We start from the raw sequence: 56,315 nt of genomic DNA, 5'->3' as shown, positions 1-56,315 counted from the left end.
TGCTGATCGGGCTGGGCTGGGTGCTGCCGTGGCTCGGGCAGGACCCGGGCGTGCTCGCCGACGCCCGTCCCCTGCTGGTGGCGCTCGCACCGGGCCTGCTGCCCTGCCTGTGGTTCCAGGTGCTGCGCCAATACACGGTCGGCATGCAGCGCCCGCAGGCGCTGTTGCTGGTGACGCTCGGCTCGGTGGCGCTGAACCTGCTGCTGGCCCTGGGCTTCATCCACGGCAAGGGCGGGCTGCCCGAGCTCGGGCTGACCGGTATCGGCGTCGCGACCTCGCTCGTCTTCCTGATCACCTTCGGCGTGTTCTGGGCGATGGTGTGGCGTGACGAGGAACTCGGCCGCACCCTGCCCGTGACGCCGTTGCCGGCGCGGCTGAGCACCGTGCGCGCCGAGCTGAAGCTGGGCACGCCGATCGCGTTGACCTACGGCTCCGAGGCGGGCATGTTCTCGGTGCTCGCCCTCGTCATGGGCAGCATCGGCCCCGCGGCGCTGGCCGCCCACAACGTCGTCTACCAGATCATCTACATCGTCTTCCAAGTCGCGATCGGCCTGTCGCACGGTGCGTCGATCCTGGTCAGCCACGCGGTCGCGCGCGACGAGCACACGCACGCACGCGCGCTGGCGTGGCTCGCGCTGCGGCACGCCGCGGTGATCGCGGCGGTGACGGGCGCGGTGTACGTGGTCGCCCCCGATCTGGTGCTGCGCCCCTTCCTGGATTCCTCGGACGCCGACACCATCCGGGTCGCGCACACCCTGCTGCTGATCGGCATCGTGCTCCAGTTCTTCGACGCCGCCCAGAACATCGGCACCGGCTTGCTGCGCGGACTCGAGGCGACCAACGCGGGCTTCCGGCTCTCACTGATCGGCTACTGGGGCGTGGGCCTGCCCGTCGCCCTGCTGCTGGCCTACCCCGCGGGTCTCGGCGCGGCGGGCGTCTGGTGGGGCCTCACCGCAGGCCTGGCCACCACCGCCATCCTCATGCTGCGCCGCTACTTCGCGTTGCTGAGCGAGCGGGAACACGACCGGCCCCGCCTGCTTCCGGAAACCCTCACCACACCGAGTTGACCGGCCGCGAGCGCTCCTTACGGCACCTACGGGTGGAGGAAGGGAGGCGCTCGCGATCGCAGAGGCCACCTCGGACCGGATAAGCGGCCGCACGGCAGACGGCAGATCCTTCCGGCTGCCGCAGTCCCGATCCCGAGAGCGCGGGAATGCGTTCCGGCACCGGCGGTCCCGAAGGGCCGGAGTTCGCCGCCGCAAACGCGCCGAGCACCGTCGCAGGAACCGACGCGACGTCCGAACGGGGGTCCGGCGAGTTCGGCTGACCACGGCCACGGGAGCGGGAGCCTCGCGTAACGTTGAATCGTCGTCGGTCGGTCCGGGATGACGTGCGGCCCGGGATCGGGAGGTGCCAGGTGCTGAGTGTGTTCTCCTCGCCGGGACATTATGTGCAGGGCCGGGATGCCACCGCCGCGCTCGGCGCGGAGATGACGCGGCTCGGGATCGGCGGTCCGGTGCTGATCGTGGCCGGATCGAGCGCCTTCCGGCTGCTCGCCGACACCTGGGAACGCTCGCTGACCGACGCGAAGATCGCCTATTCCATCCATCTGTCCGGCGGGGAATGCAGCAGGGCCGAGATCGCGCGGATCGCCCACGCCGTCGAACAGTCCGGCAGCACGGTGGTCCTCGGCGCGGGCGGCGGCAAGGTGCTCGACGCGGCCCGCGCGGTCGCCGACGATCTCGACCTGCCGATGATCAGCTGCCCCAGCACCGCCTCCAGCGACGCGCCGTGCAGCGCGCTGTCGGTGATCTACACCGATGCGGGCGAGTTCGAGGCGTATCAGCTGGTCCGGCGGAATCCGGCGCTGGTGCTGGTGGACACCTCGGTGGTCGCGCAGGCCCCGGCCCGGCTGCTGGCCGCGGGGATGGGTGACGCCTTGGCCACCTGGTTCGAGGCGCGCACATGCAGCGCCGCCCAGGTGCGCAATATGCGCGGCGGGGCCTCCACACGCAGCGCCACCGCCTTGGCCGAACTCTGCTACCGCACCCTGCTCGCCGACGGTGCGCAGGCGCTGACGGCGGTCCGCGCGCGCAGCGTCACACCGGCGCTGGAGCGCGTCGTCGAGGCCAACACGCTGCTGTCCGGGCTCGGCTTCGAATCGTCTGGGCTGGCCGCGGCGCACGCCGTGCACAACGGTCTCACCGCCGCCGCGCGGACGCGCCCGTTCCTGCACGGCGAGAAGGTGGCCTTCGGCACCGTCACCCAGCTGGTGCTGGAGGGCGCGCCCGCGTCCGAGATCGGCACGGTGCTCGATTTCTGCGCCGAGGTGGGCTTGCCGACCACGCTCGCCGCACTCGGTCTGCCCGACGCCGACGACGAGACGCTGTGGGCCATCGCGAAGCGGGCGACCGCCGCCGGCGAGACCATCCACAACGAACCCTTCACGGTGGACGCCGCGATGGTGGTGGACGCCCTGCGCACCGCCGACGCGCTCGGCCGGTGACCAATCCCACACCGATCGGCGTTTCCCCAGCGTTCGACACCGAAAACTCACCTTCCCGCAAGCGTGTCTTCATCAAACGTCGGGAAACCTGTCCGTAACCGACGCTATCGTTGCGACGGAGCCAAGCCAATGGCGGGCAAACCGCCAGGAGGAGTTCGGTCCGGTGTCCATCACCAGAGTCGCGGAGTATCCGCGTCCGGATCACGTGTTGTTCCACTTCAGCGACACACATCTCATCGCGGGCGACGACCCCTTGTACGGCGATGTCGACGCCGACCTGCGGTTACGGCAACTGCTCGAGCAGGCTGCGGCCAGCCGGATCCGACCGACCGCGATCGTGTTCACCGGCGACCTCACCGATCGGGGCGAGCCCGCCGCATACGCCAAGCTGAAGTCGATCGTCGAGCCGTTCGCTAGAAGTTTGCAAGCGCCCATTGTGTGGGTGACCGGCAACCACGACGACCGCGCCGCCCTGCGCGCCCGCCTGCTCGGCGAGTACCCCACGACTTCCCCGCTGGATCGAGTTCACCTGATCGACGGGCTGCGCGTCATCGCCCTGGACACCTCGGTCCCCGGGCACCACCACGGCGAGATCTCCGACGGCCAGCTGGAGTGGCTGCGCTCGGTGCTGGCCGAGCCCGCTCCCTTCGGCACCATCCTGGCCATGCACCACCCGCCGGTGCCGTGCGTGGTCGACCTCGCCGTCACCGTGGAACTACGCGATCAGCGCAGACTGGCCGACGTGCTGGACGGCAGCGACGTGCGCGCCATCCTCGCGGGACACCTGCACTTCTCCACCAGCGCGACCTTCGCGGGCATCCCGGTCTCGGTGGCGTCGGCCACCTGCTACAGCCAGGATCTCGGTGTGGCGCAGGGCGGCCTACGCGGCCGGGACGGCGCGCAGGCCTTCAACTACGTGCATATCTACCCGGACACCGTGGTGCACTCGGTGGTGCCCATCGAACGCGGCCGCACGGTCGGCGTTCCCGCGACGCCGGAGGAGGCGCAGCGGCGGCTGGCGGAGGAGGGCATCGTGATCCCGCCCGCCGGGCGCATCCCGCACGTCATGCGGCGCCCTGCGTCGACTCCGGAAGCGGATGACGAGGCGGTGTGCTGAACCGCTCCCATGGCGCGGGCTCCGGGTAGTACGCGGCGAGGAACTCCGAGACGATCCGCACCCGCTCCGACTCGGCGACCTCAGGGAAACTGCCGTCGTTGAGGCAGAAGAAGTCGATGTCGCGCCTGCGCGCCAGCCCGTCGAGCAAGGTCAGTCCGCGGTAGCTGGTGGTGTCGACGTAGCGCACCTTCGCCGCCTCCTGCGGCACCGCGCGCCCGGTCAGCATGGCGTAGTAGTGGTACAGCGAATTGGTGACCGAGATGTCGGTGGCTGCCCGGAACCGGCTCGCACTGGTGCGCGCGAAGTCCCCGGCGAATTCCTCTTCCATCTCCAGCAGCACGCTGCGCCGCAACGGCACCGGCGTGTGCTCCAGGTGCCGGGTGATGACATGACCGAAGCGATCGGCCAGCAGCGCCCGGTTCACCCGCGCGGCGTTCTCGAAACCGCTGCGCCGCTCGTCGCTGTGCCCCGGACCGATTCTGAGGTCCGCTTCGATGAACCGGCTCACGCCGCCCGGCGTGAAGAACATCGACGGACGCACCGGCCGCGCGAAGAACATGTCGTCGTTGGAGTACAGGAAGTGCTCGCTGAGCCCGTCGATGTGCTGCAACTGGCATTCCACCGCGTGCGAGTTGAACACCGGCAAACCGCTGACGTCGCGGAAGTGGTCCACCGCCCGCACCACGGTCACCTTCGGGTGCGCGGTCAGCCAGCGCGGCGGCGTGGAGTCGGTCGCGATGAAGATCCTGCGGATCCACGGCGCGTTCTTGTGCACCGACCGCAGGGCGTACTTCAACTCGTCGATCTGCCGGATCCTGGCGTCCGCGTCGTCGCCCTCGCCGACCACGACCTGGGCGAGCATCCCGGCGCGGCGGGCACGGAATTCCGGATCGGAGCCGTCCACCCAGGAGAACACCAGGTCGATGTCGAAACCGACGTCGTCGGTCTGCGGCGCGAACATGTCCACCAGGGTGGGCCAGGTCCGGTCGAACAGCCGCACCTGCGTGCGCTGGACGTCGGCGAGGTCGAAGACCGTCCGGGTCAGTGCGTTCGGGCGCGGACAGGTCACCGTGTCACCGTGGTACTCCCACAGTTCCAGCTCGACGTGATGCGCCGGATCATGGTCGCGCCCGAGCCGGAAGACGTTGTGCCGCACCTCGACGCAGGTGAATCCGGCCGAGATCGCCGCGGCGGTCACCCGGCGCACCATCAGGCGGTGCGCCGCGTCCGCCGCGAGCACGAGCCGGTGCTCGCCGTCACGTACGAGCAGAAACGGCACCTCGGCGGCCGCCAGCTCCGCGCGCAGGTACCCGAGATCGGCGATCGTCGCGGCCGACACGGCGAGGTTGCTCGCCATGAGCCGCGTCACCATTTCCACTGCCCCCGAATCCACTGCTCCCCTGTCCACCATGACTGTCTCCACATCCGTCGATCCACCGGTTTCGATACGTCCGGGGCACCGCGCCGAGCCGCGAGTCCGCCGATGCGAGACATCGGCGAGAGAAGACCGCGCCCGGCGCGGTGACATTCAGAAGTGGGGAAGGGAGCCGAAGCGGGCGCGCGAATTGATCACCTGGAATGCAGACGACTGGTAGACCATTTCGTTTTCACCTCACTCACGGCCGGACGCGCGAAGCGTCGTGGATGGAAGCGCTGCACTCGTGCGAGAACTCGAAGGGCACGGGTGGCAACCGCGCAGCCGGACGGTCATCGGCCGGCGAAAAAGTGGTCAGCCCAGAAAACACCGGGCACCCTTACGAATGATGCAACGCGCTGGGGATTCCGTCAATCGTTGCAGCTCGACCGCCCGTGTTCGGCCCCTGACGCCGGTGACGCCCATCCACCGGAGCCGCAGCGCATCTTCGGCTATAGTTAGGGTAGCCTCACCATATTCACGCTGGAGAAAGGGTTGCGCCGGTGCGTGTCGTCATCCTGTTCGGAACCGAGATGGGTACCGCGGAGTCCGCGGCGGACAGCATCGCCGAGAAGCTCATCGCCCGCGGCGCCGTCCAACTCGGCGAACACGCGCGGCACGACGCCTCGACCGAGATCCGCGTCCGGGACATGGCTCGGCGATGGGCCACCGCGCTCGACATTCCCGCGCTGCTCTCGGCCTGACCGGCGCCGCGCACCGGCCGCGGGTCTCCGAAGTGAGGTCCGGACAAAGCACCCAGCGCCAGCGCGCAAGGGGCACAGCACCTTAGACTGCTATCAAGCGCGGCACAGCCCGCCGCGCTCGACGATCCATGAGGTGACGAAGATGGCAGCCGGAGCGAGCCCCGCCCAACGTCAGCACAACTCGACAGATCATCCCGAGCTGGACGTGCTCCCGGAATGGCCACTGGAAACGATCGGCGTGCTGGTGACGACCGATCCCGCACCGCATGCGATTCCGGTGTCCTGGCCGGTGCGGGCCGGTGACCGGCGAATCCTGCTCAGCCTGAAGTACGATCGCGGCTCGCTGGCCCGGCTGCGCGACCATCCCGAGGTGGCGCTGCTGATCCTCGGCGGGGGCAACGTGGCGATGTGCGCCCGGGGCACCGCGCACGTGGTCGCCGAGCAGATGCCCGGCGCCGACGACTACGTCGCCGTCCGCATCGACGTCGAGGTGATCGACGACCACCGCCAGTCGGCCTTCGCGGTCGTGCAAGGCATCCAGCGCACGGTGCTCGACGACGAGAGCGAACTGCGCGCGCTGAAGGACCGGGTCAGCACACTGCGATCCTGGGCCGACCACTAGAACTGAAGCAGCCCGACGTTTCCGGGAGCAGAGAGAAGGCGGCACCGGCCGTGCCGCGCGGAAGGGGATCATGAGCGTCACTCTGGCCAAAGGCGGCAACGTCTCGCTGTCGAAGCAGGCGGCGAATCTCACCAAAGTGTCGGTGGGGCTCGGCTGGGACGTACGCACCACCACCGGCGCCGACTACGACCTCGACGCCAGCGCGCTGGCCTGCGGACCGAACCTGAAAGTGCTGTCCGATCAGCATTTCATCTTCTACAACAACCTGCGTTCGCCCGATGGGTCCATCGAGCACACCGGCGACAACCTCACCGGCGCGGGTGAAGGCGACGACGAGGTGATCAACGTCGACCTCACCGCAGCCCCGCCGGAGATCACCAACATCTTCTTCCCGGTGTCCATCCACGACGCCGACGCCCGCGGCCAGTCGTTCGGCCAGATCCGCAACGCCTTCATCCGCGTCGTCGACGCGGGCACGGGCGTCGAACTGGCTCGCTACGACCTCACCGAGGACGCGTCCACCGAGACGGCCATGATCTTCGGCGAGCTGTACCGCCACAACAACGAGTGGAAGTTCCGCGCCATCGGCCAGGGCTACGCCTCCGGCCTGGCGGGCATCGCCCGCGACTACGGCGTCAACGTCTGATCGAATTCCCAACGCTGCGCCGGTCTTCCGGTCGATGCACACCATCGAATTCCGGAAGACCCGAGCGGCGTCGGTTGAGTACCGGCCGAGCTGAGCCCACCCGCTACCGCCTCGCCCAGCTCACTTCCTGCATCTACGCAGCCCTCACCGGCACCAGCCAAGGGGAACTCCGGGATACCTGGGAAAAACTCGCCGAACTCGCAACTCGCCATCGGCTACGAAGACCTCGCTACAGACGTCTCCACCGGCCGAAGCCGCCTACCCGGCTGCCATCAGACCCCTCAGCTCAGGTGCTGCCGATCTCGGCGCACAGCGAGCAGGCTGCGCGGGATCTGGCACCCGCTGTGTCCTCACTGTGGTGGCGGTACCAGTCGTCACCGATTTCCACCCGATCCCTGCCCCGGATCGCCGATAAGAGCATGCTCGGCTATGGTCCGGTAAGTGTTGTCGCCGCTTCCCGGAGTCATCGCTTGGCCGGTGATCGGCTATGCCATGGTCCTGATCGCCGGAAGGCTGTTGCTGTTCAGGGACACGATCGCCGATCAGTTCCTGAATCGGATATTCGTGTGGTGCCTGCTCAGCTTGCTGCTGTTCCGGTGCACGTGGACGCCCGGCATCACCAGTCTGGCACAGCTGTTGGCCCTCGGCTGCCTGGTCATAATGTCCATGTACATTCTCGGCCTCGCTCAATTCTGGGACGCCGACAGCGATGTGGCGGCGATCTGGCGCCGCCAGGGCATCTACAGCCATGTCGCGGTCGTCGCGGCGGTCGCGATACTTGTTGCAGGGACCCACGCTCGCGCCGCCGAGGGGTCGGTCGATTTCGGCCTGGGGCTCCAGGGGATGGTCCTCGGGATCGCCTTCGGCGTCCCAATGGCGGTGTGCGCGTCGACGCTGATGTGTGCTGGTCTTCGAGAACTCCGGCGAAGCGAACTGGCGACGGAAAGGATCTTCTGCTTCGCCCAGATAGCCTGCTGCGCCTTCATCCTCACCAATCAGGCCGTCTCTACGACGCAGGCACTGACCGGATGGCCCGATCTCGGGCCGCAACTGCCGCGCGTGGAGTTCATCACCGTCGTATGCTTCGTCATCAGCATAACGTTCGCCGCGGTACCGCTGGGTACCTGGTTGATCAAAAGCGGGGGACTGGACCGGAGCGGGCGTTCCTGCCGTCGGCTGCAACCACTGTGGCGCGATCTCACCGCCGCGGTGCCGGAGATCGTGCTGTCATCGGACACCGACGCGCCTGCGCGGACCATGCCGGACACCCGCCTACTCCGGATGACCGTCGAGATCCGCGACGCACTGTTGCATCTGAGGCCATATTTTCCAGAGGGACTCGACGGTTCGAGCACGAAAAGGGACCTATCGCATTCGGCTGTAGCAGATTACGCACATCGCCTCGCCCACGCCGTGGAGGCCAGGAAAGCTGGTGGGCCACCGACTAGTTCGGAGGTCATTCCGCAGCTGCCCTCGGCCGCACAAAATTTCGACACCGACCTGCGGTATCTGCTCGATCTGGCGCAGGTCTGGCCGCGGGCTCGCGCCGCGATCGCCGGGGATGAGCCGATCAAGTCGGCCGGTGCCTGCGCCAATCCTCGGCTGTGAGCGGACGGCGTTTGCCGGTAGCCGCTTCCGCGGCATCCCGGCCGCGCGGATGGCGGCGGCGAAGCCGAGGGCCGCTTTGCGGGGACGTTCCTCGGCGCTTTCGGGACCGCCGAGGTGGACGACGCGGAGGGATTCGGGGATGAGGTCGGCGGAGAGGCTCGCCTCGGTGGCGCGGGAGATGATCTTCTGGGCCAGCGCCAGGGCGGGTTGGGCCATGGCGATACCGTCCAGGCAGGAGCGGCGGGACTTGGTGAACTTCAGTGCCTACAACTACCTCCATCCGCGGGTGGTCCACGGCGCGAAGAAGGCCCTGGATCAGTTCGGGGCCTCGGCGTCGGCCAGCCGGATCGTCGCCGGTGAGATCCCGCTCTACGAAGAGTTGGAACGCCGCCTCGCCGACATCTACAGTGTCGGCGACGCCATGGTGACTACCAGCGGTTACCTGACCAATGCCGGTGTGATCGGCTTTCGCTCGGCGAGGGTGATGTCGCGGTCTGCGACTCGCTCATTCACGGCAGCGTCATCTCCGGCGTTCAGTGGTCCGGCGCGCGACGCATCAATTTCACGGTCTGCCTGGTGACGCCATGGACATCTGGATGGTGACGTTGTCCAAAGCGTTGGGTAGCACCGGCGGATTGGTAGCCGCCGACGCGGATCTCATCGGCGCGATGAAGTCGTCCGCGCCGGGCGTCGCCGTGCTCACCGGCGCACCCACGCCCGCGGCGATCGGCGCCGCACTCGCGGTACTCGACGTGCTCGAGCAGGAGCCCGAATTCGCGCCGATCGCCGACTGTGATCGGAAGACGCCGGCCGCGATTTTTCTCGGCCGGCGCCTTCCGCCGCGCGGATGGTCGCGCAAAGGCGGGTGGCCTCGCGAAGGCATTCCGCGCGGCAGGTCGGTTCGGCCGGACAGGACCGGCTGATCACCGACATCGTGTGCCCATGGGTATCCATGCGCACATCGGTCAACCGCAGCAGACCGGGTCGTCGCAGGGTTCTCCTACTTCACTGCCGTAGGCCATGAAGTCCTTGATGCGCGGCAAGATCTGTTCGGCTGTGTCGGGCTCGAGCGGCGGTAGAGATCGAGCGCTCGGTCCACCCCAGGTGGCCGGAGGGTCGTCGAGGTCGAAACGCGGTGCGCCGTCGATGAACAGTGTCCACAGCGGATGGTCGGGAAAACCGTTCATCCGCAAGACCCACCACTGGCCGTCGACGTGGGCGGCGACGGGAAATCTGCCGTTCCCGGTCGATTGCCATCGTGGTCGTGCGTCCAGCTCGGGGTACGGCATTGTCTCAGTGTCCCTGCTGATTTGCGTTCCGCACAGGGGCGTTCCCGCGCGGCGATCTTCTCCGCAACCGACGCGGACGGATCGATCGGCGCGTCCACCGGGTGCAAACCGCGAATCAGCCTGTGGGGCAATTGAGCCGACCGGCGAGAAGGCGCAGGTCATCGGGGTGGGTCACAGCGTGCGGATTGCATCATCGACTCCGAACCCGAAGCTCGGCGGCCTACTCGTCTTCCTCCGGCCAGAAAGCGCGCCAGTCCGCGGCGGTGAGCGGGAGGCGTTCACCGCGCTCCTTTTCCGCCGCGTCCTCGGTCGCACGGATAGCGGCGGCGAACGTCAGCGTCGCTTTGCGGAGACGTTCTTCGGCGCTTTCCGGACCACCGAGACGCACCACCCGCAGCGCTTCGGGGACGAGGTCGGGCGGGAGACCGGCCTTGGTGCTGCGGGAGATGACCTTCTCGGCGAGCGCCAGGGCGGGCTGGGCCATGGCGATGCCGTCCAGGCAGGAGCGGCGGGACTTCTCGGCGGATTTGCGCTCCTCCCAGGCGCGTTCCTGCGCGGCGATCTTCTCCGCTATCGACGCGGACGGATCGATCGGGGCGTCGACGAGGTGCGGGCTGCGGTTGACCAGCTTGGCGACCAGGGCGGCGGCGACGTCGTCGACCGTGAATTCCCCTGCTGCCTCGGCGATCCGGGAATGGAACAGCACTTGCAACAGCAGGTCCCCGAGTTCTTCCTTGATCGTCTCGGCATCGCTGTGCTGGATGGCGTCGAGCAGCTCGTAGGTCTCCTCGAGCAGATAGGGACGCAGGGAATCGTGGGTCTGGGTGACCTCCCACCCACCGAAATGCCAGAGGCGGTCCATCACCTCGACCGCACCGGCCAGCCCCGCCGCGACCACCGCCGTGTCCGTGGGCGGCAGCGAATCGCCGTTCGGCGCGCTACCGGACGGCACGCCCGCGGCGGCACGATGCCGGGCGGCCCGGAGGACGGACTCGTCGCGACCCGTCGAACTCATCGCGGCGCCATCTCGGCGGCGACGGTGAGATCGACCGCCCCTTGCGCCTTCCCGTCCAACGCCAGCAGCAGATCGGCGACGAATTGCAGCAGCACCACATCTCGGACGCGCTCGGCCCCGACACTGTCCTCGACACGCGGCAACGGAAGCTGCACCATTCCGGACGCGGCGCGGTATCCCGCGCTCGGGTAGAGCCGCTTGAGCCGCATCTGCTTGGAATCGGGCAGATGCAGGGGCGAGATCTTCAACGTCGTCCCGGTGACCGCGATCTCGGTGACCTCGTACTCGCGGGCGAGCAGCCGCAACTTGGCCACCGACACCAGGCGCCCGACCTCCACCGGCAGCGGGCCGTAACGGTCGACGAGTTCGTCCACGACCAGCGCGAGCGCCGCATCCTCTTGCGCCGCTGCCAGTTTGCGATACGCCTCCAGGCGCAGCCGGTCGCTGGCGATGTAGTCGGGCGGGATGTGCGCGTCCACGGGCAGGTCGATGCGCACCTCCTTGACCTCCTCGGTGGTGATCGGCTTGCCGTCGGCGGCGGCGCGGTACGCCTCGACGGCCTCGCCGACCAGCCGCACGTAGAGATCGAAGCCGACGCCCGCGACGTGACCGGACTGCTCGGCGCCGAGCACGTTGCCCGCGCCACGGATCTCCAGGTCCTTCATCGCGACCGCCATGCCCGCGCCGAGGTCGGAGTTCTGCGAGATGGTGGCCAGCCGGTCGTAGGCCGTCTCGGTGAGCGGCTTCTCCGGCGGGTACAGGAAGTAGGCGTAGCCGCGTTCCCGGCTGCGCCCCACCCGGCCGCGCAACTGGTGCAACTGCGAAAGGCCGAGCGCGTCGGCGCGTTCCACGATCAGCGTGTTGGCGTTGGAGATGTCCAGGCCGGTCTCGATGATCGTGGTGCACACCAGCACGTCGTATTCGCGCTGCCAGAAACCCTGCACGGTGGACTCCAGCGCGTCCTCGTTCATCTGGCCGTGCGCGACCACCACCCGCGCCTCCGGCACGAGATCACGAATCCGCTTGGCGGCCTTGTCGATCGACGACACCCGGTTGTGCACGTAGAAGACCTGCCCGTCGCGCAGCAGTTCGCGGCGGATCGCGGCGGTGACCTGCTTGTCGTTATATCCGCCCACATAGGTGAGCACCGGGTGGCGTTCCTCCGGCGGGGTGAGGATGGTCGACATCTCGCGGATCCCGGCCAGGCTCATCTCCAGGGTGCGCGGGATCGGGGTCGCCGACATGGTGAGCACGTCGACGTGCGTGCGCAGCGCCTTGATGTGCTCCTTGTGCTCGACACCGAACCGCTGCTCCTCGTCGACCACGACGAGGCCGAGGTCCTTCCAGCGCACGCCGGTCTGTAGCAGCCGGTGGGTGCCCACCACGATGTCGACGCTGCCGTCGGCCATTCCCTCCAGCACGGCGCGGGCCTCGGCCGGATCGGTGAAGCGGGACAGGCCCTTCACGGTGATCGGGAAACCCGCGACACGCTCGGCGAACGTCTGTAGATGCTGTTGGGCGAGCAGCGTGGTCGGCACCAGCACGACGACTTGTTTGCCGTCCTGCACCGCCTTGAACGCCGCGCGCACCGCGATCTCGGTCTTGCCGTAGCCGACGTCGCCGCAGACCACGCGGTCCATCGGGACCGGCTTCTCCATATCCGCCTTCACCTCGGCGATGGCGGTCATCTGGTCGACGGTCTCGGTGAACGCGAACGCGTCCTCCATCTCCTTCTGCCACGGCGTGTCGGCCCCGAAGGCGTGGCCCGGCGCGGCCTGACGGGCCGCGTACAGCTGCACGAGCTCGCCGGCGATCTCACGAACAGCCTTGCGCGCCTTGCGTTTCGTGTTGGCCCAGTCCGAGCCGCCGAGCTTGGACAGGCTGGGCATCTCGCCGCCGACGTAGCGGGAGAGCTGGTCGAGCGACTCCATCGGCACGAACAGCCGGTCGCCGGGCTGGCCGCGCTTGCCCGGCGCGTACTCGATCACCAGGTACTCGCGGCGGGCGCCGCCGACGGTGCGTTCGATCATCTCGACGAACTTGCCGATGCCGTGCTGGTCGTGCACCACCATGTCACCGGCGCTCAACGCGAGCGGGTCGACCTGGTTGCGCCGCTTCGCGGGCATCCGCTTGCCCTCGGTCGGCGCGGTGACCCGGTTGCCGGTCAGGTCGGACTCGGCGACCACCACCAAACGGGCGTCTTCGAACACCAGGCCGTCGTGCAGGGAGCCGCACAGCACGCCCACCACGCCCTCGTTCGGCTCGCCGCCCGTCTCCAGCGCCGCGGCGGGCACGTCGGCATCCGCCAGCCGTTCCATGATGCGCTGCGCGGTGCCGTGACCAGCGACGACCACCACTGCCCTGCCGCCGGTGGTCACGTGGGCGCGCAACGAGGCGAACATGGTCGCCACCAGTTCGTCGGACCCGCGCGCGGCGGGGCCGGGCAGCACCCGCAGGACGACCTCGGACGAATCGCCGGAGGCGAGCGGGCTCAGCGTCCACCAGGGCAGGCCCTGCCGATCGGCGCTGGCGCGGACGTCGGACAGCGGCTGGTAGGCCGACGCGGCAAGGTCGAGCCCGTGGCCGCCGAGCGGCGCGGCGCCACCGAACGAGGCAGCCGTCCAGGACGCCTCCAGGAATTCCTCACCGGTGCGCACCAGGTCGGCGGCGCGGGTGCGGATCTTCTCCGGATCGCACAGCAGCACGTGGGTGTCTTCCGGCAGCACCTCGGTGAGCAACCGCAACTGCCCCGGTCGCAGCACCGGCAGCAGCGCTTCCATGCCCTCTACCGGGATGCCCTGGGCCAGTTTCTCCAGCATCTCCACCAGCGCCGCGTCGGCGGAGTTGGCGGCGGCCACCTCGGCGGCCCGCTCGCGCACCTCGGCGGTGAGCAGCAGCTCCCGGCACGGCGGCGCGACCACGAGGTCCACCGCGACGTCCGGCAGCGAGCGCTGATCGGCGACGGCGAACGGCCGCAGTTCGGTGATCTCGTCGCCCCAGAACTCGACACGCACCGGATGGTCGGCGGTGGGCGGGAAGACATCGAGGATGCCGCCGCGCACCGCGAACTCGCCGCGCTTGCCCACCATGTCGACCCGGGTGTAGGCGAATTCCACCAGCCGCAAGAGCAATTCGTCGAAGTCCAGCTCGACGCCCACGCGCAGCACGATCGGCTCGATGTCGCCGAGACCGCCCGCCATCGGCTGCATCAGCGATCGCACCGTCGTCACCACCACGCGCAGTGGCGCGGGGAAATGCGGGTCGTCGGGGTGCGCGATCCGGCGCAGCACCTCCAGCCTGCGCCCCACCGTGTCCGCGCCCGGCGAGAGCCGCTCGTGCGGCAACGTCTCCCAGGACGGGAACTGCGCGACCGCGGGACCGAGCATCTCCGCCAGCTCGACGGTCAGGTCGTCGGCCTCCCGCCCCGTGGCCGTGACCACCACCAGCGGCCGCTCGGCGGCCACCCGCGCCGCGACGAACGGCCGCACCGCCGACGGCGCGACCAACGCCACCGACGTGGTCCCGATCAGCTCCGCGACGGTCCGTAGCGAGGTATCGGCACCGGCCGCAGCGGCCAGTCCCGCCAACGGTGGGCGGTGGGTGGACATCGACAACTCCTGAGCGCAGGCGACACGGTTCGAGCGGCCAACCGAGTCTAGTTAAGCGGGTGTCCCGTAATTGCAGCGCCTGCGGGGACGCGCTCCCGGGCCGTCGCCGATGTGCGCCGAAGCGACCGCCTTCGGACGCTCCACGCCGCGTACGCGACATCCCAGCCGGAACGCCAGCGCGCCCCGCACCCCGAGGTGCCGAGCCGACGCATCCACCATCCCCGGCCCGGCAGACGTCCAACCAGGCCATACCGACAACGAATCACCCACACCCGGTCGACCCGAACCCCACCCGCCCGAGCCGCGCGCACTTCGTCCCGAGTTCGAACACCGACGCGCCCAGCGCACCACAACTCCCGGTTCCGAGCGAAGCGAGACCGAGCATGCGCCCGTTCGCGGCCCGGCTCGCGTTTGCGCGGCCGCCGCGTACGCGACGAAGGAGCAAGCGGCGGTCGCGCAAACGCGAGCCACAAAGGGGCCGCGAACACGCCGCGCCGCAGGCGCGGCCAAAATTACGGCACGTAGCGGCGCAGGCGCCTAGCGGCGAACTCGCGGAAGTAGGACAACTTCTCCGGCGGCACGAGGGCCGGGAGCAGGAAGTACCACGCGCGCTCCATCCGGACCGCCATCTGGTCGATGGATTCGGTGCCGACGGCGATGATGTGCACGCCCGCGGCCATCTCCTGCCAGAGCAGGCCGATGACCTCCGCGTCCAGGTCGGCGATCAGGTCGCCCTGGGCGATGGCCCGCTCGGCGAGCAGCCGGTAGGTGTCGCCCCAGTTCTTGGCGATGTTGTCGCCTTGGGCGCCGCGGTAGTCGCCGATCTGGTGGGTCAGCTTCAGCATGGCGCCCACCATCGGGTCGTTCATCGATAGATCGGCGACGACGTAGGTGATGCCGATGCACGCTTCCAGCGCGGGCACCCGGGGATCGAAGAAGCCCTGACACGAGCTGGTCAGTCGCTCGTTGCCCTGGTCGACCACGGCGCGCGCCAGCTCTTCCTTCGAGCCGAAGTGAAAATACAAGGCGCCCTTGGTCACATTGGACTGCGCGATGATCTCGCTCAGGCTCGCATTCGCATATCCCAAGCGCAGAAAGACATCGGCCGCGCCTGCCAGGACGGAGTCGCGGGTGATCTCCGCGCGCGCTTGCCTAGCCATCAGATCCGCCTGTCATCCCAAAACCAGCCATCCTGAAGTAGACCGACATCCCGAAGTTGACCGACTTACCGCCCGAACAGCACCCAAAGGATGGGTGAACCGTACCACCAGGCGCGCGCCCGGCAGCCAATTCGAGCATTCGGCAAGACCCGTCGCGCAATTTGCTGGTTAACAATCCGGGTCACTCACCTGCGCTCGCGCGCCACTCCGAACTCAGTTGCGGCTCGGCCTCCAGATGGCTCAGCCCGTTCCAGCACAGGTTCACCAAGTGTGCCGCCACAACCTCTTTCGAGGGTTGGCGCTCGTCGAGCCACCAGGTCGCGGCGGTGGCGACCTGGCCGACGAGCGCCTGCGCGTAGAGGGTGGACAGACTGGTGTCGAACCCGCGCCGCGCGAAATCTCCGGCCAGGATGTGCGCCACCTGATTGGTCGCCTCGTTGAGCAAACTGGAGTACCTGCCCTCCGCCGCCGCGGCGGGCTGATCGCGCACCAGAATTCGAAACCCGTCGGTTCGTTCTTCGATGTAGGTCAGCAGTGCCAGCGCGACCTGTTCGAGCCGGATACGCGATCGGTTCTGCGTGAGCGAGGAGGTGATCATGTCGAGCAGCATCGACATCTCGCGGTCGACGACGACCGCGTACAACCCCTCCTTGCCGCCGAAGTGTTCGTACACCACGGGTTTGGAGACCTGGGCGCGTTGCGCGATCTCCTCGATGGAGGTCGCGTCGTAACCGCGTTCGGCGAACAGCGCGCGCCCGATCTCGATGAGCTGCTGACGCCGCTGCGTGCCGGTCATCCGCGGCCGGGACACTCGATGCGACTCACCCGAAGACACCCCTGCTCCTCCGCCTCTCCGCGTTGTTGCCGGTCGTGAGTGCCTCGGCGGTTCCCTCCGACCGACGGTCGCATGCCGGGCGGGTCGCGGGCGAGCCCGGCGAGTTGCCCTCGTGCGTGTCGAGCCGGCCGTCGCACCGGGGCTCCGACGCACGACACCGACATTCGGATACCACTGTCCCAGACCCGCCGGGGATCCACCCGCCCGGCCCACCGGTCCGCCGCAGGCGTGTCTCCGGCCGTCCCTGCTCCGCCCTGGTACGGCCGGAATACGCGGGCAGGCGGGCCGAACAATTCGCGGGGAGGCGGCCGAGTATGCGAGGATTCATCCCGTGCCGTGGCACAGCGGCGGGGTGTTCGCCAACCGCCGGTGTGGCAATCCGCCGTGGTGTAATGGCAGCACATCTGATTTTGGTTCAGAGAGTTCAGGTTCGAGTCCTGGCGGCGGAGCTCGAGAGCACGATGCCCTATCGTTGGCCCGCAGATCGCTGACCAAGCACGACGATGCCCCGCACGAGGACAGGCAGCCGAGGGAGATCCATGCCACAGCAGACCGCCGTCGTCGTTCTCGCAGCCGGTGCCGGGACGCGAATGCGGTCGAAGACCCCCAAGGTCCTGCATTCGCTGGCCGGTCGGAGCATGCTCGCGCACGCGCTGCATGCGGCGAACGAGATCGACCCCGCGTACCTCATCACCGTGGTGGGGCACGACCGCGAGCAGGTCGGCGCGGCGGTGACCGCGGTGGCCGACGAGCTGGGCCGGGAGATCACCCCGGCGATCCAGGAACAGCAGCTCGGCACCGGGCACGCCGTACAGTGCGCGCTGGCCGCCCTGCCGGTCGGATTCACCGGTGACGTACTGGTCACTTCCGCGGACGTGCCGCTGCTGGACGGGCACACCCTGGCCGCACTGCTCGACGAGCACCGCAGCTACGCCGAACGCCCCGCGGTCACCGTGCTGACCTTCGTACCGCCGGACCCGAACGGCTACGGCCGCATCGTGCGCGACGCGGAGGGCCAGCTGGCCGAGATCGTCGAGCACGCCGACGCCACCCCCGAGCAGGCCGCGATCACCGAGGTGAACTCCGGTGTGTACGCGTTCGACGCGGCGGTGCTGCGCACCATGATCAGCCGGCTGTCCACCGCCAACGCCCAGCACGAGCTGTACCTCACCGACGTGCTGCGCCTGGCCCGCGAGGCCGGTCACCCGGTGCACGGCGCACGCCTGGTCGACGCGGCCAAGGTCACCGGCGTCAACGACCGGGTGCAACTGGCCTCGGCGGCGCACACGCTCAACCGCTACATCCTGGAACGCCACATGCGCGCGGGCGTCACGATCATGGATCCCGCCTCGACCTGGGTCGACGCCGGTGTGCGCATCGGAAGGGACGCCGTGCTGCGCCCCGGCGTACAACTTATCGGCAACACCGTCGTCGGCGAGGACGCCGAGATCGGGCCGGACAGCACGCTCACCGATGTCGTCGTGGGCGACGGCGCCCGGGTGATCCGCACCCACGGCGAGGGCGCCACCATCGGCCCGAAGGCGACCATCGGCCCGTTCAGTTACCTGCGGCCCGGCACCGTCGTGGGCGAGGTGGGCAAGCTCGGCGCGTTCGTCGAGACCAAGAACGCCTCGATCGGCGCGCATTCGAAGGTTCCGCACCTGACATACGTCGGCGACGCCACCATCGGGGAGCACAGCAACATCGGTGCGTCCAGCGTCTTCGTCAACTACGACGGGGTGACCAAGCACCACACCGTGGTCGGCTCGCATGTGCGCACCGGCAGCGACACCATGTTCGTCGCGCCGGTGACGGTGGGTGACGGAGCATATACGGCGGCGGGTACTGTACTGCGCAGAAACGTTCCGCCCGGAGCTCTCGCGGTCTCCGGCGGACCGCAGAAGAACATCGAGGGCTGGGTGCAGCGACACCGTCCGGGGACGGACGCGGCCCGCGCGGCGGCGGAAGCCGTCGCGGCCAAGGAGATGTCGAGTCAGGCAATAGAGCAAAAGGATGGCAATCAGCAGTGACCGCGTCATGGATCGATAACCAGAAGAACCTGATGCTCTTCTCGGGACGCGCTCATCCTGAGCTGGCCGAGCAGGTCGCCAAGGAACTCGACGTCCACGTCACGCCGCAGATCGCGCGGGACTTCGCCAACGGCGAGATCTTCGTCCGGTTCGAGGAGTCGGTCCGTGGTTCCGACGCCTTCGTCCTGCAGAGCTTCCCGGCGCCACTGAACCAGTGGCTGATGGAGCAGCTCATCATGATCGACGCGCTCAAGCGCGGCTCGGCCAAGCGGATCACCGCCGTGCTGCCGTTCTACCCGTACGCCCGCCAGGACAAGAAGCACCGCGGCCGCGAGCCCATCTCGGCCCGTCTGGTCGCGGATCTGCTGAAGACCGCGGGCGCGGACCGGATCATCACCGTCGACCTGCACACCGACCAGATCCAGGGCTTTTTCGACGGCCCCGTCGATCACATGCACGCGCAGGTGCAACTGGCGGAGTACATCCGCACCAACTACAGCCTCGAGCACATCACCGTCGTCTCCCCGGACTCCGGCCGCGTGCGCGTCGCCGAGAAGTGGGCCGACTCGCTGGGCGGCTCGCCGCTGGCCTTCATCCACAAGACCCGCGACCCGCTGGTGCCCAACCAGGTGAAGTCCAACCGCGTGGTCGGCGAGGTCGAGGGCCGCACCTGCATCCTGATCGACGACATGATCGACACCGGCGGCACCATCGCGGGCGCGGTCAACGTGCTCAAGGAGGCCGGCGCGGGTGACGTGGTCATCGCCGCGACCCACGGCGTGTTGAGCGCGCCCGCCGCCGACCGCCTCGCCAACTGCGGCGCCAAGGAGGTCGTGGTGACCAACACCCTCCCGCTGGCGGAAGAGAAGAAGTTCCCGCAGCTCACCGTGCTCTCCATCGCGCCGCTGCTGGCCCGCACCATCCGCGAGGTCTTCGAAAACGGTTCGGTCACCGGCCTTTTCAACGGCAACGCCTAAGCCTCACACCGCGCAAACGGCGGCTCGGACTCCGGTCCGGGCCGCCGTTTGCGCGTTCGCGTTAGCCGCGGCGATCGGTGGGGATACCGAGGGCATGAACCGTGACCCGTTGGAGACCGAGATGGGGGATGACGACCAAGAGGACGAGATCCGCGAGTATCAGCGCAATATCGAGGATCCGCCCGACGACCTGCGCATCCGCTACCACGAGGACGAGGACGACGGCAGGCTCGGCATCGGTGACGAGCTGGATCAGGAGTGGACGCCGCACGACGGCCGCACCGAGGACGACCAGGCGGACGACCGGTCCGCCGAGGTGGCCGCGATCGAGATCGTCGACGACGAGGACCTCTGAGCCGAATACCGCCCCGACGCGCCGCGCTGTAGCAATCGGCTATGACGATGCGTGCAGCGTGGTAGGCATAGGTTGCGTGACCGGGACGACACGAGGAGGGTGCGATGAGCACGCCGAAGGATCCGGACCACACCGACGACGAGCGGCGGGAGCCAGAGGCACCGTCGTTGTCGAAACAGACCGGTGAGACCTCCGGTGACGAGCCTGCTCAGCCCCTGACCGGCGCCGCCCCGGCACAGACCGGCGCACCGCCCACCGAGCACGATCCGGCCGCCGCGCGGGCACCGGAAAGCGAGCAGGGCCCGGCGGACCAATGGTGGCAGTCGGGCGGCACACCGCCCGCGGGCCCGCTGGGCGGTCAGTGGGGCGCGGAACCCAGCGGTCAACCGGCCGAACCTCAGCCGTGGGGCGCCGACGGGCCGGGCGACCAGCAGTCCTGGGGCGCCGAACCCGCCGCGCCGGGGTCCCCGCTGTCGGGTTCCGCTCCCCAGCCTCCGACCGACGAGGAGACGCGCCGGTTCACACCGGACGACCACGCTCGATACGGGTCGGGCGGACAACTGCCCTACCCGCCGCACGGACAGCCCGCTGACGCGGGGCAACCGTATCCGCCGACCGGGCAACCTCAGTACCCGGCGGGCGGAGGGTACGACCAACCGGCGGCCGGTCCGCAGTACCGCTACCCGTCCTACCCGCAGGAGGGGTACGAGCCGTATGCCACCCCGCCGAGGCAGCCGGGTAGCCAGGTGTACTCGATCATCGGGTTCGTCTGCGCGGTGACCGCGGTGCTGTTCTGCCCGATCTTGTTCGGTCCGGCCGGGATAATCCTGGGGATCGTCGGGCACAACAAGGGCGAATCGCTCGGCAAATGGGCAGCGATCGCGGCGGCCGTCGGGATGGTCATCGGCTTCATCGTGGGATTCGCCGTGTTCGGCGGAGACTTCACGACGTAGATTTCCGGTATGCGTTCCTTTGGTGACACCGGCGCGGCGAGTGTGCGCGCATGACCGGATTCACGGGCTTCCCGCTGGCCGGGCTGGACTTCTACGAAGACCTGGAGGCCGACAACTCCAAGGCTTTCTGGACCGCGCACAAGAATATCTACGACGAATCGGTACTCACGCCGATGAAGGCGCTCGGAGCCGAGCTGGAGCCGGATTTCGGCGCGGCGAAGATCTTCCGGCCCTATCGGGATGTGCGCTTCGCCAAGGACAAGACGCCGTACAAGACCGCGCAGGGCGCGGTGGTGCGCGCCGCGCCTGGCGTCGGCTGGTATGTCCAGATCAACGCCGCGGGCTTGTTCGTCGGCGGCGGCTTCTACCAGGGCTCGCCCGATCAGCTCGCGCAACTGCGCGCCACCATCGATGACGAGGTGCGCGGCGGCGAACTGGCGGCGATCCTCGCGAAACTCGCCGACGCCGGCTTCACCATCGGCGGTGAGAAGCTGAAGACCAAACCCAAGGGTTACGACGCCGACCATCCGCGCATCGACCTGCTGCGGCACAAATCCATCACGTGCGGCAGGGAATTCGGCGCACCCGGGTGGCTGGACACGCCGCGGACGGCGAAGGAGGTCCGCGCCGCGTGGGAGACGATGCGGCCGCTGGTCGAGTGGCTCGCGGCGGTGGTCGGCGGCGCGCCCTCCCGGTGACCGCCGCCGACCGGAGCCCCGGTCAGCGCCGTCCGGCGAGGACCAGCGCGAAGCGATCGTCCGGATCGGTCCACACGTGCCCGGTGGCGAAGCCCGCGGCGGCGAGCTCGGCGTCGAGCCCCTCGACCCGGAACTTCGCGGAGATCTCGGTGCGCATCTGTTCGCCGCGGCCGAAACGCACGGTGAGACCGAGGTCGGCGACCGTGACGGTCATGTCCTCGCTCGCCTCCAGTCGCATCTCGATCCACTCCCGCGCCGCGTCCCAGACCGCGATGTGCCGGAACTTCTCCGGCGCGAAGTCGGCGCGCAGGCGAGCGTTCAACACGTGCAGCACATTCCGGTTGAACTCGGCGGTGACGCCCGCAGCGTCGTCGTAGGCGGGCACGAGCACCGCCGGGTCGGTGACCAGCCCGGCACCGAGCAGCAGTTGCTCACCCGGCTCGAGCACGGCATGGATCCTGGCGAGGAATTCGGCCCTCTCCTCGGGGACGAGGTTGCCGATGGTCCCGCCGAGGAATGCGATCATCCGGCGACCGCCGCGCGGGAGATTGTCCAGGGTGTCGGTGAAATCGCTGACCACACCGTGCACGCCGAGACCCGGGAACTCGGCCGCGACCTCGTCGGCCGCAGCTCGCAGCGCCGCGGACGAAACGTCCTGCGGTACATACGTCTTCAAGGGTCCGCGCGCGCTGAGGGCGGTGAGCAGCAGGCGGGTCTTGGCCGCCGATCCGGCGCCCAGTTCGACCAGCACCTCGGCTTGGGCGGCGTCGGCGATCTCATCGACCACCCGCTCGAGCAGCGCGCGCTCGGTGCGCGTCGGGTAGTACTCGGGCAGTTCGGTGATCCGCTCGAAGAGATCGCTGCCCTTGGCGTCGTAGAACCATTTGGGCGGCAGCCATTTCGGCGTCGCGGTCAGACCCCGCGTGGCGTCCGAGCGGAGCGCCGTGTTCAGGTCGTCTTCGGTGAGGTGGATATCCAGCGTGGCTGCGGTCATGGCACGGGCCTTTCGGTCAGAGGAGGGCGTCGACGGACAGCGCGCCGGGCCTGGCGCTCACCAGGCTGCGGTCCGGGATCGACCGCCAGCGCGGGTCGTCGTCGAAGGGTTCGGAGGACACGAGCGCGAAATCGTCGGTGACCAGCACCGACAACGAATGGTGGCAGGTGGTCGCCCACAGTTGCGCGCCGTCGGAGAGCAGGAGATTCAGGCGTGCTTCCGGCGCCCGGTCGAGGATCGCGGACACCAGCAGCCGCAGTGCCGCCGGAGCGGCGGACCATTCGCCGTCCGGTGCGCCGGTCGCCAGCAGATCGCACAGCAGTACCCACAGCGTGGCCGCGTCGGTGGCGGATTCCGCCTCCAGCAGACGCGCAGGGGTGAACAGATCCTCGGCGCCGAGTTCGGCGGCGATGAGCGCGAACTCCTCGGCCACGCCGGTCAGCGTGCGCCGCCAGTCCGGCACCACGCCGTTGTGACTGAACGCCCAGCGGTCACGGGTGAACGGCGCGCACGCGGACCGCTCGACCGGCATGCCGACCGTCGCCGACCGCACCGCTGCGAGCACGGCGGCGGACTCCAACTGCGGAAGCACCTCGTCCACGGCCGGGTCGGTCCAGATCGGGGCCGCGTTGCGATAACGGCTGGCGGTGACCGTGTCATCCGCTCCGACGCGCCACCAGGCGACGCCGAACCCGTCGGCGTTGATGGTGCCGCCGTGGCGCATGTCGCGCGGCGCCCACGCCTGCGTGCGCAGCGAATGGGAGCCGAGGGTCACCATGTCGCCTACCCGCACCGGCGGGCCGATGTAACCCAGGTGTCTACACATCGGCACCCGCCGACGCCACCTTCGACCTGGACGGACCACTCACCGCATGACCACGGTCCGGCCGCCGGCCGGAATGACGGGCGTCGCTCACTCGCCTTCTCCCGGACCCAGATCCCGCGCCAGGCGGAACCCGGCGAAGATCTGGCGACGGATGGGATGGTCCCAGTTGCGGAAGGTGCCGCGACAGGCCACCGGATCGGTGCCGAAGGAACCGCCGCGCAGCACACGGTAATCGCCGCCGAAGAACACCTCGGAGTACTCCCGATACGGGAATACGCGGAAACCCGGGTACGGCTCGAAACCCGAAGCGGTCCATTCCCACACGTCACCGATCAGCTGATGCACGCCCGCGGGAGACGCGCCGGACGGATACGCGCCGACCTCGGCGGGTTCCAGATGCCGCTGCCCCAGGTTCGCGGTGGTCGCGTCGGGATCGGCGTCGCCCCACGGGAATCGGCGCGACGCGCCGGTGGCCGGATCGAACCTGGCCGCCTTCTCCCACTCCGCTTCGGTGGGCAGGCGCTTACCCGCCCAGTTCGCGTAGGCCTCTGCCTCGAACCAGCACACGTGCACGACCGGCTGCCGCGGCCGCAGCGGGGTCATCACCCCGAATACCCGTCGCCACCAGCGCCCGGACGGATCGCGCTCCCAGAACTGCGGAGCGACGAGGCCTGCCTCGGTGCGGTGCGCCCAGCCGCGCTCGGACCAGAGCTCGGGCCGCTCGTAGCCGCCGTCGTCGACGAAAGCCAGGTATTGCTCGTTGGTCACCGGCGCGGCGTCGATCGCGAAGCCGGGCACCCGGACCGGATGTGCGGGGCGCTCGTTGTCCAGCGCCCACACGTCGGTCGAGGTGCCCATGGTGAATTCGCCCGCGGGGATCACGACTTCCCCGGTGACCGGCGCCGCGGCGGTGGGTGCGGCCGCCGCGGCGAGCACGGGTGCGCCCGCGCGCAACTGATGGGTGGCCAGCATGGTCTCGTCGTGCTGCTGCTCGTGCTGGGCGATCATGCCGAACGCGAACCCGTCATCGATCAGTGGCCGACCTCGTAGGTCGCTGCGCTCCAGCACATCCCACACCTTGTCGCGCACGGCGCCGACGTAGTCGCGGGCCTGGCCGGGATCGAGCAACGGTAGTTCGGGCCGGTTCGCGCGGGCGTGTTTGAAGGCGTCGTAGAGCTCGTCGATGTCGGCGCGCACCGCATCGCGTCCGCCGACGTCGCGCACGAGCCAGAGTTCTTCCTGATTGCCGATGTGCGCGAGGTCCCAGACGAGTGGGCTCATCAGGCGCGAATGCTGGGCTACCAGTTCGGCTTCGTCGAGGCAGTCGGTGAGGGTGAGGGTTCGTTGCCTGGCGCGCGTGAGCACCTCGGCGATCCGGTCGCGCAGCTGTTCGGTACCGGAGTGGTCGGTGAAGGCGGAATGGGAAGTGGTCACGGGAAACGTCTCCGGGATTGGTGCTGATCGGCGTCTGCGCTGCTGGGCGACTCGGTGCGGTCGACCGGGTCGCTGTCGGGGAAATACGGTGGGCTGCTGGTCACAGGGCTGTCTCCGTGGGCTCCGGGCTGTGCTCGAAGTCGCCCTCGGTCGGGGTGCGTCCGTGGCGACATCGTTTCGCGGCGGATTCCACGGCGCGGGCCGCGTCGTCGGTCGCGGTGTGCTCGGCCGCCAGGCGTAGCAGGGCGACCGCACCGGCCCTGATGTCGGGATCGGCCAATCCGTAGCGGGCGGCATCGACCCAGCGGCCGGCCAGCGGCGCGGCGATCGAGTTCGCCTCCGCGACCACCGCCGGGCTGGACATGAGCGCGTCGATCACGTGCACCGGCACGGTCCACGCATCGCCGGGCTGGGCGTCGATGTAGCGGACCTCCAGGTGGCCCGAGGCGCGCACCGGCGGGAACAGCGTGGTCAGGTGGTAGTCGAGGTCGCCGATGCCGGGGCGGCGGCCGACCTCGTCGTCCAGTGCGCCGGACAGCCAGTCGGCGAAGGTCGCACCGGGCGGTGCGGACCATTCCGCGCAGTCGCCGTTACCGCCCTCGGCGCCGTCCGATCGGCGCACGCACAGCAGCGGCACGTCCAGCGCCCATCTGCCGTACGCGGCGATCGGGTCGGCCCAGTCCAGCACCGGCGGGCGGGTGCGCGTGTTGTCCAGCCGCAACCAGGCCCGCATGCGCTGAGACGCCCATGTTCCCGGCGGCGCGCCACGCAGGCCGGGTGAACAGGCGAAGGCGGCCAGCAGCGCCGGGCCGACGGCGTACAGGGCGCTCCAGCGCGCGGTGACGTCCGCGCGGTCGGCCCCTGCGTCGACGCTGACCTGGGTGGCCGCGGTATTGCACATCATCAGTTTGCCGAACGGCCCGATGCCGCCGAAGGAGCGCTCCATCGCGCGATAACGCGGCAGCTGAAGCAAGCGCTTGGGGCGGCGGTCCGCGTCGGCGGCGGCGGAAACGGTGCGGATGGACCGGGATTCGAGAAGTTCCCGCAACAGGCGGGCATCATCGCGCAGCCGATCACACAGCTGCGCGGCGGCTCCGTAGGGAGCGCTGGAGAGTTCGATCTGACCGCCGGGTTCTAGAGTGACCCGGCTGCCCCCCGGCAAGGCGAGCGCCGGCGAATCGGGGGCGATGGACCGTGGTGCGTACGGTCCGAGTGCGTCCGCCATGGCGGACAGCTGGGGGCGCGGAGCGGCCGAAGGACCCGACGCCGAACACTCACCCTGCACTGTGAGCCATTCGAGTTCGGCGCCGATCAGCGCCGGTGGCCCGAGCTTGAAACACACCCCTCCGATATATGCTTCCGCCGCCGCGCGGGAGGACAGTTCTCCCTGCTCGGTGGCACACCCGGCCGACTCAGGACTCTCGAGCGTGACCGCCATGCCAACCTCCAGTGGGCTCCGGGACGTAGTCCGCTGCTCTTCGGTTATCGCCATTCTGGGCGGTGGTATTCCACTCCCCGGCCGAAATTCGCGTGCGGCGATCCATCCAGCGTAGCGACGCAGGCCGACAAGAAACCGACATGAAGCCGAACAATTCACCCGATAAGGTCGGCTCCATGCTGGATGACGATCGCGTACGAGCCGACACTCCCGGATGCGCGCCGGGGCCCGGACCGGGACCCGTTTTCCTCGACAGCGCCGGCTCGTCGCTGCCTCCTCGGGTCGTCACCGACACCGTCGTCGCGCATCTGCGCAGGGAGGCGGAGATCGGCGGCTATCGCGCCGCGAACGAGCGGCTCGACGATCTGGCCGATGTCAAGACCGCGATCGGCGCGCTGATCAACGCCGCACCCGAGAGCATCGCGCTCAGCGACAGCGCCACGCGCTCGTGGGCGGACTTCTTCTACTCGGTACCGCTCGCCGCGGGCGATCGCATCCTGGTCTCCGAGGCGGACTACGCCAGCAACGCCATCGCCGCTCTGCAGCGGGCCCGCGCCACCGGCGCCACGGTGGAGAAGATTCCCAGCGACGGGACCGGGCAGATCGACTTGGACGCGCTGTCGGCGCTGGTCGACGAACGGGTCAAGCTGGTGTCGGTGCTGCACGCGCCGACCAACGGCGGGCTGGTGAACCCGGCTGCCGAGGCGACCCGGATCGCGCACTCGGTCGGCGCGCTGGTGCTACTGGACGCCTGTCAGTCCGCTGGTCAGCTGCCCTTGGACGTGGCCGAACTCGGCGTAGACGCCTTGTCGGCCACCGGCCGCAAGTGGCTGCGCGGCCCGCGTGGCACCGGTTTCCTCTACCTGCGGCCGGAGTTGGCGCGCTCGATGGAACCCGCCCGGCTCGACCTGCACGGCGCGCAATGGACCGGCCCGCACGACTACCGGCTCGCGCCCGATGCCAGCCGCTTCGAGTTCTGGGAATGCGATGTCGCGGGCAGGCTCGGGCTGGGCGCCGCCGTGCGATACCTGCTCGAACTGGGCCAGGAAGACGTCTACGCCGCGATCGCGGCCCGCGCCGAGCACCTGCGCAAGGCGCTGCCGGAGATTCCCGGGGTGACCGTGCGCGACATCGGTCTGCGGCACAGCGGCATCGTGTCGTTCACCGTCGACGGCATCGACTCCGTCGAGGCGCGCGACCGGTTGCTGGCGCAGGACATCACGGTCACGGTCAGCCACGCCGGTTCGACCCTGCTGGATATGACCGGCCGTGGCCTCGCCTCCGTCGTGCGCGCCTCGCCGCACTGCTTCGTCGGCTTCGACGAACTCGATCGCTTCGTCGCCGCGGTGGCGGAACTGCGCGCTTGAGCCGCGAGCGGCCCGCGACACTCAGGCCAGATGCACCGCGAGTGCCCTGGCCACCAGAGCCTCGACGTCGGCGCCGGGTGCGACCAGACGCAGGCTGCGATTGGCCTGCGTGGTGGCGATGCCGTGCAGATTCGTCCACAGGGCGATCGCGCGGTCGCGCGGATCGGTCGTGCCCGCTGCCGCGCCGACCAGCTCGGCGAACCGCGCGAACAGCGGCAGGGTGACCGACCGCAGGTTCTCGCCGGAGCCTTCGAGCAGATCGTGCCGGAACATCAGGGTGAACATCTCCGGCCGCCGCGCGGCGAACTCGATGTACTCGGCGCTCATCCGCCCGAGACGGTCGCGCGCGGACTCGGCGTCCACCGCCGTGAACCGGTCGGCGAGGTCGGCGAACCCCCGCGCGGCAATGGCGGCCAGCAGTGCGCGGTGGGTCGGGAAGTAGCGCCGCGGCGCACCGTGTGAGACGCCCGCCGCCCGGGTGATCGCACGCAACCCCAGGTGCGCGGCGCCCACCTCCTCGAGCAGATCGACGCCGACGTCGACCAGTCGATCTCGCAGCGTCTCGCTCTCGGCCATGCGGACATTGTCTACGCCGGCCACGGCAGAACCACACTCCCGCACATAGACACTGTCTACGCGATGCGGTAGACAATGTCTACGCGTTCGTCTACGGAGGTCTCCATGTGGTACTCGCTGTTCAAGTACGTGCTGCTCGGTCCGCTGCTGCGGCTGCTGGGCAGGCCCGATGTCGCTGGGCTGGACAACATCCCGCGCACCGGGCCCGTGATCATCGCGGCCAATCACCTCGCCGTGATCGACTCGCTCTACCTCGCGCTGGTCGTCCCCCGGCGCGTGACGTTCCTGGCGAAACAGGAGTACTTCACCGGGACGGGCCTGCGCGGCCGGTTCAATCGGTGGTTCTACTCGGTCTCCGGGCAGGTTCCGGTCGACCGGACGGGCGGCGACGCGGCCGCGGGCGCACTGGCCGCGGCCACCCGCATCCTGGAAGCAGGCGGCGTCTGGGCGATCCATCCCGAGGGCACCCGTTCACCGGACGGGCGGATCTACCGCGGCCGCACCGGCACCCTGCGGGTCGCCATGGCCACCGGCGCGCCGGTCGTTCCGGTGACGCTGTCGGGTACCGATCGGGTGAACCCACGCGGCAGTCGTCTGCCGCGTTTCGGCAAAGTGCGCATCGAGTTCGGGACGCCGCGCCGCTACCCGCCCGCCGAGCAGCGCCACCTGGTGCGCGCCGCCACCGACGAGCTGATGCGCGAGCTGGCCGCGCGCTCGGGCCGGTGCTATGTGGATCGCTACGCGGCCACCTTCTCGTCGCTGTGACCTGGGGCCCCCGGAAAAGGGGTTAACGCCGCCCCGCGATGGCGGGATAGTGGGGGGAGGCCGGTTCCCGGCGACAGCTGGTGGTTAGGAGATGAACGTTGAGCAGGTTCACCGACGAAATGTATGCCACGGCGCGAAACTCCGAGCGCGGACTGGTAACCGGCGAGCCCAGCGCCCCGCTGCGGCGCACCTGGGCAGAGATCCACCGGATCGCCCGGCGCATGGCGGGCGGGCTGGCCGAAGCGGGCATCGGGCACGGCGACGCGGTCGGCGTGCTCGCGGGCATGCCGGTCGACATCGCCCCGGCCTGCCAGGCCGTCTGGATGCGCGGCGCGTCGATCACCATGTTGCACCAGCCGACTCCGCGCACCGATCTGGTGGTCTGGGCGCGCGACACCGAGACCGTGCTGACCATGATCGAAGCGCGCGCGGTCGTGCTGGGCGCGCCGTTCGAGGCGGCCGAGCCGCTGCTGCGCGAACGCGGCATCACCGTGGTGCGCATCGACCAGCTGCCCGACGGTCCCGACACCGACCCGGTACCCACCGCCGAGGGCGATATCGCGTTGCAGCAGTTGACCTCCGGGTCCACCGGCTCGCCCAAGGCGGTCCGGATCACGCACGAGAACTTCTTCGTCAACGCCCACGCCATGTTCGACCGGGTGAAATTCCAGCTCGACGACGATGTGATGGTCAGCTGGCTGCCCCTGTTCCACGACATGGGCATGGTCGGATTCCTCAGCGTCCCGATGCAATTCGGCGCCGAAGTGGTGTGCGTGACACCGCTGGACTTCCTCACCAGGCCGCTGCTGTGGGCCGAGCTGATCAGCAAGTACCGCGGAACCGTCACCGCCGCGCCGAATTTCGCCTACTCGCTGCTGGCCCGGCGGCTGCGACAGGCCGACGACGGCGCGTTCGACCTCAGCAGCGTGCGCTACATGTGGAACGGCGCCGAACCGGTGGACCCGGACACCATGGACGCTCTGGCCGCCGCCGGGAAACGCTTCGGGCTCAACCCGATGGCGCTCACCCCGGTCTACGGCATGGCCGAGACCACGCTCGCCGTGTCCATCCCCGACGCCGGTCACGGACAGGTGCTCGACGTCATCGATGCCGATCTGCTCGAAGCGATCGGCAAGGCGGTGCCCGTGCCGGAGGAGCACGGCCAGCCCGCCAACATCCGCAGACTGCCCACCCTCGGCTATCTGGTCGACCATCTGGAGGGCCGGATCGTCGACAGCGAACGTCAGCCGCTGCCCACCCGGTCGGTGGGTGTGATCGAATTGCGCGGCCCCGCGGTCACTTCCGGGTATGTGACGGTGGACGGATTCCAACCTGCCCAGGACGACGAGGGCTGGCTGGACACCGGCGACATCGGCTACTTCACCGACGAGGGGCTGATCGTGGTGTGCGGCCGGATGAAGGACGTGATCATCATGGGCGGCCGCAACATCTACCCCACCGACATCGAGCGCGCCGCGACCAGGGTGAGCGGCGTCCGTCCGGGTAACGCGGTGGCGGTGCGCCTCGACGCAGGCCAGAAGCGGGAGAGTTTCGCCGTAGTGGTGGAGAGCGGCAGCCACCAGAACCCCGAGGAGGTCAAGCGCATCGAGCGCGAGATCGTGCATTCGGTGTTCGCGGAGGTCGGCGCTCGGCCGCGCACCGTCACCGTGCTCGGCCCCGGCGCGCTGCCGAAGACCTCTTCGGGCAAACTGCGCAGGGCCGCGACCGCGATCCATCTGCCGCGCGGATGATCGGCCGGGCGCACCTCGTATCGAGCGAGGTGCGCCTCAGTGCACTTGGTTCTGCGCGGTCTCGAGACCCACGCGCAGCAGCAGCTCCACCGCGTCGGCGGCCTGCTCGACGATCACCGGGACCTCTTTGCGCTCCGGCGCGGAGAACGGCTTGAGCACGTAGTCGGCCGGATCCTGGCGGCCCGGCGGGCGGCCGATGCCGATGCGGGTGCGCAGGTAGTCCTTGGTGGTCAGAGCGCTGGAAACGGAGCGGAGACCGTTGTGGCCGCCCTCACCGCCGCCGCGCTTGAGCCGGATGGCGCCGAACGGAAGGTCGAGTTCGTCGTGCACGACGATCACCTCGGTCGGCGGTACGGAGAAGAACTTCGCCAGCGCGGCAACCGGCCGCCCGGACAGGTTCATGAACGACCGAGGCTTCGCGATCAGCACCTGGCGCCCGTCCAGCCGCGCCTGCAGCAGGTCGGCGCCGGATTTCTTGTGCACACCGAAACGGCCGCCGACGCGCTCGGCGAGCACGTCGGCGACCAGGAAACCCACATTGTGCCGGGTGCGCTCGTATTCGGGACCGGGGTTGCCCAGTCCGACGACGAGCGCGGGCCCGGCGGACGGTGCGCTGTTACTCAGCGCTCGCGCCCTCGGCCTCGGCCGTTTCCTCGCCCTCGGCGGGCTCGGCGGCCGGGGCGGCGATCACGTTGACGATCAGGATCTCCGCATCGGTGGCCAGCTCGACGCCCTCGGGCAGCTGCAGCTCGCCGGCGGTGATCTGGGTGCCCGCCTCGACGCCCTCGACGGAGACCTCGATGGCCTCCGGCAGCTTCATCGCGTCGGCCAGGATGGCGACGGTGGTTGCTTCCTGGGTGACCAGGGTGCCGGGGGCGGCGTCGCCGGCGACGGTGACGTTCACGTCGGCGGTGACCTTCTCGCCGCGCTTGATGATCAGCAGGTCGGCGTGCTCGATGTAGCGACGGATCGGGTGCACCACGACGGACTTGGTCAGCGCGAGCTGCTTCTGGCCGTCGATGACGAGGTTCAGCACCGCGTTGGTGCCGTGCTCACGCAGGATGGCGGCGAAGGCCTGGGCGTTCACCGACAGGTGCTGCGGGTCGGCCTGGTGGCCGTACAGCACGGCCGGGACGTTGCCCGCACGACGGGTACGGCGGGCGGCGCCCTTGCCGAACTCGGTACGTACGGATGCTTCGAGAAGGTTGACGTCGGACATGACTGGATCTACTCCTACGGCTCTTCCGGGCTGTCAGTTACACGTCAGGGGTTCCGCACACCTGACGGGGGTGGTCTACTCGTCGGGGCGAAGACCGAACGAGGACGGCCGGAAGCCGAGCCGCGTCGATCACGGTGCCGCAAAACTGGTCTGCGGTCACCCTCGCCGAGACAACCCGAACACCATACCCCAGCGCAGAGGCGCTCTTTGAATCGGGTGGTCACCGGCGGTTCGGCTCGCGCTCGAGCGAGTCGCGTACGCTGGCGTGGTTGCCGATCGGTTGTCTGCGAAAGGTTGTCTTGCGTTGAGCGCCTCCCCTGAGGGTGTTGTCGCGCCCGCACCCCGCGGGCTGTCCGCCGAGGTAGCCCGCCGGCGCACGTTCGCGGTGATCTCCCACCCCGACGCGGGCAAGTCCACGCTCACCGAGGCACTCGCCCTGCACGCCAGGATGATCTCCGAGGCGGGCGCGATCCACGGCAAGGCCGGGCGCAAGTCCACCGTCTCGGACTGGATGGAGATGGAGAAGGCGCGCGGCATCTCGGTCAGCTCGACCGCGCTGCAGTTCAACTACCGCGCCGCGGGGTCCGAGGTCGACAGCGTCATCAACCTGGTGGACACCCCCGGCCACTCCGATTTCTCCGAGGACACCTACCGGGTGCTCACCGCCGTCGACGCCGCGGTGATGCTGATCGACGCCGCCAAGGGCCTGGAGCCGCAGACGCTGAAGCTGTTCCAGGTCTGCCGCCACCGCGGCATCCCGGTGATCACCGTGATCAACAAGTGGGACCGGCCGGGCCGGGCTCCGCTGGAACTGCTCGACGAGATCGATGAGCGGATCGGCCTCACCCCCACCCCGCTGTTCCTCCCGGTCGGTATCGCGGGAGACTTCCGCGGCCTGCTGCGCCGCGGCCCGGACGGCGCGGCGCTCGAATACATCCACTTCACCCGCACCGCGGGCGGCGCGACCATCGCGCCGGAGGAGTCGCTGACTCCGGAGGCGGCCGAGGCGCGCGAAGGCGAGCCGTGGATCACCGCCGCGGAGGAGAGCGAGCTGCTCTCGGCCACCGGCCAGGACCACGATCAGGAGTTGTTCCTGGCCGGGCAGACCTCACCGGTCATCTACGCCTCCGCGATGCTGAACTTCGGCGTGCGGCAGCTGCTGGAGACCCTGGTGGCGCTCGCGCCCGCCCCGGGTCCGCGCCGCGATGTCGAGGGCAAGCCGCGCGCGACCGGCGACCCGTTCAGCGCGGTGGTGTTCAAGGTGCAGGCGGGCATGGACGCCGCCCACCGGGACCGGCTCGCGTTCATGCGGATCGTGTCGGGCGAGTTCGAACGCGGCATGGTGGTCACCCACGCGCAGACCGGGCGGCCGTTCGCCACCAAGTACGCGCTGACCGTGTTCGGCCGCGAACGCGCCACCGTCGACACCGCCTACCCCGGTGATGTCGTGGGCCTGGTCAACGCGACGGCGCTGGCTCCAGGGCACACGCTGTTCGTGGACAAGAAGGTGGAGTTCCCGCCGATCCCGTCATTCGCACCGGAGCACTTCGCCGTGCTGCGCGCCCGTAGCGCGGGCAAGTACAAGCAGTTCCGCAAGGCGATGGACCAGCTCGACTCCGAGGGCGTCGTGCAGGTGCTGCGCAACGACATCCGCGGCGACGCCGCTCCGGTCCTGGCGGCCGTCGGCCCGATGCAGTTCGAGGTGGTGACCGCGCGCATGCTCACGGAGTTCAACGTCGAGACCACGATGGAGCACCTCGGCTACACGCTGGCCCGGCGCACCGATGCCGCGTCGGCGGACGAACTCGGGCGGCAGCGCGGGGTGGAGGTGTTCACCCGCTCAGACGGTGCGCTGCTCGCGCTGTTCAGCGATAAATGGCGGCTGCAATACATCGAGAAGGAGCACCCGGCGCTCACCTTGGAGCCCCTGGTGGCCACCGCCGACTGAGTCAGCCGACCTCGGACTCCGGCCGCATCGGCGGGGCCCCGGGGTCGCGTTCGATCGAAGAGATGCCGTCTTCTTTCGCGATCAGGCCCCAGCGGCTCGACGTCAGCCGCAGGCTGGGCAGGTCGCTGAGGGAGAGCACCACTTCGTAGGTGCGTTCGTAGCCGGTGTGCGAGATGCGCCAGTGGCCGTCGTCGCAGCGGACGTAGCGGTCGGTGTAGAAGGCCGCGCCGCGCAGCAGCATGTTGTGGCCCGGAATGAGCACCGTGTCGGCGAGGTACCACGTGCCGGTCGCGGTGTCGCCGTCCACATCGATCTCCGGGTGGTCGCAGCGGTGTTCGGTGATCACGTGCGGCCCGAGCGTGTTGCGCATGAACGCGATGAACGCCTCGCGCGATTCGAACTGCAGATATTCGCTGTAGGTCGCGGTCGCCTCGGGCACCATGGTGTCGGCGAAGTCATCCCAGGATTTGGTGTCGAGGGTGCGCAGGTACCGGTACTTCAGCCGGGAGATCGCCGAGACGTCGTCCAGCTCCCGCTCGTCGCGGCCGCGGCCCGCCCGCGGATCGTCGCGCACCTGCCCGAAGTCGATGGTTCCCGCGTCGAAGCGCAGCCGGTCATCGGCGTCCGCATCCCCTTCACCGGCGCTGGTCGCCCGCCTGTCGCGGTTCGGACCCGCACCGACCGGGTCGAGATCTCGTTCCTCCGGCTCCGGTATGCCGGAATCGATGTCCACCCCGCCGCGCTCTTGGCCGACCGGGGGAAATCCCAGGTCGTCGCGCTGCGGCCCACCGGAGCCCGTGCCCCGGTCGTTACGCACTTGCCCAGCGATGCCCAAACCTGGGTCGCCGCGCCCCTGCCCGCCGGTTCGCTGATCCATACCCTCAACAATCCCATCCCGAGTGCCGGATTGGGAGGGTTGTATCAGATTGCTATCACGGCGAGCGGAACATTCCGGTCAAGATCAACTTCGTGGTCAACTTCCGATCGTGAAGCAGGTACGGCAGAAGTCCTCGCCGAACTCGGTCAGCCGGAGACTCTTGCGCACGATCTTCGGCGCCCGGCCCGCCTTCTTCAGCGCCGCCTCCACCACGGGCTGCACCTCGAGCACCATGTACCGGCTCAGCACCACCGGATCGTCCGAGGTCAGCGTCAACCCGAGGCGATTGAGATTGATCAGGTAGGACCGCGCGCGGTCGGGGTAGCGCACGCCGGCCTGCTCGGGCACCGAGGTGAGATCGCCCTGCACCAGTTCCGAGCCGATCCCCAGCGGCCGGTTGGTGCGCACGTCGACCGCGGGCTGCGGGCCGTTGAGCGCCATGAAGCGCAGGATGCGCGCCTCGTCGGGAGCGAGTTCGTCGAGGATGCGGTCGTAGGCCGGGTGCACGTCCTCGGTGAAGTAGACGTCGGCGGACCTGGCCAGCAGCGCGTCGCCACGGCGGCGCAACTCCTCGGTGCTCGCCGAGCGCAGGTAGGGGCCGACGGCCAGCGGCTGCTGCGAGGTGGGGCCGTTGGAGGTCGGGACGTAGCTGACGATCTCCCGGACCGAGCCCTCGGTGACGCCGAGGGCGCTGCGGGCGATGGAACGCAACGCGTTTCCGGTCCGCTCGGCGATCTCCGCCGAGGACTCCCCGTCCAGCGCGGCCTGGGTGATCTCCCTGGTGACCTCGTAGGTCGTGCCGACCGCCCATTGGCTTCCGCGCACGACGGTGCCCGCGGCCACTCCTGCCGCGCGGAACACGCCGCGGATCAGCCGTGCCTCATTGCTGATCTGCCGCTGTTCGACATCCGAACTGCGCTCGACGGCGCGGGAACCTGGCCGGGCCACGTCCTGTCCGGTCCTGTCGTCTGCCACGTTTTCTCCGATATCGCCGGGGGAACGAATCCGCTCCACAGATTACTTCCCCTTGTGTCGCGGGTCATTCGCACCGCCTGACTCGGACAGTGCGACCGGCACGCGGCGCGCAAATAGGGTTTCTGCGAGGAGGGGGTGCTAGTTTTGGGTGCCGGTGAGGCGGCGATCACCGGTGTATCGGCAGGAGGGTGTCGTGTTAGAGAGCGTATTCGGAATCCACCCCACGATCCTCCTCGAGCTCGTGACCATACCGCTTTTCACCGGCGTGATCGGCTACATCACCAACTGGACCGGCGTGCTCATGCTGTTCAAGCCGGTCGCCTTCCACGGTGTCCGAGTTCCCGGCCTGCGCGCGCTGTATCCATTCCTGCCCAAGCGAATTCAGGTCCTCCCGCTGCTCAGCTACGACGGCCGGTTCGGGTGGCAGGGCATCGTCCCGTCGCGCGCCGACAAGATGGCGAGCATCGCGGTCGACAAGGGCCTGGCCAAACTCGGCAGCGTAGCCGACTTTTACCGGGAGCTCGAGCCGGACAAGCTGGCCGAGCATCTCACCAGCATCGCCGACGCGCAGATCAAGGACATCGTCGAGGACATCCTGCGCCGCGAGCATCCTCAGCTCTGGTACAACCTGCCCGCCCAGGTGCGCGACATGGTGCATGCCAGGGTGCGCCAGCAGCTGCCGGAGATCCTGCGTGAGCTGACCGAGGAATTGGGCGCGAATATCGATCAGCTGCTCGACGTGAAGCAGATGGTGATCCGCTACTTCCAGGCCCGGCCGCATCTGCTCAACACGCTGTTCCAAGTGCTCGGCGCGAAGGAACTGCGATTCATGCAGAACTTCGGTTTCTACTTCGGCGCGCCGATGGGCGTGCTGCTGGTGGCCGTCCTGCATCTGAGCGGCTGGTCCAGCCTGGTCGTGCTGCCGATCGGCGGCGTGATCATCGGCTGGGTGGTCAACTGGATCGGCATCAATATGATCTTCGCGCCCGCATATCCGAAGTGGTGGGTCCCGTGGCGGCAGGGCCTGCTGATCAAACGCAAGTCCGAAATCACCGACGGATACGCGGAATTGGTTTCCAGCCAGGTGATCACCGTGGCGAATATCGGCGACGAGTTGCTCAACGGCCCGCGTTCGGATCGCACCATGCAGATGCTGGAGGACACGCTGCGCCCCGCCGCCGACCGCGCGCTCGGCCCCGCGCGTCCTGCGGTCAAGTTCATGCTCGGCAGCCGCGAATACGACTCGTTGCAATCGACCTTCACCAACGAAGCCATGTCCATCGCGCCGATCGCGTTCGCCGACCCGGAGTTCAATGTCCGCCAGGGCAGGCAGATCAACGAATACATCGCCAGGCAGATGGCGATGTTGTCGCCGCCGGACTTCGTCGACATGCTTCGCGCGGCCATCAAACAGGATGAATGGCTCCTTTTCGTCCATGGCGGCGTGCTGGGGCTCTTCGCCGGATACGCTCATATCCTGATCTTCGGAACGGGAGTGGCGACATCATGGCTGTAGCGAGTCCGGACGACGGCGATCTCGAGGCCGTCGAGCACCTCGACGCGACGGCGGCGAATGCCGGGCCATCGCAGGAGATCGCCCGACGGCCGGCTTCGGACATCGCTCACACCGACGAATTACCGAGACGGGTCACGGTTCCCGTGGCAACCGTGCGCGCCGCGACGGGCGTCGCACGGGTCGCGTGGACCGCCGTCACCGGGGTGACCTCCTGGGGAGTCGGCACCGCGGTCGACGTCACCTCGACCGTCGTGCGGCGCAGCATCGAGGGAGCGCCGCCGCGAGAAGTGCTGGCCGAGGCGGAGTCCGAAGTCCGTGACGCGATGCGCAAAGCGCTCGGCCTGTCCGCCGCCGCGCAACCGCCCGCGCAGGACGCCGTGCCGACGCTGCGCGAGCAGGGCGCCGCGCTGCTGCGGTTGTCGGCGAGCCCGCACGGCGAGGACGACAACCATCCGGCCTTCGCCGGCATGCTCGCCGAACTGACCCCCGACGAGGCGCGCATCCTGCGTTTCCTGCACCTGGACGGGCCGCAGCCCTCGATCGACATCCGCACCGGCCGCCCGCGCGCGCTCGGTTCCGAACGCCTCGGCTCGATGCTCACCCTGATCGGCGAGCACGCGGGCCTGCGCTTCCCCAATCGGATCCAGCAGTACCTGACAAACCTGCGCAGACTGGGCCTCGTCGAGCACGCGCGCGAGCCGGTCGGCAATCCGAACCGGTATCAGCTGCTGGAGGCGCAGTCACCGGTGCGGGAGATGCTGAAGCGGTCCGGCTTCGGCACCAAGGTGATCTACCGCAGCGTGGTGCTCACCGACTTCGGCGCGGACTTCGTGCGCACCTGCCTGCCCGTGGTGGTGCAGGACGGACGCGCCTCGGGGCACTAGGGTTCCCAGCCGCGCAGCGCCAGCTCGGCCACCCGCTGCAATTCGGCCCGGCTCGCGCCGTCCCGCGCCGCCTGGGACATTCCCTGCATCACCGTGCCGACATAGCGAGCCAGCGTGCGCGCGTCCAGGTGATGCGACAGGACGCCCGCGTCGATGTCGGCCTGGATGCGCGCGGCGAACGCGTCGATGTTCCGGTTGCGCATGTCGCGCAGGAAATCGGCGATCTCGGCGCTCGTGGTGTTGACGCCCGCGCTGATCACCAGACAGCCGTGCGGGCACTCCGGCCGGGTGTACTCCACCGCCGCCTCACGCAGGATGCGCCGGACCGCCGCGTCGGCGGTGCCCTCCTCGGCGAGCGCCCGCGTGACGAATCCGCCGTAGCGCGCGCCGAATTTCGCGACGACCTCGGCGAACAATGTCTTCTTGTCCCCGAACGCCGCGTACAGGCTGGGCGCGCCGATTCCCATCGCCGCGGTCAGGTCTCCGATCGACGTGGCCTCGTACCCGCGTTCCCAGAACAGCCGCATGGCCTTCTCCAGCGCGGCGTCCCGGTCGAAGGATCGGGGCCGCCCGCGGGTCGTGGTACTCATGCCGCAATTTTATAGCGGTCACTAGAGAATGTGCTACCTTTCTTTCTGTAGCGACCGCTAGAGAAAGGGGCCTGTGATGGGCGCACTGACGGGCAAGACGGCACTGGTGACCGGAAGCAGCCGGGGTATCGGCCGGGCGATAGCGGAACGACTGGCCCGTGACGGCGCACGGGTGGCGGTTCACTACAACAGCGACGAGCAGGCCGCGAAGGCGACCGTGGCCGCGATCGAGGCGTCCGGCGGCGCGGCATTCGCGATTCGCGCCGAACTGGGCGTGCCCGGTGACGCCGAGGCGCTGTGGGCGGCCTTCGACGCGCACGCCGACGGCTTGGACATCCTGGTGAACAATGCCGGCACCGACGGCATCCGGGAGCCGATCGCCGGGACCGACGAGGCGGCGTTCGACCGGGTCTTCGCGATCAACGCCAAGGCGCCCTTCTTCATCACTCGTCTCGGCCTGGATCGGTTGCGGCCGGGCGGGCGGATCGTCAACATCTCCACCGGCCTGACCCACGGCGCGTACATGCCGCAGCTGATCGCCTACACCATGACCAAGGGCGCGATCGACAGTTTCACCAGCGTGCTCGCCAAGGAGGTCGGGGCGCGCGGCATCACCGTGAACGCGGTGGCCCCGGGCATCATCGACACCGACATGAACGCGAACTGGCTGCGCAACGCCGAAACCCAGGCGGCGGTGGCGGCGATGTCCCCGCTGAAACGAGTGGGGCAGCCCGCCGACGTGGCCGACGTGGTCGGATTCCTCGCCTCCGACGAGGCGCGCTGGGTGACCGGGCAATGGATCGATGCCACCGGCGGCGGACTGCTGTAACGGCCAGGGGATTGCCCCGCCCACGGTTCCTTTTCGCGACGCCCGCTACGGAACGGCATCGCCCGGCCGCTCCCATTAGGCTTGAGCACCGTGCTGTCAGTTGTGCCGAGTCCCGTCACCGTGCGGGCGCCGTCGAAGGTGAACCTCCATCTCGGAGTGGGCGACCTGCGTGCCGACGGCTACCACGACCTGACCACGGTGTTCCAAGCGCTGTCCCTGAGCGACGACCTGGAGATCTCCCCCTCGGGTTCGCTGGCCGTCCGGGTCACCGGAGAGGGCGCCGCGGACGTGCCGACCGACCGGACGAACCTGGTCTGGAAGGCGGCCGTCCGGCTCGCGCACCTCGGCGGCCGCGCTCCCCTGGTGGAAATCGCCATCGCCAAAGGCATTCCGGTAGCCGGGGGTATGGCGGGCGGGAGCGCCGACGCCGCCGCCGCGCTGGTCGGGCTGAACGAGCTGTGGGACCTGGGATTGTCCAGGGAGGAACTGGGCGCGGTGGCGGCCGAACTCGGCAGCGATGTGCCGTTCGCCCTGCACGGCGGCACCGCGCTCGGCACCGGCCGCGGGGAGCGCCTGCTGCCGGTGCTGTCGCGCAATACCTTTCACTGGGTGCTCGCCTTCGCCAAAGGCGGCCTGTCCACGCCCGCGGTCTTCGCCGAACTCGACCGGTTGCGCGAGCACGGCGATCCGCCTCGGGTCGGTGAACCGCAGCAGTTGATGCAAGCGCTGGCCTCCGGCGACGCGCACCAGCTCGCACCCTTGCTCGGCAACGACCTCCAGGCGGCGGCGGTGTCGCTGAAGCCGGAACTGCGCCGCACGCTGCGGGCGGGCGTCACGGCGGGCGCGCTGGCCGGGCTGGTGTCCGGCTCCGGGCCCACGTGCGCGTTCCTGTGCGAGAGCGAGGAATCGGCGATCTCGGTGGCCGCCGAACTCGCGGGCGCGGGCGTGTGCCGCAGCGTGCGGACGGCCGGCGGACCCGTGCCGGGCGCGCGCATTCTCAGCGCCGACCCATCGGGGAAGCACTGAACGCCGCGAATCGCGGATGCCCGAGCCGCCCCGGCTCGCATGGCAGACAGCAGCAGGCTCTCGCCGAGCCGGGTGGCGCCTGCGCGGTCCTGCCGACAAGCGGACGAAGCGCACCGTCCGCCGCGGCTTGGTCATGCAACGGCGATCCGGCCGATAGCCGCCCGGTCGAGCGCTTCTCGGCTCCGTGCAGGCGTCCGGTCCCGGGAGCAGCGGTGCGGAGACGACCGTCGCAGACCCGCGCATCCGTCAGGATCCGCCGCGCCGGGGTCGGCACGGGCCGTCCGCCGGTGATCGCGGCGATCCACTGACGGCCACGGGCATCTGAATCGCGCGACCGGTGCGACGCCTTGCTCAGGGCAGCGCGTCGGCGAGCCGATCGACCTGATCGGCATCGCGCCCGTAGCAGTAGAACATCACCTCGTCCGCGCCCAGATCGCCGAATGCGGCGATGGTGGCGCGGATCTGCGCGGGCGTGGTGAGCATTCCGGCGAGGAAGCCCTCGGCGTAATCGCTGAACGCGTAGTAGGCGCCCATCGACGCGCGGGCGTCCTCGATGACGTGATCCGGGCCGAGAGCCACGTTGACCTGGGCGACGATCCTCGGCTCGCCCGAGCGGCCGTGGTCGGCCCAGGAACGGCGCACGGTGTCGAAGAGGTTGCCCGCCCAGGAGGGCGGCGCGGCGGCGAGGAATCCGCCGCCGAACCGCCCGACCCGTTCGAGCGCGGCGGGCTGGAAACCGCCGAACAGGATCTCGGGCCCTTCCGGGCGCAGCGGCGCGGGGCCGATCGGCCCGCACTCGTCGCTGTAGGCCTCTCCCGCCCATAGGCGGCGCAGGAGCGCGAGTTGCTCGTCGAGGCGGCGGCCGCGGGTGCGCGGGTCGGTGCCCGAGGCGAGGTGGTCGTCGGCGCGGCCGCCGACGCCGAGGCCGAGCACCAGCCGTCCGCCGGTCATCCGGTCGAGCGTGGCGGTCTGTTTGGCGAGCAGCACCGGATCGCGCAGCGGCGCGAGCAGCACTTCGGTCTGCACCTTGACGCGGCTGGTCGCGCCGGCGATCGTGGCCAGCGCGATCAGCGGTTCGGGGTTGTCGTAGACCAGCCGGTCGAGCAGGCCGAGGGTGCGGAACGGGCCCGCGTCGGCGCGCCGGGCCCAGTCGAGCAGGGCGGCGGGATCGGAAATGGGCAGGCCGAGGCCGACGTGCATGGAATTCCTCCAGGGAAGCGATGCGGAATGGGACGGGTGCCGCCCGCCGACACCTCGAGGCGAGGTGGGCGTCCCACTCTGCGGCTGTACTTCTGGGGAACGCCGGATCGGTTGCATGGAACGAACAGTGTTCGTTCGCCGATCAATCTAAACGAACATCGTTCGTCTCGCAAGCTCTCCCGCTGCTCGCCGGGCGAACGGACGCCCCGCCCGGGTCGGTACGCTGGCCCGGGGCGCTCATCGGAGCGCCCCCGCAAGACACGGAAGGATCCATGTCCAACCTGATCAATCTCGAACAGGTCCACAAGAGCTTCGGGATCAAGCCGCTGCTGGACAACGTCTCGCTCGGCGTGCACGCGGGCGAACGGATCGGAGTCGTCGGCCTCAACGGCGGCGGCAAGACCACCCTGCTCGAGGTGCTCACCGGTATCGAGGAACCGGACAGCGGCCGGGTCAGCCGGCTCGGCGGCCTGCGCATAGCGGTGGTGACCCAGCGCGGCGTGCTGCCCCCGGGGGCGACGGTCGGTTCGGTGGTGCTGGCCGGGCTGGCCGACGACGCCATGACCGACGAGGTCGCCGAACACGAGTGGGCTGCCGACCCGCGCATCCGCTCGGTGATGGAAGGCATCGGCATCGCCGATCTCGGCTTGGACACCTCGGTGGACAATCTCTCCGGCGGCGAGCGCCGCCGGGTCGCGCTCGCCGCCGCGCTGGTGCGTGAACTCGACCTGCTGGTGCTCGACGAGCCGACCAACCACCTGGACGTGGAGGGTGTGCAGTGGCTGGCCGCGCATCTGCTCGGCCGCCGCAGCGCCCTCGTCGTGGTGACCCACGACCGCTGGTTCCTCGACACCGTCGCCACCAACACCTGGGAAGTGGTCGGCGGCAAGGTCGAGAGCTACGAGGGCGGCTACGGCGATTGGATCTTCGCCCGTGCCGAGCGCGCCCGCCAGGCGGACGCGTCCGAGGCCCGGCGGCGCAATCTGGCCCGCAAGGAATTGGCTTGGCTGCGACGCGGCCCGCAGGCGCGCACGTCCAAGCCGCGCTATCGGGTCGAGGCCGCCGAGGCCCTGATCGCCGACGTGCCGCCGCCGCGCGACAGCGTCTCGCTGGCGGCCTTCGCGCGCAAACGCCTCGGCCGCGTCGTCGTCGAACTGGAAGACGCCACGCTCACCACCCCGGACGGCCGGGAACTGGTGCGGGACCTGACCTGGCGGCTGGCGCCGGGCGAGCGCGTCGGCCTTGTCGGCGTCAACGGCTCGGGCAAGACGACGTTGCTGCGCGCCTTGGCCGGAGACACCGGCGCGATCTGGGCCGGGGGCAAGCGCGTCCAGGGCCAGACCGTCCAGATCGGCTGGCTGCGCCAGGAACTCGACGACCTGCCGACCGGCCTGCGGGTGCTGGAGGCGGTGCAGCAGGTCGCACAGCGAATCATGCTGGGCGACAAGGAGGTCTCCGCCGGCCAGCTGGCCGAGCGGCTCGGCTTCACCCCAGCCCGCCAGCGCACCCCGGTCGGCGACCTGTCCGGCGGCGAGCGGCGGCGCCTGCAACTGACCCGCATCCTCATGTCCGAGCCGAACGTGCTGCTACTCGACGAGCCGACCAACGACCTGGACATCGACACCCTGCAACAACTGGAGGACCTGCTCGACAACTGGGCGGGCACGCTGGTCGTGATCAGCCACGACCGGTATCTCATCGAGCGGATCTGCGACTCGACCTGGGCGCTGTTCGGCGACGGCAAGCTCACAAACCTGCCCGGGGGCATCGAGGAGTACCTCACCAGGCGCGCGGCCATCACGGCGAGCCGGAACCGCGCCGCCGCGCCGGAGGCCAAGGCCGCCGACGCACCGGCCACCGACTCCGCCACCTACCGCGCGGCCCGCAAGGAACTCACCCGGCTGGAACGCGCCATCGACAAGCTTTCCGAACGCGAGCAGCGCTTGCACTCGGCGCTCGCCGACGCGGCCACCGAGCCGGACAAGCTGGTCACCTTGGGCGCGGAACTCAAGCAGGTGCTCGCGGAGAAGGAGACGGCCGAGGAGCGCTGGCTGGAACTGGCCGACGGCGTGTGAGGCCCGCTACGGCGGGACTCGACCTGCCCCGACGCCTATCCCAGCCAGTGCCGTCCGAACAAATCGTGCGCGGCCTCGAGATTGGCGGAGATGTTGGCAACGACGTCATCGCGCTGCAAACCGACTCCGCACGGGCCGCTTCCTAGCCACAGGGAGGACAGCAGCGAGTAGGAGGCCAAGAAGAGGAAGTACGGGTGGGTGTAAGTACGTATCGTCGCCGCACTGCTGACAAACGGTGAGAAAGACTCGCCGTGAAACCTGTCATTTCGCGCCGTGTACAGCAGTCCGGACAACAAGACCGCTGACCGGACAGGCAGGCTCAAAGTGACATCGACGCCCTGCAGATCCACCTTCTCGCCGCTCAAGGCACGACGAAGCAACATGGCGCCTTTACGGTGATCCGCATGGTCGCCGTTCGATCCGTACCGCGTTTGCAGTACCGACAGCAGCGTCGCGAAATCCTGATCGCCCACCCCGGCCAAACGGCGGTTCGGCTGATGTCGATGGCGCTCCTCGGGATCCACCAACGACCCGAAGTCGATAACCAAGCGCTTGAAGAGGTACTCACACGACTGCGCCGGTATGTCCGCCAGCAGCAGAGACAGAATCCCACTATCCAGTCCCGATCCCGCTGCCAGCTTCTTCAGGCGATCGGTCACGTTTCCGGATGCCGCGCGTTTCGTCGCGGCTTCGAACGCTTTCCACACCGAATCGAACGCGATATCCACCCGCGCAGGAATGCTGTCGTATGCGTCCACCAGGTAAGACACCTGACGGTGATACTCCACACCCCCGACGTTCGGCAGCTCCAACGGCCGAAACAGTGGCCGATTCATCTGCGCGACACGCTCGGCGAAAGCCCGTTCGATCGGTAACGGGCGACGTGGTTGCTGCACACCGGCTTTGGACCACTCAGCGATCGCGGCGATCCGCTCCCGACGGTGAAAGTTTCGGTCGCCCTGAACCATCCCACCCCTTCTCCGGGTGCCTCTCACCAACGAAAACGGCTGTTGCCGAACACTGGGCTCCCCGACGGATGCGGTCGGCTGATGCGTGATGAATGGCACGTCGCGATGCCAGGCCACACTATCAACGCGTAACCTCCAAACCAATCTCGCGATGGGTCGGTGCGGCCAGGGAGCCGCGCGAGTCGCTCGCCATTGATCAGAACAGTTGGTACCGCGTGGGACAAACCGCGAACTCGAGATTCGACTCTTGCACCTGCTTACCCCATGGGGGTATGTTCAGACAGGGGTACCCCCCGACCGTATGAGAATCTGGATGCGAAGGAGTCGGACATGCCCACTACCACCTACACCGTCACGGGGATGACCTGCGGGCACTGCGTCAGCTCCGTCAAGACCGAGATCGGCAAGATCGACGGCGTGACCGGCGTGGATGTGGATCTCGCCAGCGGCGCCGTCCGCGTCGACAGCACCGCGCCGATCGCCGACGCCGACATCGTCGCCGCGGTGGACGAAGCGGGCTACGAAGTCGCCGTCTGATCCGGACCGTTCGCGTGGCTCCTCGCTCCGGCCGATGCCGGTACGGGGAGCCACCGCCTTGTGCGCAGTGCTACGCCTGGGCCGCCAGGCGGACGAAGGCGGCGGTGTCCAGGGTTTCGCCGCGGGCGGTGGGGGCGATGCCCGCGGCGAGCAGGCGGCGCTCGGCTTCGGCGGGCGAGCCCGCCCAGCCGGCGAGCGCGGCGCGGAGGGTCTTGCGGCGCTGCGCGAACGCGGCGTCGACGACCGCGAAGACGCGGCGGCGATGCTCGGCGTCCATCGGCCACGGGGACTGGGCGTAGCGGTCGATCCGGACCAGCCCCGACTCGACTCGCGGAACCGGCCAGAACACCTGGGTGCCCACCGCCCCCGCACGCCGGACCGTCCCGAAGAAGCCCGCTTTCACACTGGGCACGCCGTAGGTGCGACTGCCGGGATCGGCGGCAAGCCGATCGGCCACCTCCGCCTGCACCATGACCAAAGCGACCGCGATGCCGGGCAATTCGGCGAGCAGATGAAGCAGCACGGGCACTGCCACGTTGTACGGGAGATTGGCCACCAGCGCGGTCGGCGCCGCGGGCAGATCCGCGGCGGTGACGCGCAGCGCGTCCGCCTCGACCACCGACAGGCGCGCCGCCAGATCCGGCGCCCGGTCCGCGACCGTCAACGGAAGGTGGCGCGCCAGCACGGGATCGATTTCGACCGCGACCACCGAGTCCACCACGTCCAGCAGCGCGAGGGTCAGCGAACCGAGACCGGGCCCGACCTCGAGCACCACGTCCCCGCGCCCTACCCCGGCGGCCGCGACGATCCGCCGCACCGTGTTCGCGTCGTGCACGAAGTTCTGCCCGAGTTGCTTGGTCGGCCGCACCCCCAGCCGCTCGGCGAGCACCCGCACTTCGGCGGGCCCGAGCAGCGCCGCACTTCCACGAGCGGAGATTTCAGGTTCGGACACCTCGAGAATCTATCAACCGCGCCGCGACGCCCCCGGCGTCCGGTGCAGCGTCAGCTGATACCGAGCCGGCCGGTGCAGGCGGGCCACGCGCCCCAGCCCTGCCGCTGGCGGGTGATCTCGGCGATGGCGATCTGCTCTTCCCTGGTGGCCATGTCGGCGCGGGGGGCGTACCGCAGCCCACCCTGCCGCTCCCAGGTGCCCTGGTCGAACTGCACACCGCCGTAGTAGCCGTTACCGGTGTTGATCGACCAGTTGCCGGTCGACTCACAGCGGGCCAGCGCGTCCCAGATCGCGCCGTCGCGCACCGGCGGCACCTCGGTGCCCGGCTTGGCGCCCTTGCGGACGGTCTTCGGCTGCGCCGCCACGGTCACCGTGGAACCGACCGCCTGACGGTCCACTTCCTGGCCGTTGACCATGGTGACCGCGAACGTGACGTCCTGGACGCCGGGAGCGCCGGGTGCCTCGACCACCGTGCGGCTCATGTTCATGGTCGGGTCTTCGATGACGTTCTCCGGCGGGTCCAGCGGCAGCGTCTCGGTGTGCTGTTCTACCCGCTTGCGCGTCACGGTGACGCGCAAGCCGTTCGTCACCGGAGTGGACGCGGCCGGTTCGACGGAATCCTGCTCGATCAGCGGGACGCCCGCCACCTCGAGGAATTTGCCGACGGTGGGGGCGGCGGCGCGCACGTCCACCGGGTTACCGATGCCGTCGACCAGCGAGACCACGCGCGGGGTCGCGATCATGAGCGTGGCGCCCTGCAACGGGAGCCGCTCGTCGCGTGCGGGCGAGACGTACACCTCTTTCGAGATCTTCAACTGCTCGAGCGCCTCCCCCGCGGTCACGCCGGTGGTCCAGACCCGCTGCGTCATCCCGTCGACGGACAGATCCACCTCGCGGGCGCGGTTGAGCGTGATGGTCGCGCCGTCGCCGATGTGCGCGGCCAGGGCCGGCGCCACCTTGTCCCGATCGGTCACGGCGAAGCCGGCGGCCTTCAGCACACCGCGCACGTCGCGCGACATGGTGGTCTGGAAGAGTTTCTCGCCGTCCACGACGACGGTCACCGTCTTGCGATTCACGATCGCGAGGCCGGCGCCGATGATCAGCGTCAGCAGCAGCGCGCCGACCGCGATGTGCAGCAGCGGCGAACGCGACTGGTTGATCCGCGTGAAGGGGGACATGGTCACAGCACGATAACGAGGGGGGCGGGCGCGGACAACAGCAAGCTCAGGAACAGCGCCTTTTCAATATCACGATCAAATATCGACCCCGCAGGTAAATCACGAAACGGAACATCGAAAGTGACATAGGACACATTTCGCATACACCGATGCATTCCGGGCATCCGTGAGCGCCCACGGGTATGCGGGCGCGGCGCTCAGAGCCGGTAGACGCGCCGCGCGTTGTCCGTGGTGATCTTCGCCAGTTCCAGCGGATCCTGGCCGCGCACTTCGGCCAGCGCCCGCACGGTGTACGGCAGGCAATACGGCTCGTTCGGCGCTCCGCGGAACGGATGCGGGGTCAGATACGGCGCGTCCGTCTCGACCAGGATCTGGTCGTCGGGCACCACCTTGGCCGCTTCCCGCAATTCGTGCGCGTTCTTGAAGCTCACCGTCCCGGAGAAGCTGAGGATGTAGCCCTCCGCCACGCAGGACAGCGCCATGTTCGTGTCCGAGGAGAAGCAGTGGAAGATCACCCGGTCCGGCGGGCCCTCGTCCAGCAGCACGGTCAGCAGGTCGTGATCGGCCTCGCGGTTGTGGATCATGAGCGGCTTGCGGACCCGCTTGGCCAGGTCGATGTGCCAGCGGAAACCGTCGATCTGCGTCTCGATGTCGGCGCAGCCGTCCAGCTTGCCCGGCCAGTAGTAATCGAGGCCGGTCTCGCCGACGGCGACCACCCGCGGGTCGTCGGCCAGGCGCTCCAGCTCGGCCTTGGCGTCGTCGTCGAGTGCGTTCGCCCTGGTCGGATGCAGCGCGACGGCGGCGTACACGCGATCGTCCCAGTGCGCGGCCCGCACCGCCCACTGCGCGGCGGCCAGGTCGTCGGCGACGGTGACCACTCGGCCGACGCCCACCGAGGCGGCGCGGTCGACGATCGCGGCGGTGGACGCCGCGTCGGTCGCTCCGCAGGCGTCCAGGTGGGTGTGCGCGTCCACGATCGGCGCCAGCGGCTCGGGCAGCTCCGGCGCGGGACGTCCTGCGCTCATCGGCGGCCACCGCGCGGCGCGGACGCGGGGACCCGCGCGTCGGCGCAGGGCATATTCACGCGAGCGAAAGAATGCACGCGCATTACAGTAGACACACCATGAGCGAAGCTGACCGCCCCGCCTTCTACATCACCACGGCCATCGCCTACCCGAACGGCGCGCCGCACATCGGGCACGCGTACGAGTACATCTCGGCCGACGCCATCGCCCGCTTCAAGCGCCTCGACGGTTACGACGTGTTCTTCATGACCGGCACCGACGAGCACGGCCAGAAGATGCAGCAGGCAGCGGCCGCCGAGGGCCTCCCGGTGGAAGAGCTCGCGGCGCGCAACTCCGACGTGTTCGAGGCGCTGGACAAGACGCTCGACATCTCCTTCGACCGGTTCATCCGCACCACCGACGACGATCACCAGGTGGCCAGCGCGGCCATCTGGGAACGGATGCTGGCCAACGGCGACATCTACCTGGGCAACTACTCGGGCTGGTACTCGGTGCGCGACGAGGCGTTCTACACCGACGAGGAGACCACGGTGCTGGAGGACGGCACCCGCATCTCGACCGAGTCCAAGACGCCGGTCACCTGGACCGAGGAGTCGAACTACTTCTTCCGGCTGTCGGCCTACCAGGACAAGCTGCTGGCGCTCTACGAGGAGCACCCGGAATTCATCGCGCCCGCCACCCGGCGCAACGAGATCGTCAGCTACGTCAAGGCCGGCCTGAAAGACCTGTCCATCTCGCGCACCACCTTCGACTGGGGTGTGCCGGTGCCCGGCCACCCCGACCACGTCATGTACGTGTGGGTGGACGCGCTGACGAACTACATCACCGGCGTCGGCTTCCCCGACACCTCTTCCGCCGCCTTCGGCAAGTTCTGGCCCGCCGATGTGCACATCATCGGCAAGGACATCACGCGGTTCCACACGGTGTACTGGCCCGCGTTCCTGATGTCGGCCGGTATCGAGCTGCCCAAACGCGTGTTCGTGCACGGGTTCCTGTACAACAAGGGCGAGAAGATGTCCAAGTCGGTCGGCAACGTGGTCGACCCGCTGGAACTGGTCGAGAACTACGGCTTGGACGCGGTGCGCTTCTTCCTGCTGCGGGAGATCTCCTACGGCCAGGACGGCAGCTACAGCCACGAGGCCATCGTGGGCCGGATCAACAGCGACCTGGCCAACGAGTTCGGCAATCTGGTGCAGCGCAGCACCAAGCTGGTCGCACGGGACTGCGGCGGCGCGGTGCCGACCCCCGGCGAGTTCACCGCGGACGACCGCGCGCTGCTGGATCTGGCGGGCGGTCTGCTGGAACGCTGCCGGGCCGAGTTCGACGCGCAGCAGATGCATCTCGCGCTGGAGGCGATCTGGCTGACCCTGGGCGAGACCAACCGGTACTTCTCCGCGCAGGCGCCGTGGGCGCTGGCGAAGTCCGGTACGCCGGAGGATCTCGCCCGCGAGGCCACCGTGTTGTACGTGACGCTGGAAGTGCTGCGCATCGTCGCGATCCTGGTGCAGCCGGTACTGCCGGGGTCGGCGAGCCGCATCCTCGACCAACTGGGGCAACAGAGCCGGACGTTCGCAGATATCGCGACCCCGATCGAGCCCGGACTGACGCTGCCCGCGCCGGAACCGGTGTTCCCCAAGTACGTCGAGCCGAAGGACTGATCGCTGCGGCCCAGCGTCGCGGCGGGCCGGAACGATAAGGCGCACAACACTTTCGCCGTGCTGCGCGGCACCATGCCCACGGGTGGATCCACCTGCCTTCCCACCGTGGAATGCGTTGTCGGATAATGAAACACCGGTTCGCGGCCTGGCGACACCCCGGACCGTGTGCGATCGGTACGACGACGTTCCGTTCGGGATCGGTTCCGGCACAGAGAGGGCACACATGGGCCAGCAGCACGCGACGGCATCCGCTCAGCGGTCCGGTTTCGCCGAGCGGCATCGGGCGGCACGCGAAGCCGTACTCGCGTCGCAACGCGGCAGGCTGGTCGAGGCGATGGTGAAGTCCGTGGACAGCAAGGGCTATCCGGCCACCACGCTCACCGACATCGTGGCCACGGCCAGGGTTTCGCGCACCACCTTCTACGACCATTTCGCCAACAAAGAGGAGTGCTTCGCCGAGGCGGTGCACACCGGGGTCGACATCGTCGCGACCCGGATCGCCGAGGAACTCGCCCAGTTGCCGCCGGACGCCGACGCCTACGCGAAGATCGAATCCATCGTGGTGACCTTCTGCCGGACCGTCGCCACCGAGCCGGATTTCGCCCGGCTGGTGCTGGTGGAATCGTTCAAGGTGAACCAGGAGGCCGTCGGCTACCGCGACCTGGCCGTCGACCGGTTCGCCCAGCTGTATCGGGTGTTCTACGACCAGGCTCGCGCGGCGGACCCAACGCTCCCGGAACTCTCCGACGGGCTGATCGCCCTGATCCCGGACGCGATCGGCGAACGGACACGGCGGGTGATCGTCTCCGACGGACCCGCGCGGGTGCCGGATCTGGCGCCGCTGTTCGTCGAGTTCGTCATGACCGCCCTGGGGCTGGCGGTTCCCTCCTGACTACCGCGACTGCCGTGCGGGCCTTTCACCGTGCGCGGCCGGTAACCCACCCGTCGTCCCTTGGGGTACCGGCCACGGGTCTCACTTCCAGCGGCCGAGCAAGGTCTCGATCTCCTTGGTCAGCACGGCTTGCAGGAAGGGGCCGAAGGTGATCCGTGCGACGCCCTGATCGGCGAGGGCGGCCTTGTCGGCCTGGTCCGGCGCGACGGTGGCGCTGATCGGCAGCGGCAGTTCACCGGTCAGACGGCGCATGTCGGCCTCGGCGTGGCGGCCCACCGGGAACAGCACGTCCGCGCCCGCCTCGGCGGCCAGCTTCAGGCGCTCGATGGCACGGTCGACGCGATCGGAAGCCTCGCCGTCCTGACGCAGGAACAGATCGGTGCGCGCGTTGATCACCAGGTGCACACCCGCCGCGTCGGCGGCCTCGCGCAGGCCGTGCACGAGGTCGGCGTGCTCCTGCGCCGCGCGCAGCCGCTTGCCCTCGCTGTGCACCGTGTCCTCGATGTTGAGCCCGATCGCACCCGCTTCCAGCAGCCCGTCGACCAGCCGGGCCGGCTCCTGCCCGTAGCCCGACTCGATGTCGACCGACACCGGAACGTCCACCGCGGCCGTGATCTGCCGTACCCGGGTCATCGACTCGTCGAACGTCATCTTCTCCCCGTCCTCGCGGCCGATCGAGTCGGCCAGCGGGTGACTGCCGACCGTCAAGGCCGGAAAGCCCGCCGCCACAGCGACTTTCGCGGACCAGGCATCCCACACCGTGGGGAAGACTCCGGGATCCCCCGGCACGTGCAATCCGAGGAACGTCGTGGCCTTGCTCTCCAGAGAAGTCATACCGATGATCATGCCCGCCGCACCACCTCGGGTCGACTACCCGCGGCGGAGCGAAACCTCACAGGGACGCGGTCGGCCTACGAGGTGCGGCGCGCGGTGAGAACCGCGTCGTAGAGTTCGCGACGGGAAACGGCGTGGACGGCGGCGACCTCCGCGCAGGCATCCTTGAGGCGGGCGCCCGCGGCGGTCAGCGATTCGACGGCGTCGACCAGGTCCGCGGGGTCGGCGGCGGAAGGCTGGGCGCCCGCCAGCACCACCGTGATCTCGCCGCGCGCGCCCTCGACGGCCCACTGGGCGAGTTCGGCCAGGGTGCCGCGCACCACTTCCTCGTAGGTCTTGGTCAGCTCCCGGCAGACGGCGGCGCGGCGGTCCGGCCCGAGGATCTCGACCGCGTCGGCCAGGCAGTCGGCGAGCCGGTGCGGCGCCTCGAAGAAGACGCAGGCACGTGATTCGGCGGCCAGCGTGCGCAACCATTCCCGGCGCTGGCCGGATTTACGCGGCGGGAATCCGTCGAAGCAGAACCGTTCCACCGGCAAGGCCGACAGCGCGAGCGCCGTGGTGACCGCCGAGGGGCCGGGCAGGCAGGTCACCGGCAGTTCACGCTCGACGCACGCCGCGACCATGCGGTAGCCGGGATCGCTCACCGACGGCATGCCCGCGTCGGTGACCAGCAGCACCGTGCGGCCATCGGTGATCTCGTCGAGCAGCATCGGGATCCGCGCGGTCTCGACGTGGTCGTAGAAACTCACCACCCGGCCGGAGATCTCGACGCCCAGCGCCTTGGCCAGCGACCTGGTGCGCCGGGTGTCCTCGGCGGCCACCACGTCAGCGGTCGCCAGTCCCTCGCGCAGGCGCTGCGAGGCATCCCCGATGTCGCCCATCGGTGTCGCCGCGAGCACCAGCCTGCCCGTCGTCACTGTCGCTGTTCCGCCTCTCCGAGTAGTCAGGCCGTCCGAGTCTGGTGTCGAGAGATTCGCGAGCTACCCGTGTGCTGACGAAATCGGTTCGTAGCGTATTCCGATCTCGGCGAAACCACCCAACGCGTACGGCCTGAATACTCCGAGAGGCGGCACAGCATACGATCGGGGCGTGACCCAGGTGACCGACCAGCGCGCAACCGCACGGTTCGGAACCGTGCCCTCCTGGTCGAGCCCGGGCCCGCTGCGGCCGCCGCCCGACTTCGGGCCTGACGACCGCCTGCGCGGCTGGCTGGTGACGGCGTTCCTCACCGCGATCGCGGCGGTGACCCGCTTCACGATGCTCAACTACCCGACCGACGCCGGCACCCCGGTGTTCGACGAGAAGCACTACGCCCCGCAGGCCTGGCAGATGCTCACCGGCGGCTGGGTGGAGGACAACCCCGGCTACGGGCTGGTGGTGCATCCTCCGGTCGGCAAGCAGTTCATCGCGATCGGCGAGGCGCTGTTCGGCTACAACGGCTGGGGCTGGCGCTTCACCGCCGCGCTGGCCGGAACCGTGCTGGTGCTGCTGGTGATCCGGATCGTGCGCCGGATGGCGCGCTCCACCCTGATCGGTGCGATCGCGGGCATCCTGCTGATCGCCGACGGGCTCACCTTCGTGTCCTCGCGCATCGGCATGCTCGACATCTTCATGGGGTTGTTCGTCACCGCCGCCTTCGGTTGCCTGATCGTCGACCGCGACGAGGTCCGCGCCCGGTTCGCCCGCGCGGACGCCGACGGCCGGATCGGCGCGACGGACTGGGGACCGCGCCTCGGGGTGCGCTGGTGGCGCTTCGGCGCGGGCGTGCTGCTCGGCCTGGCCTGTGGAACCAAATGGTCCGGCGTCTATTTCATCGCCGCCTTCGGCCTGCTGAGCGTCTACTACGATCTCGCGGCGCGGCGCGACTACGGCGTGCGCCGTCCCTGGCTCGGCGTCGCGCTGCGCGATATCGGGCCCGCGCTCTACGCGCTGGTCCTCGTGCCCCTCGGCGTTTATCTGGCCGGCTATTGGGCCTGGTTCGCGAGCGAGACGGGCGTGTACCGGTACATGCCGGGCAATCCGTCCGCGCCGACCGACCCGATCGGCACCGGCGGATTCTGGTCGAATGTGGTGCCGGGCGCGCTGCGTTCGCTCTGGTACTTCAACGCAAGGTCGCTGGAATTCCACACGGAGCTGACCAATTCGGCGGGCAACCATCATCCGTGGGAATCCAAACCATGGACCTGGCCCATGGGTCTGCGCCCGATGCTGTACTACTACGCCGACAGCGGCGTCAGCGGTTGCGGCCAGGCCCAATGCGTGAAGGCCGTGATGCTGATCGGGACGCCCGCCATCTGGTGGGTCGCGGGCCCGGCGCTGGCCTGGATGCTGTGGCGCGCCGTAACCCGTCGCGACTGGCGCTACGGCGCCGTGCTGGTCGGCTACGGCGCAGCGTTGCTGCCCTGGTTCGCCACGCTCGACCGGCAGATGTACTACTTCTACGCCGTCCCGATGGCCCCGTTCCTGGTGATGGGCGTGGCGCTGGCGCTCGGCGACGTGCTCGGCCCGGCGCACCCGAACACCATTCCGCGCAGCCCCGCCGGGACCTATCTACCCGCCCCACCGAACGAACGGCGCAGCCTCGGACTGCTCGCGGTCTGTCTCTACCTGGGCCTGGTGATCGCCAACTTCATCTGGCTCTGGCCGATTCTCACCGCCCTCCCGATCACCCCGGGCAACTGGCACGACCATCTCTGGCTGCCCAGCTGGCGGTGACGGCTCACCCTTCCAAAGCCGCCCGCACGTAATGCAGGGCCGTGGCGTCGTCCAATCCCAATCTGCGCACTGTCGCGACGTAGGCGGTGGCCGCGCGGCCCGCGACGTCGCGGGTGGGGTCGCCGGACGACGCGATGAACGAGCCTTGCCTGCCACGGGTTTCGACCACGCCGTCGGCCTCCAGCTCACGGTAGGCCCGCGCCACCGTGTTGGGGGCGAGGCCGAGCTGGGCGGCCAGGGCGCGGACGGTCGGGATCTTGGTTCCGGCCGTCAGCTCGCCGGAGCGCACCTGGGCGATGACGGCGAGGCGTAGCTGCTCGTAGGGCGGCACAGCGGATTCGTGGGAGACCGTGACGGTGAACATGCCCGCGCTCACAAGTCGTCTCGGGACAGCGGGCAGGACAGGCAGCGGGGTCCGCCGCGGCCGGAGCCCAACTCGGAGCCGGGGATGCGCAGCACCTCGATGCCCGCGTCCTCCAGCCTGGCGTTGGTCATCTCGTTGCGCTCGTAGGCGACCACCACGCCGGGAGCGAGGGCGAGGGTGTTGTTGCCGTCGTCCCACTGCTCGCGTTCGGCGGTGACGCCGTCCAGCCCCGTGTCGATCACCCGCAGCTTGCCGATGCCCATGGCCTCGGCGGCCGCGGGCAGGAACGGGTCCGGGCCGCTGATGCCGACCCGGCCGCTGCCGGACCGTCCGCCGTAATCGTCCTCCTTGCGAATCGTGAAGGCGCACAGCGACTCCCGCACCGCCGGATACATCACGACGGCGTCCGCGTCGACCATGGTGCACACCGTGTCCAGGTGCATGGTCGCGCGGGTCTGCACGATCGGCACCACGAGCACGGTGTGCGCGAGGTCGTCGTCGAACAAGCTGCGCGCCAACGCTTCCGCACCCGCGGGCGAGGTTCTCTCCCCGACGCCCACCGCGACCACACCCTCCGACAGCAGCAGCACGTCGCCCCCTTCGATCGGAGCGGTGTGCGATTCGTAGGCGCGGCGCACCCCGAGAAACCGGGGATGGAAGGCGTAGATGAGGTCGGTCAGCGAGGTTTCCCTGTGCCGGGCGGGCAGCGCGAGCGAGGTGATCGCGACACGCGGACCGACCCAGAACGAGGAGTCCCTGGTGAACAGCAGATTGGGCAGCGGATCGATGACGAAGTCGCCGCCGTGGTGCATGCGGCGCACCAGCGAGGTGGCATCGGGCCCGAAGGGCAACTCGTCGAAGGTCATTCCCGCCACCAGGATCTCGGCCAGTTCCGTGGCGGGCACACCGCGCAGGAAGGCGGCCAGCTCGTCGGCCAGCGTGTGCCCGAGCCTGCGCGCGTCGACCGCGGCGGCGATGCCCTGGATGCGGGCGGCGCCGCTGACCTCGATGGTCTCGGCGAGCAGGTCCGACAACAGCAGCACCTCGGTGCCTCGGCCGCGCAGGACCTCGGCGAAGGCGTCGTGCTCCTGCTGCGCGCGCTCCACCCAGGGAATGCCGTCGAACAGCAGCTGATCGTTGTTGCGTGGGGTAAGCCTGCGCAGCTCGTTGCCCGGCCGGTGCAGCAGCACCGTACGCAGCGTGCCGACTTCGGACGTCACGGCCAGGCGCGCACCCTCCTGCGCGGATACAGCATCTGCTCCCATGATCAGACCGTAGTGCGCCGAGGCCCGGAGAGCACGGAATTCCCGGCTTCGGATGCCGATCGGCCGCGATCACCGAATCCGGTCCCGACGCCTCCGTACC

The 56,315-nt window shown here is 69.2% G+C and carries 53 protein-coding genes and 1 tRNA gene (1 of these 54 only partly in view); 28 read left to right on the top strand and 26 right to left on the bottom strand.

Translation table 11 applies throughout. The features are described from left to right. From ACGF7Y_RS15065 to ACGF7Y_RS15055, 3 genes are all read left to right on the top strand, one after another. Positions 1-1,067 carry the 3' portion of an MATE family efflux transporter gene (locus ACGF7Y_RS15065; protein ID WP_393233757.1) on the top strand. It extends 337 nt beyond the left edge of the window, so 1,067 of the gene's 1,404 nt are visible here — the last part of the coding sequence; its start codon lies beyond the left edge, outside the window; it ends in the stop codon at positions 1,065-1,067. Positions 1,068-1,417: 350 nt separating this feature from the next. Further along, positions 1,418-2,506 carry a glycerol dehydrogenase gene (locus tag ACGF7Y_RS15060; protein WP_040869671.1) on the top strand — a complete coding sequence of 363 codons (1,089 nt, stop codon included), beginning with the start codon at positions 1,418-1,420 and terminating at the stop codon, positions 2,504-2,506. A gap of 163 nt (positions 2,507-2,669) precedes the next feature. After that, the gene (locus ACGF7Y_RS15055) at positions 2,670-3,623 is read left to right on the top strand and encodes a phosphodiesterase (protein WP_393233752.1); all 954 of its coding nucleotides are present in this window, start codon (positions 2,670-2,672) and stop codon (positions 3,621-3,623) included. Here the strand turns inward: ACGF7Y_RS15055 and ACGF7Y_RS15050 are convergent. Then, complete coding sequence (locus tag ACGF7Y_RS15050) at positions 3,571-5,034, bottom strand: stealth family protein (RefSeq protein WP_393233750.1); 1,464 nt, start codon at positions 5,032-5,034, stop codon at positions 3,571-3,573. The genes ACGF7Y_RS15055 and ACGF7Y_RS15050 overlap by 53 nt on opposite strands. Positions 5,035-5,540: 506 nt before the next feature. Here ACGF7Y_RS15050 and ACGF7Y_RS15045 point away from each other — a divergent pair. The 6 genes from ACGF7Y_RS15045 to ACGF7Y_RS15020 all read left to right on the top strand — a co-directional run bounded on the left by ACGF7Y_RS15045 (position 5,541) and on the right by ACGF7Y_RS15020 (position 9,540). Further along, positions 5,541-5,741 carry a hypothetical protein gene (locus ACGF7Y_RS15045; RefSeq protein ID WP_393233747.1) on the top strand — a complete coding sequence of 67 codons (201 nt, stop codon included), beginning with the start codon at positions 5,541-5,543 and terminating at the stop codon, positions 5,739-5,741. A 142-nt stretch (positions 5,742-5,883) separates the two neighbouring features. After that, positions 5,884-6,363, top strand: coding sequence for a hypothetical protein (locus ACGF7Y_RS15040; protein ID WP_393234006.1), 480 nt, complete (start codon positions 5,884-5,886; stop codon positions 6,361-6,363). Positions 6,364-6,433: 70 nt separating this feature from the next. Continuing rightward, complete coding sequence (locus ACGF7Y_RS15035) at positions 6,434-7,009, top strand: TerD family protein (RefSeq protein WP_040869776.1); 576 nt, start codon at positions 6,434-6,436, stop codon at positions 7,007-7,009. A 441-nt stretch (positions 7,010-7,450) separates the two neighbouring features. After that, positions 7,451-8,617: an MAB_1171c family putative transporter gene (locus ACGF7Y_RS15030; RefSeq protein WP_393233744.1), complete on the top strand. Its 1,167-nt coding sequence runs from the start codon at positions 7,451-7,453 to the stop codon at positions 8,615-8,617. 166 nt (positions 8,618-8,783) lie between these two features. Then, a complete protein-coding gene (locus ACGF7Y_RS15025) occupies positions 8,784-9,197 on the top strand; it encodes a hypothetical protein (RefSeq protein ID WP_393233741.1) in 414 nt (137 codons plus the stop codon). A 4-nt stretch (positions 9,198-9,201) separates the two neighbouring features. Further along, positions 9,202-9,540 carry an aminotransferase class I/II-fold pyridoxal phosphate-dependent enzyme gene (locus ACGF7Y_RS15020; protein ID WP_393233738.1) on the top strand — a complete coding sequence of 113 codons (339 nt, stop codon included), beginning with the start codon at positions 9,202-9,204 and terminating at the stop codon, positions 9,538-9,540. Positions 9,541-9,582: 42 nt separating this feature from the next. On the opposite strand, the gene ACGF7Y_RS15015 is transcribed toward ACGF7Y_RS15020, so the two are convergent. From ACGF7Y_RS15015 to ACGF7Y_RS14995, 5 genes are all read right to left on the bottom strand, one after another. After that, the gene (locus tag ACGF7Y_RS15015; RefSeq protein WP_393233736.1) at positions 9,583-9,906 is read right to left on the bottom strand and encodes a hypothetical protein; all 324 of its coding nucleotides are present in this window, start codon (positions 9,904-9,906) and stop codon (positions 9,583-9,585) included. Between the two features lie 220 nt (positions 9,907-10,126). Further along, complete coding sequence (locus tag ACGF7Y_RS15010; protein WP_393234004.1) at positions 10,127-10,768, bottom strand: MazG family protein; 642 nt, start codon at positions 10,766-10,768, stop codon at positions 10,127-10,129. Positions 10,769-10,917: 149 nt separating this feature from the next. Then, positions 10,918-14,529: a transcription-repair coupling factor gene (mfd, locus tag ACGF7Y_RS15005; RefSeq protein WP_393233733.1), complete on the bottom strand. Its 3,612-nt coding sequence runs from the start codon at positions 14,527-14,529 to the stop codon at positions 10,918-10,920. Positions 14,530-15,041: 512 nt separating this feature from the next. Further along, positions 15,042-15,689 carry a TetR/AcrR family transcriptional regulator gene (locus tag ACGF7Y_RS15000; RefSeq protein ID WP_063052570.1) on the bottom strand — a complete coding sequence of 216 codons (648 nt, stop codon included), beginning with the start codon at positions 15,687-15,689 and terminating at the stop codon, positions 15,042-15,044. A gap of 181 nt (positions 15,690-15,870) precedes the next feature. Beyond that, entirely contained in the window at positions 15,871-16,485 is a 615-nt protein-coding gene (locus tag ACGF7Y_RS14995; RefSeq protein WP_040869782.1) for a TetR/AcrR family transcriptional regulator, read from the bottom strand. A 417-nt stretch (positions 16,486-16,902) separates the two neighbouring features. On the opposite strand from ACGF7Y_RS14995, the gene ACGF7Y_RS14990 reads away from it, so the two are divergent. The 6 genes from ACGF7Y_RS14990 to ACGF7Y_RS14965 all read left to right on the top strand — a co-directional run bounded on the left by ACGF7Y_RS14990 (position 16,903) and on the right by ACGF7Y_RS14965 (position 21,537). Further along, positions 16,903-16,973, top strand: a tRNA-Gln gene (locus ACGF7Y_RS14990). Between the two features lie 90 nt (positions 16,974-17,063). Next, the gene (gene glmU, locus ACGF7Y_RS14985) at positions 17,064-18,554 is read left to right on the top strand and encodes a bifunctional UDP-N-acetylglucosamine diphosphorylase/glucosamine-1-phosphate N-acetyltransferase GlmU (RefSeq protein ID WP_393233730.1); all 1,491 of its coding nucleotides are present in this window, start codon (positions 17,064-17,066) and stop codon (positions 18,552-18,554) included. Further along, on the top strand, positions 18,551-19,531 hold the full coding sequence (locus tag ACGF7Y_RS14980) for a ribose-phosphate diphosphokinase (protein ID WP_393233728.1): 981 nt from the start codon (positions 18,551-18,553) through the stop codon (positions 19,529-19,531). The genes glmU and ACGF7Y_RS14980 overlap by 4 nt, the downstream gene beginning before the upstream one ends. 94 nt (positions 19,532-19,625) lie before the next feature. Beyond that, on the top strand, positions 19,626-19,886 hold the full coding sequence (locus ACGF7Y_RS14975; RefSeq protein WP_393233725.1) for a hypothetical protein: 261 nt from the start codon (positions 19,626-19,628) through the stop codon (positions 19,884-19,886). Positions 19,887-19,990: 104 nt separating this feature from the next. Next, the gene (locus ACGF7Y_RS14970; protein ID WP_393233723.1) at positions 19,991-20,839 is read left to right on the top strand and encodes a hypothetical protein; all 849 of its coding nucleotides are present in this window, start codon (positions 19,991-19,993) and stop codon (positions 20,837-20,839) included. Positions 20,840-20,889: 50 nt separating this feature from the next. Then, positions 20,890-21,537 (top strand): DUF2461 domain-containing protein, encoded by a 648-nt coding sequence (locus tag ACGF7Y_RS14965; RefSeq protein WP_393233720.1) that lies wholly within the window; start codon positions 20,890-20,892, stop codon positions 21,535-21,537. A 22-nt stretch (positions 21,538-21,559) separates the two neighbouring features. Here ACGF7Y_RS14965 and egtD read toward each other — a convergent pair whose 3' ends face one another. The 4 genes from egtD to egtA all read right to left on the bottom strand — a co-directional run bounded on the left by egtD (position 21,560) and on the right by egtA (position 26,229). Beyond that, positions 21,560-22,531 (bottom strand): L-histidine N(alpha)-methyltransferase, encoded by a 972-nt coding sequence (gene egtD, locus ACGF7Y_RS14960; protein WP_393233717.1) that lies wholly within the window; start codon positions 22,529-22,531, stop codon positions 21,560-21,562. Positions 22,532-22,547: 16 nt separating this feature from the next. Next, positions 22,548-23,357 (bottom strand): ergothioneine biosynthesis protein EgtC, encoded by an 810-nt coding sequence (egtC, locus tag ACGF7Y_RS14955; protein WP_393233714.1) that lies wholly within the window; start codon positions 23,355-23,357, stop codon positions 22,548-22,550. Between the two features lie 87 nt (positions 23,358-23,444). Then, entirely contained in the window at positions 23,445-24,791 is a 1,347-nt protein-coding gene (gene egtB, locus ACGF7Y_RS14950) for an ergothioneine biosynthesis protein EgtB (protein ID WP_393233712.1), read from the bottom strand. 100 nt (positions 24,792-24,891) lie between these two features. After that, positions 24,892-26,229, bottom strand: coding sequence for an ergothioneine biosynthesis glutamate--cysteine ligase EgtA (gene egtA / locus ACGF7Y_RS14945; RefSeq protein ID WP_393233710.1), 1,338 nt, complete (start codon positions 26,227-26,229; stop codon positions 24,892-24,894). 176 nt (positions 26,230-26,405) lie between these two features. Between egtA and ACGF7Y_RS14940 the strand changes: the two genes are divergently transcribed. After that, a complete protein-coding gene (locus ACGF7Y_RS14940; RefSeq protein WP_393233707.1) occupies positions 26,406-27,596 on the top strand; it encodes an aminotransferase class V-fold PLP-dependent enzyme in 1,191 nt (396 codons plus the stop codon). Positions 27,597-27,617: 21 nt separating this feature from the next. Here the strand turns inward: ACGF7Y_RS14940 and ACGF7Y_RS14935 are convergent, their stop codons facing one another. Then, positions 27,618-28,172 (bottom strand): TetR/AcrR family transcriptional regulator, encoded by a 555-nt coding sequence (locus ACGF7Y_RS14935; protein WP_393233705.1) that lies wholly within the window; start codon positions 28,170-28,172, stop codon positions 27,618-27,620. Between the two features lie 105 nt (positions 28,173-28,277). Here ACGF7Y_RS14935 and ACGF7Y_RS14930 point away from each other — a divergent pair, with 105 nt between their 5' ends. Together ACGF7Y_RS14930 and ACGF7Y_RS14925 are read left to right on the top strand one after the other, a co-directional pair. Further along, entirely contained in the window at positions 28,278-28,937 is a 660-nt protein-coding gene (locus ACGF7Y_RS14930) for a lysophospholipid acyltransferase family protein (RefSeq protein ID WP_393233702.1), read from the top strand. A gap of 98 nt (positions 28,938-29,035) precedes the next feature. Then, the gene (locus tag ACGF7Y_RS14925) at positions 29,036-30,688 is read left to right on the top strand and encodes a fatty acyl-AMP ligase (RefSeq protein WP_393233700.1); all 1,653 of its coding nucleotides are present in this window, start codon (positions 29,036-29,038) and stop codon (positions 30,686-30,688) included. 36 nt (positions 30,689-30,724) lie between these two features. Here the strand turns inward: ACGF7Y_RS14925 and pth are convergent, their stop codons facing one another. Continuing rightward, on the bottom strand, positions 30,725-31,312 hold the full coding sequence (gene pth / locus ACGF7Y_RS14920) for an aminoacyl-tRNA hydrolase (protein WP_040869799.1): 588 nt from the start codon (positions 31,310-31,312) through the stop codon (positions 30,725-30,727). Further along, complete coding sequence (locus tag ACGF7Y_RS14915) at positions 31,305-31,907, bottom strand: 50S ribosomal protein L25/general stress protein Ctc (protein WP_393233697.1); 603 nt, start codon at positions 31,905-31,907, stop codon at positions 31,305-31,307. The genes pth and ACGF7Y_RS14915 overlap by 8 nt, the downstream gene beginning before the upstream one ends. A 304-nt stretch (positions 31,908-32,211) precedes the next feature. Here ACGF7Y_RS14915 and ACGF7Y_RS14910 point away from each other — a divergent pair, with 304 nt between their 5' ends. After that, positions 32,212-33,855: a peptide chain release factor 3 gene (locus tag ACGF7Y_RS14910; RefSeq protein WP_393233695.1), complete on the top strand. Its 1,644-nt coding sequence runs from the start codon at positions 32,212-32,214 to the stop codon at positions 33,853-33,855. Between the two features lies 1 nt (position 33,856). Here the strand turns inward: ACGF7Y_RS14910 and ACGF7Y_RS14905 are convergent, their stop codons facing one another. Both ACGF7Y_RS14905 and ACGF7Y_RS14900 read right to left on the bottom strand, forming a co-directional pair. After that, positions 33,857-34,384 carry a nuclear transport factor 2 family protein gene (locus ACGF7Y_RS14905; RefSeq protein ID WP_393234001.1) on the bottom strand — a complete coding sequence of 176 codons (528 nt, stop codon included), beginning with the start codon at positions 34,382-34,384 and terminating at the stop codon, positions 33,857-33,859. Between the two features lie 444 nt (positions 34,385-34,828). Continuing rightward, positions 34,829-35,707: an Abi-alpha family protein gene (locus tag ACGF7Y_RS14900; protein WP_393233692.1), complete on the bottom strand. Its 879-nt coding sequence runs from the start codon at positions 35,705-35,707 to the stop codon at positions 34,829-34,831. Positions 35,708-35,948: 241 nt separating this feature from the next. Between ACGF7Y_RS14900 and ACGF7Y_RS14895 the strand changes: the two genes are divergently transcribed. Continuing rightward, positions 35,949-37,223 (top strand): hypothetical protein, encoded by a 1,275-nt coding sequence (locus ACGF7Y_RS14895; RefSeq protein WP_393233689.1) that lies wholly within the window; start codon positions 35,949-35,951, stop codon positions 37,221-37,223. Then, on the top strand, positions 37,214-38,107 hold the full coding sequence (locus tag ACGF7Y_RS14890) for an Abi-alpha family protein (RefSeq protein WP_357952906.1): 894 nt from the start codon (positions 37,214-37,216) through the stop codon (positions 38,105-38,107). Before ACGF7Y_RS14895 ends, ACGF7Y_RS14890 begins: the two co-directional genes overlap by 10 nt. Here the strand turns inward: ACGF7Y_RS14890 and ACGF7Y_RS14885 are convergent. After that, complete coding sequence (locus tag ACGF7Y_RS14885) at positions 38,104-38,697, bottom strand: TetR/AcrR family transcriptional regulator (protein ID WP_393233687.1); 594 nt, start codon at positions 38,695-38,697, stop codon at positions 38,104-38,106. The two genes, ACGF7Y_RS14890 and ACGF7Y_RS14885, sit on opposite strands and share 4 nt — an antisense overlap. Positions 38,698-38,773: 76 nt before the next feature. Here ACGF7Y_RS14885 and ACGF7Y_RS14880 point away from each other — a divergent pair, with 76 nt between their 5' ends. Then, positions 38,774-39,526 (top strand): SDR family oxidoreductase, encoded by a 753-nt coding sequence (locus ACGF7Y_RS14880; RefSeq protein ID WP_357952910.1) that lies wholly within the window; start codon positions 38,774-38,776, stop codon positions 39,524-39,526. A gap of 90 nt (positions 39,527-39,616) precedes the next feature. Then, on the top strand, positions 39,617-40,552 hold the full coding sequence (locus tag ACGF7Y_RS14875; RefSeq protein ID WP_393233684.1) for a 4-(cytidine 5'-diphospho)-2-C-methyl-D-erythritol kinase: 936 nt from the start codon (positions 39,617-39,619) through the stop codon (positions 40,550-40,552). A 351-nt stretch (positions 40,553-40,903) separates the two neighbouring features. Here ACGF7Y_RS14875 and ACGF7Y_RS14870 read toward each other — a convergent pair whose 3' ends face one another. Further along, entirely contained in the window at positions 40,904-41,869 is a 966-nt protein-coding gene (locus tag ACGF7Y_RS14870; protein ID WP_393233681.1) for an LLM class flavin-dependent oxidoreductase, read from the bottom strand. A gap of 155 nt (positions 41,870-42,024) precedes the next feature. Between ACGF7Y_RS14870 and ACGF7Y_RS14865 the strand changes: the two genes are divergently transcribed. After that, positions 42,025-43,827, top strand: a complete 1,803-nt coding sequence (locus ACGF7Y_RS14865; protein WP_393233679.1) for an ABC-F family ATP-binding cassette domain-containing protein — start codon at positions 42,025-42,027, stop codon at positions 43,825-43,827. A 35-nt stretch (positions 43,828-43,862) separates the two neighbouring features. Here ACGF7Y_RS14865 and ACGF7Y_RS14860 read toward each other — a convergent pair whose 3' ends face one another. Beyond that, the gene (locus ACGF7Y_RS14860; RefSeq protein ID WP_393233677.1) at positions 43,863-44,795 is read right to left on the bottom strand and encodes a hypothetical protein; all 933 of its coding nucleotides are present in this window, start codon (positions 44,793-44,795) and stop codon (positions 43,863-43,865) included. A 330-nt stretch (positions 44,796-45,125) separates the two neighbouring features. Between ACGF7Y_RS14860 and ACGF7Y_RS14855 the strand changes: the two genes are divergently transcribed. Beyond that, positions 45,126-45,332 (top strand): heavy-metal-associated domain-containing protein, encoded by a 207-nt coding sequence (locus tag ACGF7Y_RS14855; RefSeq protein WP_062972683.1) that lies wholly within the window; start codon positions 45,126-45,128, stop codon positions 45,330-45,332. A gap of 70 nt (positions 45,333-45,402) precedes the next feature. Here the strand turns inward: ACGF7Y_RS14855 and rsmA are convergent, their stop codons facing one another. From rsmA to ACGF7Y_RS14835, 4 genes are all read right to left on the bottom strand, one after another. Continuing rightward, on the bottom strand, positions 45,403-46,284 hold the full coding sequence (gene rsmA / locus ACGF7Y_RS14850) for a 16S rRNA (adenine(1518)-N(6)/adenine(1519)-N(6))-dimethyltransferase RsmA (RefSeq protein ID WP_393233674.1): 882 nt from the start codon (positions 46,282-46,284) through the stop codon (positions 45,403-45,405). A gap of 50 nt (positions 46,285-46,334) precedes the next feature. After that, complete coding sequence (locus ACGF7Y_RS14845) at positions 46,335-47,462, bottom strand: transglycosylase family protein (protein ID WP_393233671.1); 1,128 nt, start codon at positions 47,460-47,462, stop codon at positions 46,335-46,337. Between the two features lie 2 nt (positions 47,463-47,464). Next, positions 47,465-47,596, bottom strand: a complete 132-nt coding sequence (locus ACGF7Y_RS14840; RefSeq protein WP_357952918.1) for a hypothetical protein — start codon at positions 47,594-47,596, stop codon at positions 47,465-47,467. A 63-nt stretch (positions 47,597-47,659) separates the two neighbouring features. After that, positions 47,660-48,487, bottom strand: a complete 828-nt coding sequence (locus ACGF7Y_RS14835; protein ID WP_357122007.1) for a TatD family hydrolase — start codon at positions 48,485-48,487, stop codon at positions 47,660-47,662. 71 nt (positions 48,488-48,558) lie between these two features. On the opposite strand from ACGF7Y_RS14835, the gene metG reads away from it, so the two are divergent. Next, positions 48,559-50,145, top strand: coding sequence for a methionine--tRNA ligase (gene metG, locus ACGF7Y_RS14830; protein ID WP_393233667.1), 1,587 nt, complete (start codon positions 48,559-48,561; stop codon positions 50,143-50,145). A gap of 223 nt (positions 50,146-50,368) precedes the next feature. Beyond that, a complete protein-coding gene (locus ACGF7Y_RS14825; RefSeq protein ID WP_393233665.1) occupies positions 50,369-51,037 on the top strand; it encodes a TetR/AcrR family transcriptional regulator in 669 nt (222 codons plus the stop codon). Between the two features lie 81 nt (positions 51,038-51,118). Here ACGF7Y_RS14825 and ACGF7Y_RS14820 read toward each other — a convergent pair whose 3' ends face one another. Together ACGF7Y_RS14820 and rsmI are read right to left on the bottom strand one after the other, a co-directional pair. Beyond that, positions 51,119-51,871 (bottom strand): isocitrate lyase/phosphoenolpyruvate mutase family protein, encoded by a 753-nt coding sequence (locus ACGF7Y_RS14820; protein WP_393233662.1) that lies wholly within the window; start codon positions 51,869-51,871, stop codon positions 51,119-51,121. 77 nt (positions 51,872-51,948) lie between these two features. After that, on the bottom strand, positions 51,949-52,788 hold the full coding sequence (gene rsmI / locus ACGF7Y_RS14815; protein ID WP_393233660.1) for a 16S rRNA (cytidine(1402)-2'-O)-methyltransferase: 840 nt from the start codon (positions 52,786-52,788) through the stop codon (positions 51,949-51,951). Positions 52,789-52,960: 172 nt separating this feature from the next. Here rsmI and ACGF7Y_RS14810 point away from each other — a divergent pair, with 172 nt between their 5' ends. Then, on the top strand, positions 52,961-54,586 hold the full coding sequence (locus ACGF7Y_RS14810) for a dolichyl-phosphate-mannose--protein mannosyltransferase (protein ID WP_393233658.1): 1,626 nt from the start codon (positions 52,961-52,963) through the stop codon (positions 54,584-54,586). A gap of 4 nt (positions 54,587-54,590) precedes the next feature. Here the strand turns inward: ACGF7Y_RS14810 and ACGF7Y_RS14805 are convergent, their stop codons facing one another. Together ACGF7Y_RS14805 and arcA are read right to left on the bottom strand one after the other, a co-directional pair. Continuing rightward, the gene (locus ACGF7Y_RS14805) at positions 54,591-54,950 is read right to left on the bottom strand and encodes a GntR family transcriptional regulator (protein WP_391464093.1); all 360 of its coding nucleotides are present in this window, start codon (positions 54,948-54,950) and stop codon (positions 54,591-54,593) included. A gap of 8 nt (positions 54,951-54,958) precedes the next feature. Then, on the bottom strand, positions 54,959-56,215 hold the full coding sequence (gene arcA, locus ACGF7Y_RS14800; protein WP_393233655.1) for an arginine deiminase: 1,257 nt from the start codon (positions 56,213-56,215) through the stop codon (positions 54,959-54,961). Positions 56,216-56,315 lie beyond the last annotated feature (100 nt).

The sequence above is a fragment of the Nocardia sp. NPDC047654 genome (assembly GCF_043205035.1).
Lineage (GTDB): Bacteria > Actinomycetota > Actinomycetes > Mycobacteriales > Mycobacteriaceae > Nocardia.
Note: the sequence above shows the minus strand (reverse complement) of the source record. Positions and strands in the feature narration are given on the sequence as shown.

Excerpts from the sequence above, each read along its gene's own strand:
- ACGF7Y_RS14855 (WP_062972683.1), top strand. The coding sequence starts at position 45,126 with ATGCCCACTACCACCTACACCGTCACGGGGATGACCTGCGGGCACTGC.
- ACGF7Y_RS15035 (WP_040869776.1), top strand. The coding sequence starts at position 6,434 with ATGAGCGTCACTCTGGCCAAAGGCGGCAACGTCTCGCTGTCGAAGCAG.
- ACGF7Y_RS14805 (WP_391464093.1), bottom strand. The coding sequence starts at position 54,950 with ATGTTCACCGTCACGGTCTCCCACGAATCCGCTGTGCCGCCCTACGAG.
- ACGF7Y_RS14885 (WP_393233687.1), bottom strand. The coding sequence starts at position 38,697 with ATGAGTACCACGACCCGCGGGCGGCCCCGATCCTTCGACCGGGACGCC.
- arcA (WP_393233655.1), bottom strand. The coding sequence starts at position 56,215 with ATGGGAGCAGATGCTGTATCCGCGCAGGAGGGTGCGCGCCTGGCCGTG.
- ACGF7Y_RS14820 (WP_393233662.1), bottom strand. The coding sequence starts at position 51,871 with ATGACTTCTCTGGAGAGCAAGGCCACGACGTTCCTCGGATTGCACGTG.
- ACGF7Y_RS14835 (WP_357122007.1), bottom strand. The coding sequence starts at position 48,487 with ATGAGCGCAGGACGTCCCGCGCCGGAGCTGCCCGAGCCGCTGGCGCCG.
- ACGF7Y_RS15010 (WP_393234004.1), bottom strand. The coding sequence starts at position 10,768 with ATGGACCGCCTCTGGCATTTCGGTGGGTGGGAGGTCACCCAGACCCAC.
- ACGF7Y_RS14930 (WP_393233702.1), top strand. The coding sequence starts at position 28,278 with ATGTGGTACTCGCTGTTCAAGTACGTGCTGCTCGGTCCGCTGCTGCGG.
- ACGF7Y_RS14995 (WP_040869782.1), bottom strand. The coding sequence starts at position 16,485 with ATGACCGGCACGCAGCGGCGTCAGCAGCTCATCGAGATCGGGCGCGCG.
- ACGF7Y_RS14865 (WP_393233679.1), top strand. The coding sequence starts at position 42,025 with ATGTCCAACCTGATCAATCTCGAACAGGTCCACAAGAGCTTCGGGATC.
- ACGF7Y_RS15000 (WP_063052570.1), bottom strand. The coding sequence starts at position 15,689 with ATGGCTAGGCAAGCGCGCGCGGAGATCACCCGCGACTCCGTCCTGGCA.
- ACGF7Y_RS14860 (WP_393233677.1), bottom strand. The coding sequence starts at position 44,795 with ATGGTTCAGGGCGACCGAAACTTTCACCGTCGGGAGCGGATCGCCGCG.
- glmU (WP_393233730.1), top strand. The coding sequence starts at position 17,064 with ATGCCACAGCAGACCGCCGTCGTCGTTCTCGCAGCCGGTGCCGGGACG.
- ACGF7Y_RS15020 (WP_393233738.1), top strand. The coding sequence starts at position 9,202 with ATGGACATCTGGATGGTGACGTTGTCCAAAGCGTTGGGTAGCACCGGC.
- ACGF7Y_RS14915 (WP_393233697.1), bottom strand. The coding sequence starts at position 31,907 with ATGTCCGACGTCAACCTTCTCGAAGCATCCGTACGTACCGAGTTCGGC.
- ACGF7Y_RS14965 (WP_393233720.1), top strand. The coding sequence starts at position 20,890 with ATGACCGGATTCACGGGCTTCCCGCTGGCCGGGCTGGACTTCTACGAA.
- ACGF7Y_RS14890 (WP_357952906.1), top strand. The coding sequence starts at position 37,214 with ATGGCTGTAGCGAGTCCGGACGACGGCGATCTCGAGGCCGTCGAGCAC.
- ACGF7Y_RS14870 (WP_393233681.1), bottom strand. The coding sequence starts at position 41,869 with ATGCAACCGATCCGGCGTTCCCCAGAAGTACAGCCGCAGAGTGGGACG.
- ACGF7Y_RS15050 (WP_393233750.1), bottom strand. The coding sequence starts at position 5,034 with ATGGTGGACAGGGGAGCAGTGGATTCGGGGGCAGTGGAAATGGTGACG.
- egtC (WP_393233714.1), bottom strand. The coding sequence starts at position 23,357 with ATGTGTAGACACCTGGGTTACATCGGCCCGCCGGTGCGGGTAGGCGAC.
- ACGF7Y_RS14935 (WP_393233705.1), bottom strand. The coding sequence starts at position 28,172 with ATGGCCGAGAGCGAGACGCTGCGAGATCGACTGGTCGACGTCGGCGTC.
- mfd (WP_393233733.1), bottom strand. The coding sequence starts at position 14,529 with ATGTCCACCCACCGCCCACCGTTGGCGGGACTGGCCGCTGCGGCCGGT.
- egtA (WP_393233710.1), bottom strand. The coding sequence starts at position 26,229 with ATGGCGGTCACGCTCGAGAGTCCTGAGTCGGCCGGGTGTGCCACCGAG.
- metG (WP_393233667.1), top strand. The coding sequence starts at position 48,559 with ATGCACGCGCATTACAGTAGACACACCATGAGCGAAGCTGACCGCCCC.
- ACGF7Y_RS14845 (WP_393233671.1), bottom strand. The coding sequence starts at position 47,462 with ATGTCCCCCTTCACGCGGATCAACCAGTCGCGTTCGCCGCTGCTGCAC.
- ACGF7Y_RS14940 (WP_393233707.1), top strand. The coding sequence starts at position 26,406 with ATGCTGGATGACGATCGCGTACGAGCCGACACTCCCGGATGCGCGCCG.
- ACGF7Y_RS14825 (WP_393233665.1), top strand. The coding sequence starts at position 50,369 with ATGGGCCAGCAGCACGCGACGGCATCCGCTCAGCGGTCCGGTTTCGCC.
- ACGF7Y_RS15040 (WP_393234006.1), top strand. The coding sequence starts at position 5,884 with ATGGCAGCCGGAGCGAGCCCCGCCCAACGTCAGCACAACTCGACAGAT.
- ACGF7Y_RS14880 (WP_357952910.1), top strand. The coding sequence starts at position 38,774 with ATGGGCGCACTGACGGGCAAGACGGCACTGGTGACCGGAAGCAGCCGG.
- ACGF7Y_RS14975 (WP_393233725.1), top strand. The coding sequence starts at position 19,626 with ATGAACCGTGACCCGTTGGAGACCGAGATGGGGGATGACGACCAAGAG.
- egtD (WP_393233717.1), bottom strand. The coding sequence starts at position 22,531 with ATGACCGCAGCCACGCTGGATATCCACCTCACCGAAGACGACCTGAAC.
- ACGF7Y_RS14970 (WP_393233723.1), top strand. The coding sequence starts at position 19,991 with ATGAGCACGCCGAAGGATCCGGACCACACCGACGACGAGCGGCGGGAG.
- ACGF7Y_RS15015 (WP_393233736.1), bottom strand. The coding sequence starts at position 9,906 with ATGCCGTACCCCGAGCTGGACGCACGACCACGATGGCAATCGACCGGG.